Here is a 54,649-nt window from a genome sequence, read left to right on the forward strand (position 1 = left end):
GATACGACGTCCTCATCGTCGGCGCCGGCCATGGCGGCGCCCAGGCGGCGATCGCGCTTCGCCAGAACAAGTTCGAAGGCAGCATCGCGCTGCTCGGCGACGAGCCCGAACTGCCCTATGAGCGCCCGCCGCTCTCGAAGGAATATCTCTCCGGCGAGAAGCCCTTCGAGCGGCTGCTGATCCGCAACGCTGCCTTTTGGGAAGAGCGCCAGGTGACGCTGCTCCCCGGCCGCACCGTCACCGCGGTCGATCCCGTCGCGCATGCCGTCACCGCCGATGGCGAGGCGATCGGATATGGCCGGTTGATCTGGGCGACCGGCGGCAAGCCGCGCCGCCTGGCCTGTGACGGCCATGACCTTGCCGGCATCCACACCGTGCGCACCCGCGCCGATGTCGACCGGATGATGGGCGAGCTGGACGGCGTTTCCCGCGTCGCGGTGGTCGGCGGCGGCTATATCGGGCTGGAGGCGGCGGCCGTCCTCGCCAAGCTCGGCAAGCAGGTGACCGTGATCGAGGCGCTGGACCGGGTCCTGGCCCGTGTCGCCGGTGCGCCGCTGTCGCATTTCTTCGAGGCCGAGCATCGCGCCCATGGCGTCGAGATCCGGCTCGGCGCGCAGGTCGCGGCGATCGAGGGCGAGGACCGGGTCACCGGCGTCCGCCTGGCGGATGGCGAAGCGATCCCCGCCGACATGGCCATTGTCGGCATCGGCATCCTGCCCGCCGTCGAGCCGCTGCTCGCGGCCGGGGCGGTCGGCGGCAACGGCGTGCTCGTCGATGCCCAGTCCCGCACCAGCCTGGCGGACGTCTTCGCGATCGGCGACTGCGCGCTGCACGTGAACCGCTATGCCGGCGACATGGCGGTCCGCCTCGAATCGGTCCAGAACGCCAACGACCAGGCGACCGTCGCCGCGAAGACGATCTGCGGCGTCGAGGCGAGCTACGACGCCGTGCCCTGGTTCTGGTCCAACCAGTACGACCTCAAGCTCCAGACCGTCGGCATCTCGGCCGGGCATGACACCGTGGTGGTCCGCGGCGATCCCTCCACGCGCAGCTTCTCGCTGGTCTATTATCGGCAGGGCCGGGTGATTGCCCTCGACTGCGTCAACGCGGTCAGGGACTATGTCCAGGGCCGCAGGCTGGTGGTGGAGGGGCTCGCCGTCGATCCGGCGGCGATCGCCGACGCATCCGTTCCGATCAAGGAAATCGCAAGCTAGCCGAGCCTGACATTATGTCAGGTCTTGTTGACAATTGCGCGCGACTCGCTATGTAAGGTGTACCTGACAAGGTGTCAGGTCATGGGGACATGCCGAACAACGGATGCGAAACCGGCTGAAAGTGCTGCGCGCCGAACGCGACTGGAGCCAGGCGGAGCTTGGCGGTCGGCTCGGCGTGTCGCGCCAGGCCGTGAACGCGATCGAGACGGGCAAGCACGATCCGTCGCTGCCGCTCGCGTTCAAGATCGCGCGCCTGTTCGGCATGCCCATCGAGGAGATATTTTTCGATGGCGAGTCGGGAGGCGGGGATGACTGAGCGGGCGGGGCCCGGCGAACGTGCCGAGGTGGCGCGCCGCAATCGTTTCTGGCTGATGATGTCGGGCTTCATGCTGCTCGGCGCCGTGATCGGCGGCACCCTCGTCGCGATCCAGAACAGCCCGTCGGGCAGCCTGCCCGCGATCTGGGCGATCGCGATCACCGTGACCTTCGTCGCCGTCCTGGGCGGCGGCACCTGGTATTTCTACCGCGATATCGACGAGGTGGAGCGGCGGGACAATCTGATCGCGGGCACGATCGCGATCAATTTCTACGCGATCTTCTATCCCGCCTGGTTTTTCCTGTGGAAGGGCGGCCTGGTTCGCGAGCCCGATCACGAAATCGTCTTCGTGGCGACGCTGATTGTCATGAGCGCCGTCTATTTCTGGAAGAAACTTCGGCCCTGAGGGCCGCGCAACTGGAGTGATCCCGCGATGTTGAAGAAGAAGTTGCTCACCGTCCTGGCGGGCTTCACTGCCCTCGCCACGCTGCCGGCGGTCGCCTATGCCCAGGCCGCGCCGAAGGCGGCCGCGGCACCGGCCGCCAAGGAAGCCGATCCGGCGCTCTGGGTGGTCAAGGATGCCGATACCACCATCTATCTGTTCGGCACCGTCCATGTGCTCAAGCCCGGCCTCAGCTGGTTCGACAAGGCGGTGAAGGCGGCGTTCGACAAGAGCGACACGGTGGTGCTCGAGATGGTGATGCCCGAGCCCGCGGTGATGCAGGGGGTGATCATGAAGGCCGCGGTGGCGCCGCAGGCCGATCCTGCGCTCACCGCCAAGCTGCCCGAGGACGCCCGGCCCGCGCTCGCGGGCGCGCTGACCAGCCTCGGCATGCCGGCCACCGCGCTGGACCGTTTCGAGCCCTGGTATGCGGCGATGATGCTCAGCATGCTGCCGCTGGCCAAGCTGGGCTATGATCCTTCCAGCGGCGTGGAGGTGACCGTCACCGCCGCCGCCAAGTCGGCCAACAAGCGGCTGGAAGGGCTCGAGACCTTCGAGCAGCAGATCGGCTTCTTCGACACGCTGCCGGAGGGCCTGCAGGTCAAGTTCCTGGCCAATACGGTCAAGGAGTTCGACAAGATCGGTCCGCAGCTCGACAAGATGGTCGCGCAGTGGAGCGCCGGCGATCCCGATGCGCTCGGCGTGACGCTGAACGAAGAGATGCGCAAGACGCCGGAAGTGGGCAAGGTGCTGCTTTCCGATCGCAATGCCCGCTGGGCGGAGTGGATCGATGCGCGCATGGCCAAGCCGGGCACCGTGTTCATCGCGGTAGGCGCGGGGCACCTGGCCGGTGCCGACAGCGTCCAGGCCTATCTCGCCAAGCACAATCTCAAGGCCGAGCGCATCCAATATTGATTGCCCCGATATTGATGTGACGCCGGGAGCCGGGCAGGGATGGGCGCATCGAGCCCATCCCTGTCCCGGAGTTCCCGATGGCAAAGCCCCGCCCGTTTCTCGGTCTTCTCGCCGGTGTCGCCGCGGGGCTCGTCGCTTCCGCGGCGATGGCCGCTTTCCAGCACCAGGCCGGGAAACTGCTGCCCGAGGATGAAGGCGGGGACCCAGCAACGGTGAAGGCCGCCGACCAGGCGAGCGAGGCGCTGACCGGCGCGCCGGTGCCCGAGCCCTTGCGCGAGCAGGCCGGGCTGGCCGTCCATTACATCACCGGCGCCGTGCTCGGCGGCATCTACGGCGTCATCACCGAGTACAAGCCGGAGGCGAGCGCGGGTTTCGGCGGCGCCTATGGCATCGCGACCAGCGCGCTGCTCGACGAAGCCATCGTGCCCGCCGCCGGCCTGGCTCCAGGGCCGGAGGATACGCCGCTTGCCCAGCATGCCTATGGCGCGGCCTCGCACCTGGTCTATGGCATCGTTCTCGAAGGGGTGCGGTGGCTGATCGCCGGCAGGCGCTGATCAGAACAGCAGCCGCTGTGCCGGCGCGTCGCGCCCCGTGGGCGCCCCGCCGCGACGGCGCGCCAGTTCGGTCTGCGCCGTGAAGCGCACGTCCTCGTCGCGATCGTTCAGGAAGACGGCGAGCGAATCGTCGTCGATCTCGCTCCACTCCTTGCCGCGATCCGGCCCGAAGCGGACGCGCGGCAGCAGGCCCGGCGACTTGGACCATTCGACCAGCTGCGCGACGCCGACCTCGTTCAGCATGTCGCGCAGATGGTGCGCGGTGACATAGGCGTCGGGAAAGGCGCGGTGGGCGGGCAGGCCGCGTTCGTGCACCAGCCCCTCGGGATTGCGCCAATAGCGCAGGAACTGGTTCGAGAAGCCGCCGCTGTCCGGCCACAGCCGGAGCGCGCATTTCCAGGTGCAGATCCAGTCGGCGCCCCGGGTAAGGGCCGGGGTGCAATATTGCTCCTCGAAGCTCGCCCGGTGCGCCGCCAGCGCCACGCGGCGCGGCCAGGGATCGAGGATCGGCCGCGCGACGTCGTGCCACCAGGGCGCGTCGGCGACGTCCTCGTCGCGGATATGGTGGATCGCCATGGTGAGCGGCGGGATCGGCCGGCCGGGATTGACGAGCCGGTTGCCGCCTTCGCCATGGAGCTCCCAACGCCCGTCCTTGCCCATCGCGACGTCCTGCCAGCCGATTTCGCACACGGCATGGGCCGGCGGCTTGTCGCCGGTGGTTTCGAGATCGATGACACGGATGATGGGCGGGTGGGATGACGCCATGACCCCCAAATGGGGGCTGAGCGACGGAATTGCGAGTCGAATCGCCGCGAGGGCCGATCAGGCGGTGGCGGCGATCCAGCGGCGAACGATGTCGCGCAGTGCATCGGCATGCGCGATGACGTCCTCCGCGTCGCGCAGCTGGATCACGCCGCGGTCCGGCGCCGGCCATTGCGCGAGGCCGGCGGGATCCTCGAACCGGAAGCCCGCCATCGCCTTCGCCGTGGCCCCGCGATGCAGGACGATCCGGATGCCGCCCTTGCGATCGATGCCGAGCGTCACCTTGTGATCCTGGGCGTCGCGGAAGCTCGGCGCATTCCACTTCAATTCCTCGACCAGCCCGGGCGCCGCCTCGGCGACCAGCGCACGCAGCGCTTCGACGGCGGCGCGATGCGCGGGATCGAGCGTATCGAGGAATTCGGGAACCGATCCGGCCGCCATCAATGCCCCACCGTCTCCCCGCGCACGAGCCCGCTCTTCGCCAGCTGGTCGTCGATCTGGGCGAGCAGCCGGTCGAGCCCGGCCTGGTCCCGGGCCTCGGCGCGAGCGACCAGCACGTCCTGCGTGTTCGAGGCGCGCAGCAGCCACCAGCCATCGGCGGTGCTCACCCGGGCGCCGTCGGTGCGGTCGACATCGGCGCCATCGGCCTCGAGCCGGTCCAGGACCTCGTCCACCACCGCGAACTTGCGGCTCTCGTCCACCTGGAAGCGCATCTCGGGCGTGTTGACCAGCCGGGGCATCGCGTCCCTCAGCTCGGTCAGCGACTTGCCGATCACATGGATCGCCTGGATCAGCCGGATCGCCGCGTACTGGGCGTCGTCGAACCCGTAATAGTCCTGGGCGAAGAAGATGTGGCCGCTCATCTCGCCGGCCAGCGGCGCATGGGTTTCCTTCATCTTGGTCTTCACCAGGCTGTGCCCGGTCTTCCACATCAGCGGCTTGCCGCCCAGCTCGGCGATTCGGTCGAACAGCATCTGCGATGCCTTCACATCGGCGATGATCGTCGCGCCCGGCTCCACGCGCAGGACGGGTTCCGCCAATATGGACAGAAGCTGATCGCCCCAGATCACGCGGCCCTGCCCGTCGATCGCGCCCAGCCGGTCGCCATCGCCGTCGAAGGCAAGTCCGAAATCGAGCTGCTTCTCCGCGACGAGCCGCTTCAGATCGGCGAGGTTCTTCTCGTCGGTGGGATCGGGATGATGATTGGGGAAATTGCCGTCCACATCGGTGAACAGCGTGTGGTGCTCACCAGGGAGCAGCTTCACCAGCTTCTCGATCACCGGGCCGGCGGCGCCATTGCCCGAATCCCATCCGATGCGATAGGCGCCGCCGGCATAGCCCGCGATCAGCCGGCCGACATACAGGTCCTCGACATCGGCGTCGGTCACGGTCTCGCTGCCGTCGCCTTCGTCCCAATCGCCTTGCGCCGCCATCCGGCCGAGCAGCTGGATCTGCTCGCCGAAGAAGCTGGCGTGCTGAAACACCATCTTGAAGCCGTTGTAATGGCCGGGATTGTGGCTGCCGGTTATCTGGATGCCGCCATCCACCTCCAGCGTGGCCTCGGCATAATATAGCATCGGCGTCGGGCCCATGCCGGTGCGCACCACCGAGCAGCCCGACCTGGTGAGCCCGTCGATCAGTGCTTCCTCGAGCGCGGGCGAGGAGAGGCGGCCGTCGCGCCCCACGGCCACGCGGGTGCCGCCGGCGCGGCGCAGCAGCGTCGCGAAGCCGCGGCCGATCGCGCGGGCGTCGTCCGGGCCGAGGGTCTGCCCCACGATCCCGCGAATGTCGTACTCGCGCAGCGAAGTGGGGTCGAAGCGATGCGTCATGATGCCTCCCGGGGGAATCTCTGGCGGCCTAATTCGCGAATATCGGGGAAAGTTCAATCCGGCTTGGGGCGAAGCGATTCGCGGTGCGGAAGTCTGCGAAGCTTGCGCTATGGGGACGAGGGCTCAGCGGCCATGCCGCAGCAGCGTGTCGCGCGCCGAATTGATCCGCCGGGTCAGCTCGGCCGAGCCGCCCTTGTCCGGATGCACCGCCGAGACGAGCCGGCGATGTGCCGAGCGGATTGCCTCGTCATCGGCATCGGCGGCCACGCCCAGGATCGCGCGCGCCTCTTCCTCGGGCATGCGCGGCCCCTTGGAGCGCGGCTTCAGCACGAGCAGGTACAGCGCGTAGAGGACCAGCGCCGCGATGATCAGCTTCGCCATCAGGCGAACAGCGGCATGGTGACTTCGGGAAGCGCGAGCCCGGCCATCATCTCGCGCAGTTCCTGTCGCGCGGCGACGTGCGCCAGGCCCATCTCGCCGAATTCGCGGCTGTCGAGCATGGTCAGCCCCTGGGGGAACAGCTCGCGATAGATCACGCGCTCAGAAAGCCCCGAGATCACGCGGAAGCCGACGCGCTTCGAAAGCTGGTCGATCGCCTCCGACACGCGCTTCATGTTGCGCGCCTCGATGTGCTGCATGCGGTTGCGCAGCACCACCCAGTCGATCGTCTCGCCGTCGGCCTTGGCGCGGCGCTTGCGCGATTCCCAGATCAGCTCGGAATAGAAGCTGGGGCGGACGACCTTGAAGGTATCGGGGTCGACCTGGCCGATCAGGTCGAAATCGACGAAGCTGTCGTTCATCGGGGTGACCAGCGTGTCGGCATTGGTGACGGCGATGCGGGCGAACTTGTCGTCGCGGCCCGGCGTGTCGATCACCAGGAAGTCCGCGCCCGTGCCCAGCCGGTCGAGCGCCTCGGAGAAATAGGCCATGCTCTCGCCGTCATGCGTGTCGTAGACCGGCATCGGCAGCTCGCGGCCCATGCGCTTCATCGTCGCGCCGCGATTGTCGAGATAGCGGCCCATGGTGCGCTGCCGATGGTCGAGATCGAAGCAGGCGACGCGCGCGCCCTTCGACGCGAGCGCGATGGCGGTGTGGACCGCCGTGGTGGATTTTCCGGTGCCGCCCTTCTCGTTCGCGAATACGAGAACGTGCAGCCGCTTCGATCCTTCGCTCAACGTCTCAACATCCTTTATTGATCGATCGGCCCGCCCCCCATAGAAGGCCGCGCCTCCGTCTTATCGAAAGTGTTAACGCGTGCAAACAGTCCGTCAGCTCGAAGCCCTTCGCGAGGCGATCGCCGCCTGGCGCCAGGCAGGCGAGCGCATCGCCCTCGTCCCCACCATGGGGGCGCTGCATGACGGGCACATGGCGCTGGTCGATGCCGCCAGGCGCGCCGCGAACCGCGTCGTCGTCTCGATCTTCGTGAACCCGAAGCAGTTCGGCCCGGGTGAGGATCTCGCCAAATATCCCCGCAAGGAAGCCGCGGATTCGCGCATGCTCTCGGGCGCGGGGGTGGACCTGCTGTGGATGCCGCCGGTGGAGCTGGTCTATCCCGAAGGCTTTGCGACCAACGTCTCGGTCTCGGGCGTGAGCGAAGTGCTCGAGGGCGCGCACCGGCCGGGCCATTTCGACGGCGTGGCGACGGTGGTCGCCAAGCTGTTCGGCCAGGCCCAGCCCGACATCGCGTTCTTCGGCGAGAAGGACTGGCAGCAGCTCGCCGTGATCCGCCGCATGACCATGGACCTCGACCTGCCGGTCGAGATCCAGTCGGTGCTGACCCAGCGCGACGATGATGGCCTGGCCCTGTCGTCGCGCAATGCCTATCTGATGCCCGAGGAGCGCGCCAAGGCCGTGGCGCTGCCCCGCGCGCTCGGCGCGGCGGGCAAGGCGATCGTGGAGGGCGGCGACGTCGAGGCGGCGCTTGCCCAGGCGCGCGAGACGCTGGCCGCGGCAGGCTTCGAGATCGACTATGTCGCGCTCGCCGATGCCGCTACGCTGGCGCCCGTGGCCGCCTATTCCACCGACCGGCCGCTGCGCCTGCTCGCCGCCGCCCGGATCGGGGCCACCCGGCTGATCGACAACATCGCGATACCCTGAACAATTACGGTTAACGCCGTTAACCATTTGTTTTGGATTCGAGTGCCAAACCCCATCCACCACGAAAGGGTGGAAAGGGGTAAGCGACATGGGCAGCAGCCTGAAGAGTGCGCGTTTCCTTATCGAGAGCCGGCTGCGCGATGCGGCCCGGGGCGATGCCAATGCGTGCTACGATCTGGGGATGGTCTATTCGAGCGGCGCGGACGGTATCGGCGTCGATCTGATCGAGGCGCATAAATGGTTCAACATCGCCGCGGTTACTGGCGACGCTCGCGCGCAGGAATGCCGTGCCGAGATCGCCGAGGACATGACCGCGCGCGAGATCATCGAAGCACAGAAGGCCGCACGGGCCTGGCTCCGCGGTTTCGAGGTGCGGGCGGCCTGATCCGCCGGCCTCGCCTCAATCGAGGCTGAGTTCCATATCGACCCGGTGCATTCCGGGGCCCCAGCCATCGGCGATCCGGCCGCGCGACCGCGCGCCGTGCCGCGCGAAGAAGGGCTCCGACAGATGACTGGCCGCGATGTCGATCATATGGGCGCCGCCTGCCCTGGCCGCCGCCATCGTCGCGGCGATCATCGCCCCGCCGGCTCCCGATCCCTGCGCCGCGGGATCGACCATGATCCAGTTCAGCCGCGCCCGTGCGCCGTGCAGCGCGACTCCGAATGCCGCGACCACCCGGCCATCGCGCTCGCACAACCGGTACTCGCCGGCATGCGCGCGCAGATAGCCGATGAACTCGGCGCGTTCGTTCGGGGCGAAGAAGCGCGGGCAATTGGCATCGAACAACGCCAGGCAGGCGGACAGGTCCGCCTCCCCGAACGCGCGGATGCCCGGCTTCATCCCGTCTTCGCCGCGGCCTTTTTGGGCGCCGCCTTCTTGGCGGGCGCCTTCTTGGCCGGGGCCTTCTTCTTGCCCTTGCCCTTGGCCGGGCCCGCCGCCGCGCGCGCGTCGATCAGCTGGGCGGCTTCCTCGAGCGTCAGCTGGTCCTTGTCGATCGACTTGGGCAGCGTGGCATTGGTCTCGCCATCGGTGACATAGGCGCCGTAGCGGCCGTCCATCAGCTTGATCTCGGCCTCGGTCCGCGGATGCTTGCCGAGCAGCTTGAGGGGCTCGCGCGCGGCGCCCCGGGCCGGACGGCCCGAATTCGCCGCCGCTTCGGCCAGCTTGACCACCGCGGCGTTCATGCCGGTCTCGAACACTTCCATGGTCGAGCCGAGCCGCGCGTACTTGCCGTCATGGGCCAGATACGGCCCATAGCGGCCGATCGAGGCAGTGATCGGATTGCCGGTCTCCGGATGGTCGCCGATGACGCGCGGCAGCTTGAGCAGCTTGAGTGCCAGCTCGAGATCCAGCTCGACGTCCTTGGGGATCGAGGCGCGCGCCGCTTCCTTGCCCTCGCCGAGCTGGATGTACGGCCCGAACCGGCCCGACTTGCGCTCGACGTTGAGGCCCGTTTCCGGATCCTGGCCGAGCACTTCCGGCCCGCTGTCCTCGCCCGCTTCCCCGCCCGGCTGGGCGAAGCGGCGGGTATATTTGCATTCGGGATAGTTGGAGCAGGCGATGAACGCGCCGAACTTGCCGCCGCGCAGCGCCAGCCTGCCGTTGCCGCAATTGGGGCACAGCCGCGGATCGCTGCCGTCCGCCTTTTCCGGGAACAGATAGGGCGCCAGGAACTCGTCCAGGGCGGCCGTGATGTCCGACGGCTTCTGCTCCATCACGTCTGCCGTGCGCGGCTTGAAGTCCTTCCAGAAGGCCTCGAGCACTGCCTGCCACTGGGCGCGGCCGCCCGATACGTCGTCCAGCTCCTCCTCCAGCTCGGCGGTGAAGTCGTAGTTGACGTATTTCTGGAAGAAGCGCTCGAGGAACGCCGTCAGCAGCCGGCCGCTTTCCTCGGCGAAGAAGCGGTTCTTCTCGACGCGGACATAGGCGCGGTCCTTCAGGACCTGGATGATCGAGGCATAGGTCGACGGGCGGCCGATCCCCAGCTCTTCCAGCCGCTTGACCAGCGAGGCTTCGGAGAAGCGGGGCGGCGGCTGGGTGAAATGCTGCTCGGCATGGACTGCCTTCTTCGCCGGAGTCGCGCCTTCGCTCATCCGCGGCAGGCGGCGCGAATCCTCATCGCCTTCGTCGTCGCGGCCTTCCTCGTAGAGCGCGAGATAGCCGGGGAAGAGCACCACCTGGCCGGTGGCGCGCAGCCCGTGCTGGCTGGTGCCGTCCTCCAGGTCGATCGTGGTGCGCTCCATCCGGGCCGAGGCCATCTGGCTGGCCAGCGCGCGCTTCCAGATCAGGTCGTACAGCTTGCCGTGATCGCCCGAGCCGGCGCGATCCTTGGAGAAGTCGGTCGGGCGGATCGCCTCGTGCGCTTCCTGGGCGTTCTTCGCCTTGGTGGTGTAGACGCGCGGCTTGTCGGGCACGTACGACCCGTCATAGCGCGTCGCGACGGCCTTGCGGGCCTCCTGGATCGCGCCAGGGTCCATCTGCACGCCGTCGGTACGCATGTAGGTGATCGCACCATCTTCGTACAAACCTTGCGCGATCCGCATGGTGTGGCTGGCCGAGAAGCCCAGCTTGCGCGCGGCTTCCTGCTGCAGCGTCGAGGTGGTGAAGGGCGGCGGCGGGTTGCGCATCGCCGGCTTGGTCTCGACCGAGACCACGGTGAAGCGGCCTTCCTCGACCGCCTTCTTCGCGGCCTCGGCGGTCTTGCCGTCGCCGATCGAAAGCCGGTCGAGCTTGTCACCCTTGTACTTGACCAGCCGCGCCTGGAACGGCGTGCCGTCCTGCTCCATGTCGGCGGTGACCGACCAATATTCCTGTGGGCGGAAGCCTTCGATCTCGCGCTCGCGTTCGACGATCAGGCGCAGCGCCACCGACTGGACGCGGCCTGCCGACTTGGCGCCGGGCAGCTTGCGCCACAGCACCGGCGACAAGGTGAAGCCCACCAGATAGTCCAGCGCGCGGCGGGCCCGGTATGCGTCGATCAGGTCGGTATCCAGCTCGCGCGGCTGCGCCATCGCGGTCAGGATCGCCGGCTTGGTGATCGCGTTGAAGGTGACGCGCTCCACTTCCCTGGGCAGCGCCTTCTTGTTCCGGAGCACTTCCTGCACGTGCCAGCTGATCGCCTCGCCCTCGCGATCGGGGTCGGTCGCGAGGATAAGCCGGTCGGCCTTCTTCGCTTCGTCGGCGATGGCCTTCAGCTGCTTCGACTTGTCGGCATAGGTCTCCCATTCCATCGCGAACCCTTCGTCCGGGTCGACGGAGCCGTCGCGCGCCGGCAAGTCGCGGACATGGCCGTAGGAGGCGAGGACGCGGTAGTCCTTGCCGAGATATTTCTCGATGGTCTTCGCCTTGGCCGGCGATTCTACGATGACGAGCTGCATGGGGGGTAGGCGTTCCTCACGTGTACGCGTGTAAGGTGGGGAGGGGAGACGGGAGCCGTCAACCCGGTTGATCTGGAACCTGAAGCGGTTTTGCGGGTATCACTCGTCGAGGCCGAGGGGGAGCAGGATATTGCCCGAAGAGACAGTGCCGCCGCAGTCGCGCCGCTCGCATCGGCGCCTGTGGATCTTCGGAACTATCCTGGCCCTGCTCGCGGCGGCCGGCGGCGCCGGCTTCCTCTGGCTCCGCGCCGCGCTCGACGTGAAGGCCGAGGCGCCGCCGCGCGCCAGCGACGCGATCGAAGTGCCGAGGCAGGTTTCCGCGATCGACGTGCCGCTCGACGTGAACGTCTCCGTCCTCAGCCGCGCGCTCGAACGGGCGGTGCCGCGCACGCTCTGGTCGATCGACCAGCAGATCGACAATTGCGTGCCGGCGCAGCGGGTGAAGCTGTTCAGCAAGAAGCTCAAGGTCACGCCCGATCTCGGCTGCACCGTGGTCGGCACGGTCACCCGCTCGGCGATCCGGCTGCGCGGCGCGGGCGACGAGATCATCGCCGACGTGCCGATCCGCGCCAATATCGCCGCGCGCCATGTCGGCGGCTTCCTCAAGGGCAAGACCGCGACCGGATCGGCGATGGTCCATGCCCGGGTCCGCCTGTCGATGACCGCCAACTGGCAGCCCCAGGCGACCGTCCGCCTGGCCTATGCCTGGACGGCGCCGCCCGGGATCGATTTTCTCGGCCGCCGCATCACCTTCACCGACAAGGCCGACGAGAAGCTCCGCCCGGTGGTGCGCGATGTGGAGCGCACGCTGCCGCGCGAGATCGCCAAGCTCAACGTCCGCGCCCGCGTCGCCGATGCCTGGCGGCAGAGCTTCACCGCGTTGCAGCTCAATGCCGAGAACCCGCCGGTCTGGATGCGGATCACGCCGCAGAAGCTCAACTATGGCGGCTATGGCCTGGCTGGGAACCGCCTGCGCCTGCGCCTCGGCCTGTCCGCGCTCACCGAGACGTTCGTCGGCCCGCGGCCCGAGGATCCCGCGCCCACGCCGCTGCCGCCGCTCGGTCGCGATGCGCATGGCGCGAAGCTTGCCTTCTTCATCCCGGTGATCGCCGACTATGCCCAGCTGGAGCCGGTGTTGCAGAAAGCGCTTGCCAAGCGCTCGACGCGGCCGTTCGAACTGCCGGGCATCGGCCCGGTGGTCGCGCGGTTCGACAAGGTGACCGGCTATGGCACCACGGGCGGCCGCATCGCGGTGGGCCTGGCGATCGCCGCCCGCCGGCAGAACAGCGCGACCGAGACGCATGGCCTGGTCTGGCTCACGGCAATTCCGGTCAACCAGCCCGGCTCGCAGAAGGTCGCCTTCAAGGACCTTTCGGTCTCGGGCCAGACCGACGGGATCGGTGGCGACCTGCTGGTCAAGCTGGTGCAGAGCCCGGCCATCGCCGAGACGCTCGCCGAATCGCTGACGCAGAATTTCACGCATGATTTCGACAAGCTGCTCGGCAAGGTCCGCCGCGCCATCGTCCAGAAGCGCGCCGGGGACTTCGTGATCCGCGCCGACATCGCCGACGTGCGTACCGGCGAGCTCAAGGCCGCCGGGCAGGGGGTCTATCTGCCCGTCTGGGCCTCGGGCACCGCGCGGGTGGAGTATGTCGGGCGGTAGCGGGGGAGGTTCCCAGCTCCCCGCCCGTCCAGGGAGGGGAGTGTCTTACGCCGGCATCTTCGCCCGCACCGCATCGATATCCGCCGCCGAATGCCGCTCCGGCACGCGCTGGTCCTCCGGCCCGGTGCCGCGATTGACCAGCCGGCCGCGCTGGACGGCCTCGCGCGCACCGACTTCCGCGACCCAGCGGTTGAAGTGCGCATATTCGGCGGTGTTCAGGAATTCGGCCGCGCCGGGATAGGCATCCCCGCGCGCGACGCCGCCATACCAGGGCCAGATCGCCATGTCGGCGATGGTATAGTCGTCGCCCACCATGTAGCGATTGTCCGCCAGATGCGTGTCGAGCACATGGAGCTGGCGCTTCACTTCCATCGCATAGCGGTTGATCGCATATTCGACCTTGTAGGGCGCATAGACGAAGAAATGGCCGAAGCCGCCGCCCAGGAACGGCGCCGAACCCATCTGCCACATCAGCCAGCTCATCGTCGCCGCGCGCCTTGCCGGATCGCTGGGCAGGAAGGCGCCGAACTTCTCGGCCAGATAGACCAGGATCGCGCCGCTCTCGAACACGCGGATGGCGGGATCGACCGAATGGTCGACCATCGCCGGGATCTTCGAGTTGGGGTTGATTTCGACGAAGCCGCTGCCGAACTGGTCGCCCTCGCCGATGTTGATCTTCCACGCATCATATTCCGCGCCCGCATGGCCGGCGGCGAGCAGCTCCTCGAGCATGATCGTAACCTTCTGCCCATTGGGCGTGCCGAGCGAATAGAGCTGGATCGGGTGCGCGCCGACTGGCAGCGGCTTTTCGTGCGTCGCGCCCGAGACCGGCCGGTTGATGTTCGCGAACTGGCCGCCGCTGGGCTGCTCCCAGGTCCACACCCTGGGCGGGACATAGCCGGCGGGCTGGTTGTTCGCGGGGTCTTGGGCGTCGGCCATGTCGGGGTTCCTTGTGGGGAGGATTGCCCCGGCGATGTAGGAACCGCGGCGGGACTTGCCAGCCCCGGTCAGGCGAAGATCTGCTCGAGTTGCGGCGCCGCTTCCCGGGCCGAGAAGGAATAGATCGCCATCGCCAGGAACCAGGTGAGCACCGTCGAGGCATAGGCAAGCAGATTGCTGGCGAGCGCCGGCACCAGCGGGGCGGGGCCATACTCCGGCATGAGGAAGAGATCGAGCACCGCCGATACGACCAGGCCGGTGCCGACCACCAGAAATGCGAGGCAGATCGGCACGGCCCTGCCGCGCGTACGGGTCCAGCTGGCGCCCAGTGCCGCTCCCATTCCCTTGCCCTCCGCGATCACGATCGGCACGGCGATCGACCAGCGCGCGAGCAGGTAGAGCCCGGGCAGCACGAGGAGGAAGATGCCGAGCAGAATGGCGAGGCCCGAGACGATGCTCAGCAGCGCATAGCTGCCGGCGCGGCCGGGCACGTCGTCGGCTTGCATCAATCCCGCGCGGCGCGCCACCCGGCCGCTCACGATGAACTGGCCGAAGATGCTGACGATCCCGCCGACAAAGGCGAAGCGGGCGTCGCCGCCGCCGCCGGGCAGCACGGCCAGTGCCGTGGTAGGGAGCGCCAGCGCCAGCCAGAAGATCAGCGTGGCGCGGGGCGCGAGCCGGACCATCTCGCCGGTCCGCCGCAGGATCATGCCCGTGTCGTATTCTTCCATTCCGCCCCCCTTCACCGGGCCGCCAGGCTCACCCGCCCGCCCGCATGCCGCTCCAGCCGCCCGGCCAGCTCCAGCTCGAGCAGCACCGTCTGCACCACCGCCGGCGCCAGCCCCGATTGCCGGATCAGCTCGTCCGCCGCCACCGGCACCGGCCCGAGCAGCCCGGCCACAGCGCGGCGATCCGCATCGCCCGCATCCTCGGGCGGCGGGCCGCGCCAGCCGGCGCCCGGCACCCGCACGGCCCGCGGGTCGATCGGGCGGACCATCTCCAGAATGTCGTCCACGCCCTGCACCAGGGTCGCGCCCTCGCGGATCAGCAGGTTGCAGCCCTGCGCCCGCGGGTCGAGCGGCGAGCCGGGCACCGCCATCACTTCGCGCCCGGCCTCGGCGGCGATCCGGGCGGTGATCAGCGAGCCGGAGCGCGGCGCCGCTTCCACCACCACCGTGCCGAGCGCGAGCCCGGCGATGATCCGGTTGCGCGCAGGGAAGAAGCGGGCGAGCGGCTCGGTGCCCGGCGGCTGCTCGGCCAGCAACAGCCCTTCGCGTGCCACGCGCTCCTGCAGCTCGCGATTCTCGGGCGGGAAGGCGATGTCGATCCCGCTCGCGATCACACCCACCGTGCCGCTGGCGAGCGAGCCGACATGCGCGGCGGTGTCGATCCCCCGTGCCAGCCCCGAGACCAGCGTCACCCCGGCCTCGCCCAGCCCGAGCGCGAGCTGGCGGGCGAAGCGACAGGCGGCGGCCGAGGCGTTGCGGGCGCCGACGATGGCGACGGTGGGGCGGGCGAGCAGCGCCGGCCGGCCCCGCAGGATCAGCGCGGGCGGCGCATTCTCCAGCTCGGCAAGGAGCGGAGGATAGTCCGCATCCTCCAGGAACAGGTAGCGCGCGCCCAGCCGCTCGACGGCCGCGATCTCGCGCCGCACCGCGCCCGGATCCGCGATCACCGGCGCCCGCCCGCCGCCACGCGCGGCCAGCATCGGCAGCGCGTCGAGCGCCGCCTCGGCGGTGCCGAAGCGGGCGATCAACTGGGCATAGGTGACGGGGCCGATATTGGCGGAGCGCAACAGCCTTAGCCGTGCCTCCCGCGTGTCAGCCACTTTTCTTCCCGATGCGGGGCTCGGTGCCGTTCAGCAGGCGATCGATGTTGGCGCGGTGCTTCCACAGCACGATCATCGCCAGCGCGAGCAGCATCAGCACCAGCTCGATCCGCCCGAAAAAGGCGGCGCTCACCGGCGCGCTGATCGCCGCGCTCATCCCCGCGAGCGAGGAGATGCGCAGGATCGCCAGCAGCCCGAGCCAGACCACCGCGAACACGATCGCCGAGGGCCAGTGGAGCGCGAGCACCACGCCCATCATGGTCGCCACGCCCTTGCCCCCGTTGAAGCGCAGCCACACCGGATAGCAATGGCCGATGAACGCGGCGAGCCCGCCCAATATGCCGCCGCCCGGCACGAGCATGCCGGCGATCCACACCGCGGCGGCACCCTTGGCGAGATCGAGCAGCAAAGTCGCGGCCGCCAGCCCCTTGCGGCCGGTGCGCAGCACGTTGGTCGCGCCGATGTTGCCCGAGCCGATCTGGCGCAGGTCGCCGGCGCCGAAGAAGCGCGTGAGCAGCAGCCCGAACGGAATCGAGCCCAGCAGATAGCCGAGCAGCAAGACCCCTGCGGGAGCGAGCCATGGAATGTCGGTCGTCAATTCATCCCCCTGCGCCCGCCAACATAGTGGCTGGCGGGGACGGTGCAATGACGCGGATGACGCCCAATCGGATGTATCGGCCGGTTGCATCGGCGCGAGGTTGACGCTGCCCCGCGCCCGGCCCATGCCGCGCGGCGATGTCCGACGATCGGTCCCTCCTGTTCTTCGATTCCGGCATGGGCGGGCTCTCGGTGCTTGCGCCCTGCGCGGCGCTGCTGCCGCAGGCGCCGCTCGTCTATGTCGCCGATTCGGCGGGCTTTCCCTATGGCACCCGCAGCGAGGGCGAGATCGCCGCGCGCGTGCCCGCCCTGCTCGGCCGCCTTGCCGAGCGCTATGATCCGCGCCTGATCGTCATTGCCTGCAACACCGCGTCCACGATCGCGCTCCAGCATGTCCGTGCCGCGCTCGACGTGCCGATCGTCGGCACCGTTCCGGCGATCAAGCCGGCCGCGGCGATCAGCGAGACGCGGGTGATCGGCGTGCTGGGCACCGAGGCGACGGTGCGCCAGCCCTATGTCGACGATCTCGCGGCGCGCTTCGCCGGCGATTGCACGGTGTTGCGCCACGGCTCCGCCGAGCTGGTCGAGATCGCGGAGGCCGCGCTGGAAGGGGTGCCCCCGATCCCGGCGCGGATGCGCGCCGTGCTCGCCGGGCTGTTCGGCCAGCCGGGGGGCGAACGGATCGACGTGATCGTCAATGCCTGCACGCATTTCCCGCTGGTCGAGGGCGAACTCGCCGCCGCGGCGCCGCATCCCGTGCGCTTCGTCGATGGCGGCCCAGGCATCGCCCGGCGCGTCGCGCATCTGACCCAGGGACAGGGCTGGCCCTCTGCGCCGGTGCCGGGAAAGGCGGTGTTCACGGCGCGCAGCGCGCGGACCGAGATGCTCGCGCCGGCCCTGGCGCGGTACGGCCTGGTCGAGATCGAATCGCTCTAGGCGGGGGATTCACATCCTCTCCCTCGTCATCCCCGCGCAGGCGGGGATCCAGGGCCAGACGCGGGAGTCACGCAACTCGGTTTGGCATCTCCGGTGCCCATGGGCGATTGCTTCGATTGTCGCGGGTCACCCCCGATCCGCGCCTGCGCGAGGATGGCGGATGGCGGAATGCCGGGTCCCGAACCCGGCCGTCAGGCCTGGACGCAGGGAATGGCGACGACGGCGATGTCGCGCAGCCGCGCCGAATAGCGATCGGCCATTTCCAGATGGACGCGCCGCGCGATCATGTCGTCGCTGCGTGCGGCATGCTCGCGCTCCTGGCGCTCGCGTCTGGCGAAATATTCCATGTCCCTGACCGTCATGGCCCGATGCTCCTGTTCAAGGCGGGGCGCGCTGGGTCTCTCAGCCGCGGGTCTGCTCGATAGCCGAGTCGCTCGCGACATCTCCTGCTTACCACAAGTCGCGCCGTTCCCGCAGCAATCCCTATCGATTCCGGACCAATGGCATTTTGTTTTCGATCAAAGGAGGGACGGGGCGTTCCGATTAGGCATTATGTCCAACTGGAAATCGCCGGATTTTGGCGATAGGAACGCTGCATGCACAGCGCAGACAGCCCCGCGCCCGTCGACTATTCCCGGGTTTTCTCGTCCGCGATCGACCGGCTGCACGCCGAGGGCCGCTACCGCGTCTTCATCGATATCCTGCGCAACAAGGGCATGTTCCCCAACGCGCGCTGCTTCGCCGGCCATAACGGCCCGAAGCCGATCACCGTCTGGTGCTCGAACGACTATCTGGCGATGGGCCAGCATCCCAAGGTGATCGCGGCGATGGAGGAGGCGCTGCACGATGTCGGCGCCGGCTCGGGCGGCACGCGCAACATCGGCGGCAACACCCATTATCACATCGAGCTGGAGCATGAGCTCGCCGATCTCCACGGCAAGCAGGGCGCGCTGCTCTTCACGTCCGGCTATGTCTCCAACGAAGCGACGCTCTCGACGCTCGCCAAGATCCTGCCCGGCTGCATCGTCTATTCGGACGAACTCAACCATGCCTCGATGATCGCCGGCATCCGCAATTCGGGCTGCGAGAAGCGCGTCTTCCGCCACAACGACCTGGCCCATCTCGAGGCACTGCTCGCGGCGGACGATCCCGCGGTGCCCAAGCTGATCGCCTTCGAGAGCGTCTATTCGATGGATGCCGACATCGCCCCGATCGCCGCGATCTGCGACCTGGCCGACAAGTACAACGCGCTGACCTATCTCGACGAGGTCCATGCCGTCGGCATGTACGGCCCGCGCGGCGGCGGCATTTCGGAGCGCGACGGCGTTGCGGACCGGCTGACGATCATCGAGGGCACGCTCGGCAAGGCGTTCGGCGTGATGGGCGGCTATATCGCGGCCGACCAGATGATCATCGACGTGATCCGCAGCTATGCGCCGGGCTTCATCTTCACCACCTCGCTCTCGCCCGTGCTCGTCGCCGGCGCGCTGGCCAGCGTGAAGCATCTGAAGGGCTCCACCGGCGAGCGCGACGGCCAGCAGGCGGCCGCGGCGAAGCTGAAGGCGATGATGGCCGATGCGGGCCTGCCGGTGATGCCGTCGACCACGCATATCGTGCCGCTGATGGTCGGCGATCCGGTCAAGGCCAAGAAGATCAGCGACATCCTGCTCGCCGAATATGGCGTCTACGTCCAGCCGATCAATTATCCCACCGTGCCGCGTGGCACCGAGCGGCTACGCTTCACGCCCGGCCCCGCGCATGACGAGGCCATGATGCGCGATCTGGTCGACGCACTGGTCGAGATCTGGGGCCGGCTGGAGCTTCGCCGCGCGGCCTGAGGCTGTTCCTCCGATGCGCGCCCTCCCTGCGAGGGCGGGGAGGGCGGATCTGGTTCAAGGGCTTGCACGGGTTCCCACCCTAGGCGTCGTCGTCGTCCCTGTCCCGTGCCGGCAGGAAGCGGCTGTTGCGCAGCAATCCGGCCGAGACCAGCGACACCAGCGCGCCCACCGGGAAGATCTCCGCGAAGGTCATCGGCAGCCGGAACAGGGGATTGTGATAGGTGGCGCGGAAGCCTTCCACCTCCGCCTTGGCCTGGGCCAGCGCATCGCCGCTCAGTCCCTCGAGCTGCGCGCCGGCGAACTTGTCGATGAACGCGTCGATGCCGATCAGGTGGAGCGCCACATCCCAGCACAGCGCATAGACGATCCCCGCGACCAGGCTGATGCCCAGCCCCAGCGCGAATGCGGGCAGGAAGCGGATCACGCCGCCCTGCGTCACGTCGCGCTGGCGCTTGATCGCGATGAAGATGGTGCTCAGGCCGATCAGCATGATCAGATAGCCGATCGCCATGCCATATTGGCCGGTGGCGCCTTCGAAGTTCAGCACGACGACGGACAGCATGCCGCCGGCGATCAGCCCGCCGATCATGCCATATGCCAGGATGGTGCGCAGCATTTCGCGTCTCCCCTTGCTCCAGGTTGCGCCCGGAAGAGGCCATGGGCAAGCCCGCGGCGCAATCGCCCGAAAGGATGATTTGCGTGAAATGAACGGGAGGGGCAGGGGCCCTCCTGCCGGGAGGACGTTATTTCACGATCCCCAGTTCCCGCGCCCGCGCCACTGCGTCTCCGCGACGCTTGGCGCCGAGCTTCTCCAGCAGCCGCGCGACATGCGTCTTCACGGTGTTCGGCGAAACGCCCAGCCGCTCGGCGATCTCCTGGTTCGACCGGCCGGCGCGCAGTTCCTCCAGCACTTCCAGCTCGCGTGGCGAAAGTCCCAGCGTCTCCACGGCCTGCGGATTGCCGTCGAAGCTGCGCGCGGCCGGCCGTGCCATCCCCTTCATGCCCAGGAACAGGCCCAGCGCCAGGAAGCCGCAGGCGATCAGGAAGATATAGACGTCGCCGATATGCGAGCGCACGAGCCGCTGATAGTCGAGCCATTCGAGCAGCAGCGTGCCCGCCGCCAGAAGCGCGCCGTACAGGACGATGCGCTTCCACATCATGCGCTCAGTCCCGCGTCAGCGTCGCGCTCCACACATAGCCGCGCAGGGAGGAGCGGAAGTCGAGCCGCAGGCCCTGCTCCTCGGCGATGCGCTTCAGCACGGCGGGCAGTTCGGCGCGTGGGAACACGTGGAAGTCGTTGAGCGACTTGAAATGGAGCCGCTTGGCGAACCCCGGCAGCCGCTCATACTGGCCGAAATCGACGATGTGCAGGCTGCCGCCCGGCGCCAGCGCCCTGGCCCCCAGCTCGATCGCCTCCACCCAGGGCGGGATCATCGAGAGGGTGTAGCTCATGAACACCCGGTCGAGCTTCTCCAGCCCGAACAGGCTGGTCACGTCGAACGCGCCCGCATCGCCCTGCGCCAGCGTGATCCTGCCGCTCAGGCCGTTCTTCTCGACCGAGGCGCGCGCAGTTTCCAGCATCGCTTCGCTGATGTCGAAGCCGAAGAAGCGCGCCTGTGGGAAGCGCTTCGCCGCGACGATCAGGTTGCGCGCGGTGCCGCAGCCCACCTCCAGCACCGTCCCGCCCTCGGGCGGGTTCAGCCCGCGGATCAGCGCATCGCGCCCCAGCAGGTAGAATTTGCGCGTGAAATCGTAGAAATGGCGATGGAGCGCATAGGTCGCGTCCATCAGCCCCTTCTGGTCGGCCCCCCCGGTCGCGGCACTCATGCGTGCGGCTTCAGCGTCCAGACGTGCGTCGCGCCATAGACCGAGGAGCGGTCGCGGCGCGTCCAGTCGTCGAGCTTGGCCTGGTCCTCATATTCCCACTGATCCAGGATCGCGTCGGGGATATGGCCCTTCACCACGTCGGGGATCGCCGCGGTGCGATAGAGCACGCGGGCACCGGGCTTGGCGGTACGGGTGATCTCGTTCCAGATGCGGGTGAGTTGCTCGTCGGTCATCCAGTCCTGCGCGTCGAGCAGGATGAAGCGATCGAGCGACTGGGCGGGCATCGATTCGAGATAGTCGGCATAGTTGGTGTGGCGGATCTCGACGCGGTCGGCCCGCGCGCGCACCACATCCCAGTTCTTCGCTTCGAGATAGGGCGGCAGCGGCGCGTCCGGCCCTTCGCCATAACCGCGGCCGAATGCCTGCCAGGCGTAGAAATTGTCCTTCAGGTCGAAGTCGCAGGCGAGCTTGCGCAGGCGGCTCCTGAGCGCGCCGGTGATCCCGGCCTGGTCGTCGACCTTGAGCAGGTCGTACTGCGCCGGCGGAATGCCGAAGCCGAACAGCGCGGCGGGCTGGTCGACCAGCCAGCGCAGGAACTTCTTCTCGAAGAAGGGCGCGAAGCGCGTCTCGAAGATCTGGCGCTGCTCCTCGATGGTCTTCGCCGCCAGGATCTCGCGCGGATCGATGCCATAGCGGTGCGCGAGCCAGTGGACGAAGCCGATCAGCCGGCCGAGCAGCCCGTATTTGTAGAAGCCGTGCCGGAACGCGTCGATCCGGCGGGTGCCGTTCAGCCCGCGGCGTTCCCAATAATCGCGATAGGGCGCATCGAGGTGCGGCGCGATGTGCTGGCGATAGGCTTCGACATTCTCCGCCTTGTTCGCCTGGCCGAAGAAGCGGTGGAACGCAGCATAGTCGGGCAGGTTCAGCGCCGCCTGCTTCTTGAGGTTGTTGAGCGCGATGTGCGCCGGGTTCAGGTCCACCGCGGTGATCCTGGCCGGGTTCGCCGTCAGATACGAGAAGACGTTGCACCCGCCCGAGGCGATCGTCACCATGTGATGATCCGGCTGGAGCTGCAGCGCCTCCATGTCGATCACCGGGTCTTCCCAGATCTGCGGATAGACCAGGCCCCGGAACGCGAAAGTGAAGGCGCGCTCGAGCAGGCCTTCCTTGGTCATGTGCTCGTGGCGGTGCACGGCACCGCGCACGGCGACATTCTTCGGCGTCTTGGTAATCGAACCCATCAGTGACTCCTGGGCGCCCGGCGGGCGGCGGCGTTCCGCCACGCCCTATTACCCCTTTGTGACGAACCGGCGTCACCCTTGGGTCAGGAGTGCTGTAAAATCAATCCCGTGTCATGCTCCCGGCCGTCGGCCAATCGGTATCGCCGACGCGTTTCAGCGTCATCCGGAAGAAGGGGCGGGGCGGCTGGCCGTCGGCGACGAAGTCGCCGGTCTCGGTCCAGGTCGTGCCGTCGAAGCTCGCCTTGTACCGCACGCGGGCAGTGGGGCCGGCCGGCACTTCCCAGGCATAGCCCCGCTCGGCCGCGATCAGCGGGAAGCTGCCCGATCGGCCGCCCGTGTGGCTCGCCATGGTGAAGGCCTTCGCGGCGGGATCGTAGGAGACGACGGCGAAAGCGTTGAACGGCACCTTGCCGTCCGCGCCGAACGACTTGCCTTCGATCAGCGTGATCGTGCCGCCGAGCAGCGTGCCGACGCGTTCGGTATGCGTCACCACCAGCTCCTTGCCGCCCGGCATCTGTATCCGCGCCTCGCCGCGCCATCTGCCGTGCATCCAGTCGAGCTTGTGCATCGCTTCGGCCTGCGCGGCCATGGCGGCGGTGTCGGCGGCCTGGGCGTGCGCCGCTGCGGCGGGCAGGGCGAGCGCGGCGAGCGTGGAGGCGAAACGGAACATGGGGCGGAACAGGGGGCGAAGCATGGGGTCTCCCGTTGTGATCCCGGGCCGCGCATGGCAGCCTATCCGCCATGCCCGCAGCCCGATCGCTCCGCACTGGCCCCGTCGCCCGCCTCGCCGGCAAGCGCGGTTTCGCGAAGCGCGCGCGCGGCTTCGCGAAACGCGCGCCCGGATCCGTGCGGCGCCTGTTGCCGCAAGGGCCGGTGCCGGGCTTTCCGCTCCTCTGGGTCGCCTGCCTCGCCGCCGCGGCGCTGATGATCGTCACCGGCGGATTCGAGACCGGCGCGTTGCCGCTCGGCTCCCGCACTGCCTTCTGGCTGCTGCTGATGGGCTGGAACGCATGCAAATGGCAGGTGCTGTTCGCCTGGGGCGTGCGCAAGCCGGGCGACTGGCCGCGCGTCGCGCTGCTCGGCACCGTTCCGCTCAACCTGCCGTTGCCGCTGGAGATCCAGTTCTGCGGCGCGCTGGTCGGCCAGAGCATGCGCGCGATGCCGCTCGACGTCTGGATCCGCGCGGCGGCGATCAGCGCGGGGATCTTCGCGGTCTGCTGGGTGGTCGCGCGGATATTGCTGCGCCGGATGCGCCCGGTACGCGCCGATACCGGCCTGCTCGCCCGCGCCCGGGTTCCCGCCGGCGATCTCGCGGCGATCGAGGCCGAGGACCATTATTGCCGCATCCACCGCCGCGACGGCGGGAGCGCGCTGATCCATTATCGTTTCGGCGATGCGCTGGAGGAAGTTGCCGGCCTCGACGGCCTCCAGGTCCATCGCGGCGCCTGGGCGGCGGCAGGCGCGGTGGAGGGCGCGGAGCGCGACGGCCGCAAATGGCGCCTGCGCCTCGCCGGCGGCGGCAGCGTGCCGGTCAGCGCCACCCATGCGGCGGCGGCGCGGGCGCGGGGATGGCTGCGGCCCGTCAGGTGATCGCCGGCGATGAACAGGTCGAGCACCATCTCGAAATCATCGACTAGACACAGGTCCTGGCGGGCAACCGGTGCATATTCGGCCCGACGGCGAATGGTGCCTGCTTTGAAGAACATCCCCTCCCTGGAAGGGAGGGGAGTGAAGTTGAAAACCTAGTCCCGGCAATAGCCTTCGCCGGACTTCACGCTCAGGCAATCCTTCTTGCCCGCCAGATATTTCAGGCCGGTCGCATCGCCGTCGCTGGCGCGCAGCACCTGCTTTCCGTCCGGCCGCTCGAAGGCAATGCCCCCGCGCGTGCCCGTGCCCTCGAAGCTTCCCTTGTCGTCGAGCGTATATTGCATCTCGAGCTTGTAGGTGCCGGCATCCTTGCCCTTGGCGACGACCAGATAGGTGCCCTCGACGCCTTTCCAGCGGCCGACCCAGTCGTCATGCGCCACCGGCTTGCCGGAGACTTCCTTCTTCAGGTCGGCGGCGCCCTCGGCGACGGCATTGGCTATGGAGCCGCCCACCGCCACCGCGGCATTGCCGGCGGTCTCGGTGGCATTGGCGGTGGCGTCGGCGGCCTTGTCGGCGGCGTTGCACGCGGCGAGCGCCAGCGCGGGCGCGAGGATCAGGAGCGGCCGCATCAGCGCGTCGCCTCGTCGATCGCGTTGCCGACATGCTCGGCACGATTGCCGAGGTCGTCGGCCGTGTTGCCGATCGCGGCACCGGCATCGTCGGCGGCGTTGCCCAGCGTGTTGCCCATGTCGTTCATGCTGTTCGCCAGCGAGTCGCCGGTGCGGTCGAGCGAGTTGGACAAATTGCTCTCCGTACCGGGGGAGCAGGCCGCCAGGCCCAGGGCCAGCACCGGAAGCAGCGGGAAAATCGTCTTGCGCATGTCTCTCTCCGAATAGTCGGTCTAGCCAGCAGGTTCCTTGCGGCGTAGGGGAGCGCGCATGTCGCACAGCATCGCTATCGCCTCGGACCATGCAGCCTACGCCATGAAGGCAGAACTCGTCGAATGGTTGCGTAACGAAGGGCATGAAGTGCTCGATCTCGGTACCAACGGGCCGGAGAGCGTCGACTATCCCGACTATGGCTATCGCCTGGCCAAGGCGATCGAGGACGGCCAGGCCGAGCGCGGCGTCGCGCTGTGCGGCTCGGGCATCGGCATCTCGATCGCGGTGAACCGCAATCCCGCCGCCCGCTGTGCGCTCGTCTCCGAGCCGCTCTCGGCCAGCCTCGCCCGCCAGCACAATGACGCGAACGTCGTCGCGCTGGGTGCCCGTCTCGTCGGGATCGAGATGGCCAAGGCGTGCATCACCACTTTCCTCGCAACCGAGTTTCTCGGCGAACGCCACCAGCGTCGGGTCGACAAGCTCAGCCATCCCGAAAGGACCCCTGCATGAGCACCAACCCCGTTAGCAATGGCGTGCAGCCGGATGGCTTCTTCACCCGCGGCCTCGCCGAGGCGGACCCTGCGGTCTTCGCCGGCGTGCGGCACGAGCTGAAGCGCGAGCAATATCAGATCGAGCTGATCGCCTCGGAGAACATCGTCTCCAAGGCGGTGCTGGAAGCCCAGGGCTCGGTCTTCACCAACAAATATGCCGAGGGCTATCCCGGCAAGCGCTATTATCAGGGCTGCCACCCGTCGGACGAAGTCGAGCAGCTGGCGATCGATCGCGCCAAGCAGCTGTTCGGCTGCGAATATGCCAATGTCCAGCCGCACTCGGGCGCGCAGGCGAACGGTGCCGTCATGCTGGCGATGGTCAAGCCCGGCGACACGATCATGGGCCTCAGCCTCGATTCGGGCGGCCACCTGACGCATGGCGCCAAGGCGGCGATGTCGGGCAAGTGGTTCAACGCGGTTTCCTACGGCGTCACTCCCGACACCCATGTGATCGACTATGATCAGGTCGCGAAGCTTGCCCGCGAGAACAGCCCCAAGCTGATCATCGCCGGCGGCTCGGCCTATCCGCGCCATATCGACTTCGCCAAGTTCCGCGCGATCGCGGACGAAGTCGGCGCGATCTTCATGGTCGACATGGCGCACTTCGCCGGCCTGGTCGCCGGCGGCGTGCACCCCACGCCGTTCGGCCATGCCCATGTCGTCACCACCACCACGCACAAGACGCTGCGCGGCCCGCGCGGCGGCGCCGTGTTCACCAATGACGAAGCGATCGCCAAGAAGATCAACTCGGCGGTGTTCCCGGGCCTGCAGGGCGGCCCGCTGATGCACGTCATCGCCGCCAAGGCGGTGGCGTTCGGCGAGGCGCTCCAGCCCGAGTTCAAGAGCTATGCGGCGGCGATCGTCGAGAACGCCAAGATCCTTGCGGCGACGCTCAAGGAGCGCGGCGCGGCGGTGGTCTCGGGCGGCACCGACACCCACCTGGCGCTGATCGACCTCACGCCGCTGGGCGTGACCGGCAAGGACGCCGACGAGGCGCTGGAGCGCGCGGCGATCACCTGCAACAAGAACGGCATCCCCAACGATCCGCTGCCCCCAGTCAAGACCAGCGGCATCCGCGTCGGCTCGCCGGCGGGCACCACCCGCGGCTTCGGGCCCGCCGAGTTCCGCGAGATCGGCAACATGGTCGCCGACGTGCTCGACGGGCTGAAGAAGAATGGCGAGCAGGGCGACGCCCAGGTCGAGCAGAATGTCCGCGAGCGTGTCCGCGCGCTGTGCGAGCGCTTCCCCATCTATCCGGAGCTCTAAGGATTGCGCTGCCCCTTTTGCGGACATGAAGACAGCCAGGTAAAGGACAGCCGCCCCACCGAAGACGGGGCGGCGATCCGCCGCCGGCGCCAGTGCGAGGCCTGCGCCGCGCGCTTCACCACGTTCGAGCGCATCCAGCTGCGCGAGCTGACCGTGCTCAAGAGCGAGGACAAGCGCGAGCCGTTCGACCGCGACAAGCTGGTCCGCTCGATCTCGGTCGCCACGCGCAAGCGGCCGGTCAACGCGATGCAGATCGAGAAGCTGGTCTCCGGCATCCAGCGCCAGCTCGAGACGGCGGGCGACACCGAAATCCCCTCGCAGAAGATCGGCGAGTTGGTGATGGAAGGGCTCAAGGGCCTGGATTCGGTCGCCTATATCCGTTTCGCCAGCGTCTATAAGGATTTCCGGGAGGCGAAGGACTTCGAGGAATTCGCCGGCAATGTGAGCGAGGTGGGGAAGGGGTAGGTTCCGTCCTTCCTCCGGACCCTCTCGTCATTCCTCTCCCGGACCCATCCGCGCCTATGGCGGCCATGGACAGTTGTCCTCGGCGTATCGTGCGCCCAGGACTCGCGAAGAAGCGATTGAAGAAGTGAGCAAAGCCGTGGCCCCACCCCCCGTCATCGTCCTCGTCCGCCCGCAGCTTGGCGAGAATATCGGCAAGGCCGCGCGCGCGATGCTCAATTTCGGGCTGGTCGATCTGCGTCTCGTCGCCCCGCGCGACGGCTGGCCCAATCCCGGCGCCGGCCCCGCCGCCAGCGGCGCCGACCTGGTGCTGGAACGGGCCGAGGTCTTCGAGACCGTCGCCGATGCGGTGGCGGATTGCGCGCACGTCTATGCCACCACGGTGCGCAAGCGCGGCGTCTCCAAGCCGGTCGTCACCCCCGAAGAGGCTGCCGGCGAGATCCACTGCGAGGAAGGGCGTTCGGCGATCCTGTTCGGCCCCGAGCGTTCCGGCCTGGAGACGGACGACGTCGCCGTCGCCCGCACCATCGTCACCGTGCCGATCAATCCGGAGTTCGGCTCGCTCAACCTTGCCCAGGCGGTGATCCTGGTCGCCTATGAATGGTCGAAGGGCGTGCGCCTCGCCCAGCCGACCCAGGAGGTGCTCGATCCCCCCGCGCCGCAGGACGAGCTCGACGGGATGATCGGCCAGCTCGATGCGATGCTCGAGGAATCGGGCTATTATTTCCCGCCCGATCGCGTGCCGTCGACCAGGCGGACCTTGCGTACCCTGCTCACCAAGCCGGCCTGGTCGAGCCAGGAGCTGCGCACCCTGCGCGGCGTGCTTTCGGCGCTCGAAGGGAAGAAGCGGCATCGCGGCAGCTGATACAGTGCTGCAATACACTTCTGCTTTCCGCAGCTGTGGAATCCCGCTAGATTATGCGAATCTTTCGAGTGGGGAGGGATTTTTGATGCGTTTCGTACCCGTGCTTGCGTTGCTCGCTCTCGCTACCCCGGCACTTGCCCATCAGGATGCCGATGGCGGAGCCGAAAAGAAGACCAAGGCCGAGAAGAAGATCTGCCGGGCGCTCATCTCGACCGGCTCGATCATGGGCAAGCGGGAATGCCACACCAAGGCCGAATGGGACGCGATGAGCGACCGTTCGACCAATGCGCGCGAGAAGCTGGACCGCGACATGGGCGGCCGCACCGGCGGCATCGGCGCCACGCGCAGCAACGACTGAGCGGCTTTCCGCGCGTCGGCGGCGTCGGCCGTCGCGCGGATGCCTGCACTTGCGATTTCACGTCAGCGCCGGTCGAACGCCTCGAGCTCATAAGCGATCGAGGCTTCGACCAGCCTGTCCCAGATCTCGCCGATCGGCGCGTCGGGAATGCCGGCGGCGCGTGCGTGCGCGCGGGCATTGGCGATCACCTGCGCCTTGCGCGCCTCGTCGCGGACATGGCCGCGCTCGGGCTTGATGCGCGCGGCGGCGTCCATATAGCCGAAGCGGCGCTTGAGGAGCTGGACCAGCGCCGCGTCCACCGCGTCGACGCCGGCACGCACCTCGATCATGGTCGTGCAGGCTTCGGGATCGATCGTGTCTTGCATGGCGGCTCCTTGGCCGGGCGGCGCGCCGCTGTCCAGCTTGACTCGGCCGCGCCGCGCCGCTAACCGCGCGCCTTCGCAATGGCCCCGCACCCCGGTGAAGCGGTGGCCCTGTCCTCCCTTGCGGAGATCGGCAGGCGGATACCGGGAAAACCGTTGTTAGCGATTGCAAGGATTTACGAATGTCGAAGCGTTCCAGCGCAAAGTACAAGCTCGACCGCCGCATGGGCGAGAACATCTGGGGCCGTCCCAAGTCCCCGGTGAACAAGCGCGAATACGGCCCGGGCCAGCACGGCCAGCGCCGCAAGGGCAAGATGTCGGACTTCGGCATCCAGCTGCGCGCCAAGCAGAAGCTCAAGGGCTATTACGGCGACGTCACCGAGAAGCAGTTCAAGCGCGCCTATGAGGACGCGTCGAAGATGAAGGGCGATACGTCGCAGAACCTCATCGGCCTGCTCGAGCAGCGCCTCGACATGATCGTCTATCGCGCCAAGTTCGCGCCGACGATCTTCGCGGCCCGCCAGCTGGTCAACCATGGCCACGTCCTGGTCGATGGCGAGAAGTGCAACATCGGTTCGCGCCGCATCAAGCCGGGCCAGACCGTGTCGCTGCGCGCCAAGGCGCAGGAAATGGCGCTGGTGATGGAGGCGCAGAGCCTCGCCGAGCGCGACATCCCCGATTACGTGTCGCCGGACGGCGCTTCGAAGATCACCTTCACCCGCGTGCCGACCCTCGACGAGGTGCCGTACCCGGTGAAGATGGAGCCGAACCTCGTGGTCGAGTTCTACAGCCGCTGATGCCAGGATCTGGCGCAAGCCAGGTCCGGCCATGATCAGCGGCTCGGCCGGCGGCGCCGAAAGCGCCGACCGACGACGCGGCTTTGCCGCGTTGCCGATCCGGAAAGAAACGGGGCGGTCCTTCGGGGCCGCCCTTTTTCGTTGCGGGGATCGAACCGCTATGGCGGATGTCCGGTCTGGTCCGGCCTCTGTGGATCCGGCACAGATGCCGGATGATCGATCCGACCTTGTCCACCCCAGCCGAGGTGCTGGCGGCCGCGCACGCCATCGTGGCGTCGCGCTATCCGGATGCCATCTTCGCGCTCGTCGCGGGGTCGCTGATGCGCGGGGAGGGCACGGTGCATTCCGATCTGGACCTGATCGTGATCCACGACCGGGTCGATGCGTCGCGGCGCGAATCCTTCGTCGCCGGGGGCGTGCCGGTGGAGGCGTTCGTCCATGACGACGCGACGCTGGCCTGGGCGATCGACGTCGCCGCGACGCGCGGCCGGCCCAGCCTTCTCGCCATGATCGCCGAAGCGACGGCGATCGGCCGGGCCCCGCAGCGCGCGGCGCGGCTGAAGGAGGCGGTGGCGGGGATCCTCGCCAAGGGGCCGCCGCCCCTGCCGCCCGCGCAGCTCGATGCGCTGCGCTATGCGATCACCGACGCGGTGCAGGATTTGCGGGGCGCCCGCGGCGAGGCGGAACCCCTGGCGATCGGCGTCCTGCTATATCCCCTGCTGGCCGAGCTGGCCCTGCGCGGGCGCGGCCAGTGGAACGCGACCGGCAAATGGGTGCCGCGCGCGCTGGCCAGGATCGACGGCGAGCTGGCGGCCCGGTTCGACCACGCCTTTCGCAGCCTGTTCGCGACGGGCGCGGCCGACGCCGTCGTCGCGCTCGCCGAACGGGAGCTCGCGCCGCATGGGGGCATGCGCTTCGACGGCGACGTCCAGGTCGCCAATCCCGCCTGGCGCGCACCGGCAGGCCGGTTCGGCGCCTAGTGCTTCCCGGCCTCAGGGCCTGGCGGGGAGCTTCAGCGCCGCGCGCAGGAACCCGTCGCTCCTGTCGAGCATCTGGGTGCGTGCGCGATCATCGTCGAGCTGGTGGTCGAGGCCCTTGAACTCGACCAGCTCGACCGATTTGCCCGCGCCGCGCAGCTTCGATGCCATCAGCCGCGATTCGCCGATCCCGACATTCAGGTCCTGGTCGCCATGGAACATCAGCACCGGCGCCTTGATCCTCTGGGTGTTCTGGGCCGGCGAGCCTTCCCGCACGTGCGGCCCGGAGCCGATGAACTTGCTGACCATGTCGTAATTGGTGAAGCCCAGGGCTTCCTTGCGCAGCGTCTCCAGGTCCGTCACCGGCGCGATCGCCACGATCGCCTTGAACAGGTCGGGGTCGAGGGCCGGGCTCTGCAGCGCCGCATAGCCGCCATAGGACCAGCCGACGATCGCGAGCTTGTCCGGCGCGGCGATGCCCTGGGCGACCAGCCAGCGCCCGCCGTCGTTGACGTCGCCGATCGCGGTGCGCCACGACTGGAAGCCGTTCTTCTGGAACCAGGCGTCGCCATAGCCCGTCGATCCGCGGAAATTGGGCTGGAGCACCGCGAAGCCGCGCGCCGCGTAGAATTGCGCCAGCCAGTCGAATCCCCATTCGTCGCGCGAGCCCGGCCCGCCATGCGGCATCACGATCGCGGGCAGGTTCTTGCCGTCGCTGCCCGGCGGCAGGGTGAGATAGCCCGGGATCGCGGTGCCGTCCGCCGCCGGGAAGGTCACCGCCCGCATCGGCGACAGGCTGGTCTTGGCCAGCCCCGGCCGCAACGGCATCACCTCGGCGAGCTGCCGGCTGGTCTTGTCGTAGAGATAATAAGTGCCCGGATCGGTGTCGCCGCCGGCGAACAGCAGCAGCTTCTTCTCGTCGGCAGTCGCATCGACGAAGGTCACCAGCGGCTTGCCGGGTAGCGCCTTGCCGAGCGCGGCACGCAGCTTCTGCAGCTCGGGGTCGAAGAATTCGGTGTTGCGCTTGTCGGTGGCGTAGCTCACGCCGACCACGCGCCGCTGCCGGCCGATGCGGACCAGCCCGTCGACATCGACCTGGGGGTGCGCGAACACCAGCTTGCGGGTGAGGTTGCCGTCGAGCGCGATGCTGTAGAGCGCCATCCGCCCGTCCTTGGCGTCGAAGCCATAGACGATGTTGGCATCGCGATCGACGGCATAGGGGTTGAAGCCGGAATAGCCGCCGACACCGTCGGCGACGAGTTCGCCCAGCTTCTTCCATTCGCGGCTGTCGGACGTGCGATAGCTATAGGCATAGCGGCCGGTGCTCATCCCCGTGCCGCGGGTCTCCGCCACGCCCAGGATGCGGACATTGCCGTGCCCGTCGCTGATATACTCGCTGGCGCCGCCCCGCGGCAGCTCGACGCTCCTGCGCTTGAGCGTCGTCGCGTCGACCAGCTCCACCCCCATCCCCTCGCGCGTGTTGGCGAGATGGGTGCCGGTGGAATATTCGGGGACCGACATGCTCGTCATCAGCACCGATCCGTTCGATCCGTCCGGGCCCCAGTCGATGATGTCCCCACCCGACTGGACGATGTCGAGCGCGGTCGCGCTGCCCCGCTTGCTCAGCAGCTTGAGGTCCGATCCGTCGGCGTTGAGCGAGACCATCCGGGTGAAGGCGAGCTTCTGGTCGAGCTGCTGGATGATGTAGATGTTGCACACGATTCGCGTCGAGCTGGCCCAGCGGCAGCTGGTGAGCTGATCGGGCTCGCCGCTTGCGGTGAGCACCACCTTGCTCGCGCCGGTCTGCACATTGGCGACCACCAACCCCGCGCCGTGCCCGGGCATCGGCTGGATCATCGCCACCTGGGTGCCGTCGGGCGACAGGCTGATCTGCTGCACGAACTCGCGCGCGCCGAAATTGCGCGCATCCTCGCTCTGCGCCGAAGCGAGCGCGGGCATGGCCGAAGCGACGAGCAGCGCCGCGCGAACGAAAGCTTTCATGAATCCCCCCTTTTCGGACGGAAGCCTAGCCGACGCGCGCACTTTGGCAATCACCCGATCCCCGGTGGTGCGGAGCCCGCGGCACGGGCTCTGTCCCATGCCTCTCGCGACTGGCTCCATGCACATGGGAAATCGTTGTCATTTTTCCGCACAAATAGCTTCATTTCGGTGTCTTCTCCAAGCCGTCCAATCGCAACAGCAGGCGCCTAGCGCGCCCCGGCAGCAGCCTGCGCTGTCCATGCGAAAGGGGATTACCAATGCAGATCAGCCATATGCTGACACGCACCAGCTTCACCGCCCTCCTGTTGACGGCGAGCGTTCCGGCGCTCGCCCAGGCACAGGAAGCCGCCAGCCCGGCCACCGGCGCCACCACGCCCGACGAGGAGATCGTCGTCACCGGCCGCGCCGGCGCCGGCGAGCGCACCAAGCTCGACACCAGCTACGCCGTCACCACCCTGTCGAACGACATGATCCGCTCGCGCGCGCCGTCGAGCGTGACCGAGACGCTCAAGTCGATCCCCGGCTTCTGGGTCGAGGCCTCGGGCGGCGAAGGCTCGGGCAATGTCCGCGCGCGCGGCATCCCGGTCGACGGCTTCGGCTCGATCAACCTGCTCGAAGACGGCCTGCCCGTGCAGCACGATCCCGCGCTCGGCTATCTGAATGCCGACCAGGCCTTCCGCCTCGACGAATCGATCGACCGGATCGAAGTCGTCCGCGGCGGCCCGTCCTCGGTCTTCTATTCGAACGCCCCCGGCGGCGTGGTCAACTACATCACCCGCCGCGCCGGCGATTCGATCACCGGCAATGCCCGCGTGCTCTATGGCCCCACCGCCGAGCTCTATCGTTTCGACGGCTGGATCGGCGCGCCGCTGGCCGACGGCCTCAAGCTCGGCGTCGGCGGCTTCTACCGCAGCGAGCAGGGCGTCCGCGATCCCGGCTTCACCGGCAACAAGGGCGGCCAGGTCCGCGCCGACCTCGTCAAGGAATTCGACGGCGGCTCGCTGACCTTCAGCTACAAGCATCTCGACGACAATGCGATCTTCTACACCGGCATCCCGCTGACCAAGGACCGCAAGGGCAAGATCGTCGGCCTGCCGGGCTTCGATCCGCACTATGGCACCACCGCCAGCCCCGCATCGGCCAAGCTCTCGCTGCGCAGTGCCACCGGCCTGGTGAATTTCGACAACACCAAGGGCACCGACATCCGCCTCGACCAGGGCTCGGTCCTCACCGACTATGAGTTCGCGCCGGGCTGGAAGCTCACCAACGGCATGCGCTACCGCGACAGCTACACCGTCCGCAACGGCGTCTACCCCACTTCGGTGAACACCGCCGCCGCGTTCCTCGCCAGCAACCGCGCCGCGCTGCTCGCCGCCTTCCCGGGCGCGACCGACGTTCAGATCCGCTATGCCGACAATGGCCAGGCGTTCAACGTCGCCAACCAGAACGGCAATGGCGATATCTTCATCAACGCCGCCCGCCCCGTCACGGTCTGGGAGCGCGAGTTCCTCAACGACTTCCGCATCGCCCACAAGTTCGAAGCCGCGGGCACGCATGATTTCGCGTTCGGCTTCTATTATGCGAACATCGACGAGACCTTCAGCCGCTATTCCGCCTCGACGGTGCAGGACGTGTCGAACAATTCGCGCCTGCTCGACGTGGTCGCGGTCAACGCCGCCGGCACCGTCGTCGGCGCGCTGACCAAGAACGGCGTCGCGCGCTACGGCTCGGAATTCGCCAACGGCACCGGCAGCCAGACGACGATCGCGCTCTATGCCTCGGACGAGTGGCAGATCACGCCGACGCTGCGCTTCGACGGCGGCATCCGCTGGGAGCAGATGAAGGCCAGCGGCGCGCAGGAAGGCCAGAAGACGGTCAATCTCGGCGATCCCACCACGCTGGCGGACGACAATGTCCTTACCGGCAGCGGCGTGTTCACCAACTTCGATCGCAAGTTCGACGATATCGGCTATACCGCCGGCATCGACTGGCAGTTCGCCAGGATCGGCGGCGTGTTCGCGCGCTATACGCACGCTTTCCGCATGCCGAGCGTGGGCAGCTTCATTACCAGCGCCACCGCGACGCCGGTGATCCAGGGCATCAACATGTGGGAAGGCGGGCTCAAGCTCTCCACGCCGCTGATCAGCGTCTATGCCACCGGCTTCCTGACCGACTACGACTCCTATTCGATCGGCAATTTCGTCTTCGCGCCGCCGCCGGCCACCGGCGTCATCCAGCAGACGGTCTATACCGACACGCGTGCCTATGGCGTCGAGCTCGAGGCGACGCTGCGCCCGGTCAAGTGGTTCGACTTCACGGTCCAGGCGACCATCCAGGAGCCGACCTTCCGTAACCTGCGTTACAACGAGAACACTTCGGGCGGCCTGGTGGCGCGCGACTATTCGGGCAATCAGCTGCTGCGCGTGCCCAAGCTCTCGCTGCGTGCCACGCCGGCGGTCACCCTGTTCGACGGGCGCCTGCGCGCGCAGATGGACGTCGAGCATTATGGCGACCGCTATGCCGATGCGGCGAACACGTCGAAGCTGCCGGCCTATACGGTGATCAATGCCAGCGTCAGCCTGGGCCTGACGAAGAACATCCGCCTCTGGGCCTATGGCGACAACCTCACCAACACGATCGGCCTTACCGAGGGCAATCCGCGCGCGGGCGAGCTGACCAGCGGCCAGGCCAACGACCTGCTGTTCATCGGCCGCCCGATCGTGGGCCGCAATATCCGCTTCGCAGTGGATTTCTCGTTCTGAGGACTGAAACTCTCCCCCGCCCTCGGTCTCCCCTCCCTGGAAGGGAGGGGCCGGGGGTGGGTGGGGGCCTGGCGATACGGCTGGGTCTTGGTCCGTCAGCAGTCGTATCGCGTACATCGACCCACCCCTAATCCCTCCCTTCCAGGGAGGGGAATTTGTTGAGGCTCCCCATGCTCCACCGCCTCCTGATCGCGCTCGCTCTCCTCCTCGTCCACGCGCCTGCATATGCGCAGCAGGCGGACCAGGTGATGACCGGCGAGATCACCGGCGCGGATCACGAGACCTACAAGCAGATTCCCTTCGATGTGCCGGAAGGGGTCGAGCGCATCACCGTGCGTCTCAGCTATGACAAGGCGAACCGGACGGTCGTCGATCTCGGCCTGTTCGACCCCCGGCGGTTCCGCGGCTGGAGCGGCGGCACGCGCGACCGCTTCACCATCGCCGCCAGCGACGCCTCGCCCGGCTATCTCCCCGGCGCCCTGCCCGCCGGCCGCTGGCACGTCCAGCTCGGCGTGCCCAATGCCCGCAAGGGCGCGCGCAGCCCCTATCGGGTCGAGGTCTTCCTCGATCGCGGTACCGTCCGCAGCGCCAGCGCCGCGATTGCCGATGGCCCGGTCAGGGCCGGCCCCGGCTGGTTCCGCGGCGATCTCCACATGCACGATGCCCATTCGGACGGCAGCTGCACCAGCAAGGCGGGCAGGAAAGTGCCGTGCCCGCTCTTCCGCACCGTCGATGCCGCCGCGCGGGCCGGCCTCGATTTCGTCGCGGTCACCGACCACAACACCGTCGCGCATTTCGCGGGGCTGCGCGAGCTCCAGCCCTATTATGACGACATCCTGCTGATCCCCGGCACCGAGGTCACCACCTTTGGCGGCCATGCGAATGCGATCGGCCTCGATCGCTGGGTCGACTTCCGCATCGGCACGCCCGGGGTCCCCAATGTCGCGGCGATGGAGAAGGCCGTGGCGGAGGCCGGCGCGATCCTCTCGATCAACCATCCGGCGCTGCCCTCGGGCGAGGCCTGTATGGGCTGCGGCTGGATCTGGCCGGACACCGACTGGACGGGCATCGCCGCGGTCGAGGCGATCAACGCCAATACGGTCGACACGCCGCTCTCGGGCATCGGCTTCTGGTACGCGCGGTTGAACGCCGGCAATCGCCTCACCGGCATCGGCGGCAGCGACAATCACGATCCCGATGCCCAGGCCGGCCGCGCGCCGATCGGCCGCCCGACCACCGTGGTCCATGCCGCCGAACTCTCCACGCCGGCGATCCTGGCGGGCATCCGTGCCGGCCGCGTCTTCATCGACGTCGAGGGCACGCGCGACCGGATGCTCGACGTGACGGCCGTTTCGGGCCGCAGCCGCGCGGCGATGGGCGAGACGATCGCCGCCGGCGCCAGGGTCGACGTCGCCGTGACGATCGCCGGCGTCGCGGCGGGCAAGGCAGTGCTGGTCGCCAATGGCGTGGAAGTGCGGTCGCTGCCGGTCGGGCCGGAGGTTGCCTTCCGGCTCGATCGCAAGGCGGCCTGTGGCTGGGTCTCGGTCAAGGTGACGACGGAGAGCGGCAAGCTCCTGCTGGTCGGCAATCCCATCTATGTGACTTGCGGCAAGCCCTGAGCCGCTGTGGCCTCAATCGTCCTCCCCGGCAAAAGCCGGGATCTCGTGCAGCTCCTTCCCGCCCTCGCCTGAGCTCCCGGTTCTCGCCGGGAGGGCGGTCTAGGGCCAGCTTGCCGCCGGCCATGGGTGCCAGCGTGGGGTGGAAACGCCGAAGCAGCCGGCCCCCTTGCGCGATATATGGCGCCGCGCATTGCGATCCCGCGCAACCCTTGCCAACATCCGCGCAACAATGTTCCGTTAGGGGGATCCCATGCGTCACCTGCTCACCGCCGCCCTGCTGCTCGCGGGCACCGCGGCCAATGCCCAGACCATCCCGGTCGAGACGATGAAGGAGGTGACGAAGGAGCTGTCCTCCGATGCCTATGAGGGGCGTGCGCCGACCACCCCGGCGGAGGACAAGACGATCGCCTATATCGTCCAGCGCTTCGAAAAGGCCGGATTGAAGCCGGGCAACAAGGGCAAATGGACCCAGGACGTGCCGCTGGTCGAGCTCACCGCCGGCAACGTCCAGCCGCTGGTCTTCACCGGCGGCAAGGCGCCGGTCAGCCTCGACTATCGCAAGGACATGGTGGTCGCCACCTACCGGGTGGTGCCCAAGGTCGCGATCAAGAACAGCGACGTGGTGTTCGTCGGCTATGGCATCAACGCTCCCGAGCGCGGCTGGAACGACTATGCCGGCCTGGACGTGAAGGGGAAGACGGTCGTCATCCTGGTCAACGATCCCGACTATCAGGCACCCGATACCAAGGGTTTGTTCGAGGGCCGGGCGATGACCTATTATGGCCGCTGGACCTACAAGTTCGAGGAAGCCGCCCGCCAGGGCGCGGCCGCCGCGATCATCGTCCATGACAGTTTCCCGGCCGCCTATCCCTGGGGCGTCGTCCAGTCCTCCTGGGCCGGTCCCCGGCTGGAGCAGGACACGCCGGGCGATCACATGGACCAGAGCCAGGCGATCGGCTGGATGCAGCTCGACAAGGCCAAGGCGCTGTTCGCCGCCGCGGGCAAGGATTTCGATGCCCTCGCCGCCGCCGCGACGAAGCAGGGCTTCAAGGCCGTGCCGCTGGGCGTGAAGGCCTCCGTCAGCTGGGACAATTCGATCAAGCGCCAGGCTTCGAAGAATGTGGTCGGGATCCTTCCCGGCGCCGGCAAGCCTGACGAAGTGGTGCTCTATTCGGCCCATTGGGATCATCTTGGCCGCTGCGACGCCGTGAAGGGCGACGACATCTGCAACGGCGCGGTCGACAATGCCTCCGGCGTCGGCGGGCTGGTTGCGCTGGCGGAAGCCCATGCGAAAGCGGGGCCCGCCCGGCGCAGCATCGTCTTCCTGGCGGTCACCGCCGAGGAATCGGGCCTGCTGGGCAGCAAGTTCTACGCCGAGAACCCGGTCTATCCGCTCGCCAGGACGGTGGGCGGGGTGAATATGGATTCGCTCAACGTCATTGGAAAGACCAGGGATTTCGTGCTGGTCGGCGCCGGCAAGTCCGAGCTCGAGGACCTGGTGAAGCCCATCGTCGCCGCCGAGGGCCGCGTGATCGTCCCCGAGGAACGGCCCGAGGCGGGCGGCTATTATCGCTCGGACCATTTCAGCTTCGCCAAGCTGGGCGTGCCGATGCTCTATGGCGAGAGCGGCGACGATCTGGTGAACGGCGGCAAGGAAGCCGGCGAGAAGGCCGCTCGGGACTATACCCAGAACCGCTACCACAAGCCCCAGGACGAATATGATCCCAGCTGGGACTGGAGCGGCGCGGTCTCCGACCTCAACGTCTATTACGGCCTCGGCCGCCAGCTCGCCGACGGCACCGCCTGGCCCAACTGGTATCCGACCGCCGAATTCCGCGCGATCCGCGACAAGTCTCGCGCCGGGCAATGAACGGGATTATGGGGGCGGAATGACGATTCCGCCTCCCCCCAAGCCCGAATGGGCGCATCATCACGCCGTGTGGATCGGCTTCCCCAGCCATCCCGAACTCTGGCTCGAAGACCTGGCCTCGGCCCGGCTGGAAGTCGCCGCCTTCGCCAAGGCGGTGCATGCCGAGGGCAAGGGCGAGCAGGTGATCCTGGTCGCCGCCAACGAAGAATCCGCCAAGGCGGCCAGGCTGCTCGCCGGCCATGCCGCCAAGGTGGTGATCGAGCCGTTCGGCGACATCTGGCTGCGCGACACCGCCGCGATCATCGGTGGCGACGGCACCGCGCACGACTTCCGGTTCAACGGCTGGGGCGGCAAATATGATCTCGAAGGCGATGACGATATCGGCCATCGCCTGGCCGAGCGCGCCCGGATGCGGGTCGAGGATCATGGCTGGATCCTAGAGGGCGGCGCGATCGACGGCGACGGCACCGGCCTCGTCGTCACTACCGAGCAATGCCTGCTCAACCGCAATCGCAACCCGCAGCTGAGCAAGGCCGATGTCGAGGAGATGCTGCGCAAGGACCTGGGCTATACCCAGGTGCTGTGGCTGGGCGACGGGCTGCTCAACGACCATACCGACGGCCATGTCGACAATCTCGCCCGCTTCATCGGCCCCAACCGGCTGCTGATCCCCGAGGGCGCCGAGAACGACCCCAATTGGCGCATCTACCAGGATGCCGCCGCCCGCGCCGAGCGTGCCGGCGTCGAAGTGGTGCGCTTCCCCTCGCCGGGCCGGGTGCTCAACGAGGATGAGGAGATCATTCCGGCGAGCTACATGAACTTCTATATCGGCAATGCCGCGGTGGTGGTGCCGCTCTACGGGCAGGAGAACGACCAGGCGGCGGTCGACAGGCTGGCCAGGCTCTTCCCCGGACGGGCGATCATCGGCCAGCGCGCCGATCATATCCTGACCGGCGGCGGCAGCTTCCACTGCATCAGCCAGCAGATCCCGGCGGCCTAGGACGAATCGACATTCAGGCTAAGGGTGTGGCCTGGCTTCGAACCAACCTCCTTCGTCACCCTGAACTTGTTTCAGGGCCCAACCTGCCGCCAGCGATATCGCCAGTGGGGAATTGGATGCTGAAACAAGTTCAGCATGACGGAAAGGAGGGGTTTCGACATTCAACTTCCTTCCCTCGCCACCGAGAATGGAAGGGACGGAGCTGAATGTCGATCGGCCCTAGAGGTATCGGGCAACCGATCCCCGGCGACGGCCGGCGATCAGGTTATTTCCCGGCGACCGGCGCAGGCGCGCCCGCGATCGGCGCGCCGGCCTTGCTGCTCACGCGCCAGATCATGTTGCCGACATCGTCCGCCACCAGCAGTGCGCCGCCGGCATCGGTGATCACGCCCACCGGGCGGCCGTTCACTGTCTTGCCGTCCTTGGCGAGGAAGCCGGTGAGCAGGTCGACCGGCTTGGCGTTCTTCAGGGGATAGCCATTGTCGCCGAACGGCACGAAGACGAGCTTGTAGCCCGAGGGCGGCTCGCGGTTCCACGAGCCGTGCAGCGCGACGAAGGCGCCGTTGGCGAACGGGCCGCCGAGCTTGGCGTCCGCCGCGAAGGCGAGGCCGAGCGGCGCGGTATGCGCGCCCAGCGCGAAATCGGGGCGCTTGGTGTATTCGCGCAGGTCCGGCCGCTCCGGCGTCACGCGCTTGTCGACATAGCCGCCCCAGTAATTCCACGGCCAGCCATAAAAGGCGCCGAAATCGACCTGGGTGAGATAGTCGGGCGGCATGTCCGAGCCGAGCATGTCGCGCTCGTTGACGACGGTCCACAAATTGCCGGTATGCGGCTCGAAGGCCATGCCGTTCGGGTTGCGCAGGCCCCAGGCATAGACGCGCGACGACCTGGTCTCGGGCACCACTTCCAGGATCGCGGCGCGGGTGCGCTTGGCGGCGTCGAGCTGCTTCGCGGCCTGGAACGGCGTATCGGCGGCGTAGATGTCGCCTTCCTTGTCGAGCCCGTTCTCGGCGATGTTCGAGGAGGAGCCGACCGCGACATAGATGCGCTTGCCGTCGGGCGAGGCGAGGATGTTGCGCGCCCAGTGATTGCCGCCGCCGGCCAGGTCGACGATCTTCTCCGGCTTGGCGGTGATCCGGGTGTCGCCCGCCTTGTAGGGGAAGCGGACGAGCGCATCGGTGTTGGCGACGTAGAGCCAGTCGCCGACCAGGGCCATGCCGCTCGGCGAGTTGAGCCCTTCGAGCAGGGTCGAGCGCTGGTCGGCGACGCCGTCGCCATTGGTGTCGCGCAGCAGGGTGATGCGATTGGCCGAGGGCACGCCGGCACCGGCGCGGTTCATCAGGATGCCCATGATCCAGCCGGTGATGCCGCCGCCCTCGCGCGGGGGCGAGTTGGTCTCGGCGACCAGCACGTCGCCATTGGGCAGGCGATAGAGCCAGCGCGGGTGATCGAGCTTGTCGGCGAAGGGTGCGACTTCGATCCCGGCGGGCGCCGCCGGCTTCGCGCCGTTCGCCCAGCCCACCGGCTTGGCGATGCGGATCGTCGGGATGTCCTGGTAGCGGGCCTCGCCCAGCTGCGGGATCACGCCGGTCACGGCCTGTTCGGGGAGCTTGGCGACATCCGGCCGGGTAGCCCAGACGAAGAGGCCGATGAGCGCCACCGCAAGGATGGCCAGGACGATGAGGATCCGCTTGAGCATGCAGCGAGGATAGGGGCGGGGAAGGGGGAAGCCAATCGTAATTCCTCCCCGAGACAAGCTCGGGGAGGAACCGGATAGTCACTTCAGGTCGAAGCGATCGGCGTTCATCACCTTGGCCCAGGCGGCGACGAAGTCGTGCACGAACCGGTCGCCGCCACCGGCCTCGGCATAGACTTCCGAGATCGCGCGCAGCTGCGAGTTGGAGCCGAACACCAGGTCGGTGCGCGAGGCAGTCCATTTCCGCGCGCCGGTGGCGCGGTCGGTGCCGGTGAATTCCTCGTCGGCACTCTCGTCGATCTCCTTCCACACCGTCCCCATGTCGAGGATGTTGACGAAGAAGTCGTTGGTGAGCTGGCCGAGCCGATCGGTGAACTGGCCATGCTTGCCCGCCTTGGGATGATTGGCGCCGAGCACGCGCAGGCCGCCGACCAGGACGGTCATCTCGGGCGCCGACAGGCCGAGCAACTGCGCCTTGTCGACCAGCAGCTCCTCGGTCGGCACGCTGAAGCGGACCGACAGATAGTTGCGGAAGCCGTCGGCGCGCGGCTGGAGCACGTCGAAGCTCTCGGCATCGGTCTGCGCATCGGTGGCGTCGCCCCGGCCCGAGGTGAAGGGCACGGTCACGTCATGGCCCGCCGCCTTCGCCGCCTGCTCGATGCCGAGATTGCCGCCCAGCACGATCAGGTCGGCGATGCTCACCTTGCCGCCGAAATCGGCCTGGATGCCTTCATAGACCTTCAGCACCTTGGCGAGTTCGGCCGGCTCATTGGCTTCCCAGTCCTTCTGCGGAGCCAGCCGGATGCGCGCGCCATTGGCGCCGCCGCGCCGGTCCGACCCGCGATAGGTCGAGGCCGAGGCCCAGGCAGTCTTGACCAGCTGCTGCACGGTGAGCCCCGAAGCGGCGATCCTGCCCTTGAGCGCGGCGACGTCCCCATCGCCGAGCTTGGTGCCGGCCGGGATCGGATCCTGCCAGATCAGGTCCTCCTGCGGCACTTCCGGCCCGAGATACCGGGTCTTCGGGCCCATGTCGCGATGGGTCAGCTTGAACCAGGCGCGGGCGAAGGCATCGGCGAAATAGGCCGGGTCGCTGCGGAACTTCTCCAGGATCTTGCGATAGTCGCCATCGTCCTTGAATGCCTTGTCGGCGGTGGTCATCATCGTCGGGACCTTCCTGCCCGGCGTATGCGCCGCCGGCGCGAGGGTCTCCTCGGGATTGCCGACCGGCTGCCATTGCTTGGCGCCCGCCGGGCTCTTCACCAGCTCATATTCATGGTCGAGCAGCATGTCGAAATAGGTCATGTCCCATTTCGTCGGAGTCGGGGTCCAGGCGCCTTCGATGCCCGAAGTGATGGTGTGGTCGCCCATCCCGGTCTCGTGCGTCGAGATCCAGCCCAGGCCCATCGAGGCCATGCCCGCGGCCTCGGGCTCGCGGCCGACATGCCTGGCGTCGCCCGCGCCATGCGCCTTGCCGAAAGTGTGGCCGCCGGCGGTTAGCGCCGCGGTCTCCTCGTCGTTCATCGCCATGTTGGCGAAGGTGCGGCGCAGGTCGCGCGCCGAGCCCTTGGTGTCGGGCTTGCCGCCCGGCCCCTCGGGATTGACGTAGATCAGGCCCATCTGGATCGCGGCGAGCGGCTCCTCGAGCGCCATGCCCGCCTCGTCATCGATACGGGTCTTGTTCTCGGGATGGCCGACCCATTGCTCCTCGGTGCCCCAATAGATGTCCCGCTCGGGCTCGAAAATGTCCTCGCGGCCGCCGGAGAAGCCGAAGGTCGGTCCGCCCATCGATTCGATCGCGACGTTGCCGGTCAGGATGAACAGGTCCGCCCAGCTGATCTTGGCGCCATATTTCTGCTTGATCGGCCACAGCAGCCGGCGGGCCTTGTCGAGATTGCCATTGTCCGGCCAGCTGTTGAGCGGCGCGAAGCGCTGCGAGCCCGAGGACGAGCCGCCGCGGCCGTCGCCCGTGCGATAGGTGCCGGCCGAGTGCCAGGCCATGCGGATGAAGAAGGGGCCGTAATGCCCGTAATCGGCCGGCCACCAGGGCTGGCTGTCCGTCATCAGCGCGGTGAGATCCGCCTTGAGCGCGAAATAGTCGAGGCTGTCGAAAGCGGCGCGATAGTCGAAGCTATCGCCATAGGGATTGGGCGAGACACCGCCCTGGGAGAGGATCTCCAGGCTCAGCTGCTCTGGCCACCAATCGCGGTTGGTGCGGCCGAGCAACGTGCGCAGCGCCTGGGGTTCCTTCGACGGATCACTCAGCGGGCTGCCGGTGGTCGGTGCGTCCATGGGGTCGACTCCTCTCGATTGCTTGGTCGCTCGGAAAGCAGGGCTTTCCTGAGTCTCGCAGAGGCTAGCCGGGGCGCGGTGATCGCAGAAATGGATTAGATCGCCGTCAGTGATCGACCGGGTGATTTTTACGACATGTGGTTGTCACTATGTGAATCATCCGGGTGCCAATCACTTGCGTCACCCTGAACTTGTTTCAGGATCCAACTTTCCACGAGCGATATCGCCTGAAGAGTGTTGGATGCTGAAACAAGTTCAGCATGACGGTGAACGGGGCATGCCGCAGCCTGAGCTTCCGTCCCGGGCAGGCCCGCGGCTGCCGGGATGACGGTGGATGGGATGGCGGCCAGCCGTAGCGGCGGGGTTCACTCCTCCGCCAGCGCCTTTTCCGCCGGCGGATGCAGCCGCAGCCGGGTGACGCGCTTGGGATCGGCCTCGACGATCTCGAGCTTCCAGCCGCTGTCATGCTCCAGGCACTCGCCCGCCTCGGGCACGTGCCCGGCGAGCACGAAGGCGAGGCCGCCCAGCGTGTCGACATCGCCATCGACTTCGCCCAGGCGCGGATCGACCGTCTCGGCGACGTCCTCGAGCTCGGCACGGGCATCGGCGTCCCAGCCGCCGCCTTCGATCGGCACGAGCAGCGCGGTCGGCGCCTCGTCATGCTCGTCCTCGATCTCGCCGACGATCTCCTCGATCAGGTCCTCGATCGTGATCAGCCCCTCGGTGCCCGAATATTCGTCGAGCACGATGGCGAGATGGGTGCGCCGCCCGCGCATCTGGGCGAGCAGGTCGAGCGCGCCCATCGACTGGGGCACGTAGAGCGGCTGGCGGATCAGGCCGGCGATGCTGGCGGGGTGCGGCGCGCCGCTCGCCAGGATGTTGAACACGTCCTTGATGTGGACCATGCCGATGATCGTATCGAGCTCTTCGCGATAGACGGGCAGGCGACTGTGGCCGGCCTCTTCGAACAGCTTCACCAGCTGGGCGAAGCTGGTCCGTTCCTCGACCGCGATGATGTCCGCGCGCGGCACGCCGACATCGCCGGCATCGCGCTCGCCGAAATGGAGCAGGTTCCTGAGCATCTGGCGCTCGATCGGCGCCAGGTCGCCCGCCGGGGCGCGGCCGCCCTCGTCATGCTCGTCGATCGCGTCCTCGATGCGGTCGCGCAGCGTTTCTTCTTGGTCGTCACCGAACAGGAGGGTGCGGATGCCGCGCCATATTCCGCCACCTTCGTGGCTGTCTCCGTTGCCGTTGCTACTAGGGCCCTCGGGCATGTTCGGTGTTCAATCCTCGCGTATCAGATAGGGGTCGTGCAGGCCGAGGTCGCGAAGCGCGGCGCGCTCCATTTCCTCCATCGCCTCTGCCTCGGCATCATTCATATGGTCATAGCCTAGCAAATGCAGCAGGCCGTGGACAATCAGGTGCGTGGCATGATCCTGGACGCCGACCCGGCGCTCCAGCGCTTCGGCGGCGCAGACGCCGTGCGCCAGGACGATGTCGCCCAGCAGCACTTCGCCATCGTCGCTGTTCTCGGTGACCGCTTCCATCAGGTCCGGCTGGATCATTGGGAAGGAGAGCACGTTGGTCGGCTTGTCCTTGCCCCGATACTGGCGGTTGAGGACATGGACTTCCTCGTCCGAGGTGAAGCGCACCGCAACTTCGATCGTCGCGGCGTGATCCAGCCATTCGAGAAAGGGGGTCTGGCGGAGCGCGGTCTCGGCGGCGCGGATGGAGAGGGCTTCCCAATCCGCATTCGGCCAGGGGGATTCGACCAGGGCGGCGACGTCCAGCACTTACTTCCCCTCCCTTTCAAGGGAGGGGAGCGAGGGGTGGGTGGCGTCCTGGCGATACGGATGATGGATGGTCATGCGGATGCCGTAGCGCGTGTATCGACCCACCCCGAACCCCTCCCTTGCAGGGAGGGGCTTATCGGAAAGATCAGGCATTCGGCCCCTCATACGCCTCGACGATGCGGCCGACGATCGGGTGGCGGACCACGTCCGCCGTCGAGAAGCGGGAGAAGGCGATGCCCTCGACGCCCTCGAGCCGCCGCGTCGCGTCGTTCAGGCCCGAGGCGGGCGGGCCGCCGGGCAGGTCGACCTGGTTGGGATCGCCGCAGATCACCATCCGGCTGTTCTGGCCGAAGCGGGTGAGGAACATCTTCATCTGCGCGGGCGTGGTGTTCTGCGCCTCGTCGAGGATGACGAACGCATCCGCCAGCGTGCGGCCGCGCATGAAGGCGATCGGGGCGATCTCGATCTCGCCGCTGGCGATACGCCGCTCGACCTGCTCGGCGGGCAGGCAATCATAGAGCGCATCGTAGATCGGGCGGAGATAGGGATCGACCTTCTCCTTCATGTCGCCGGGCAGGAAGCCCAGCCGCTCGCCGGCCTCCACGGCGGGGCGCGAAAGGATCAGCCGCTGGACGCTGCCGGTGATCAGCTGCGCGACTGCCTGCGCCACGGCGAGATAGGTCTTGCCGGTGCCCGCGGGCCCCAGGGCGAAGATCATGTCGTTCGAGACGAGCGCGCGCATATACTGGGTCTGCGCGACCGAACGGGGCACGATCGTCTTCTTGCGCGTGCGGATCATGATCTGGGGCGGCGCGTTGCCATTGTCCGCCTTGATGATGCCGGTGAGCGTCGGCTCGCTCGACATCGCGATCACCGCGTCGATCAGCCCGGTATCGACTTCCTCGCCGCGGATGACGCGGGCATGGAGTTCCTGCAGCACTTCGCGGGCATGGGCGACGGCCTCGGCGGACCCTTCGATCTGCACGCGCTGGCCGCGGGCGTGGATGTACACGCCGAGCCGCTCTTCCAAAGCGAGGATGTTGCTGTCGAATTCGCCGAAGAGCTGCGGCAGGAGTTGGGGCTTGTCGAAATTCACCTCGGCGCGGCTGCGTTCACCGGACTGGGCGGGGACAGGCTTGCGGCTCATGCGGCTCCTTGCGGCTGCGAGATGTTGACTCTGTTGACGGTGCCACGCGTGCGCGCGGACGTCCCCTGCCCGACGCGCGTAGAGACGCTGCGTGTCAAAGCGAAGACGATGCGGGCGGTTCCCTGGCGCATGCGATATGGGGAGAGTGGCAGAGGATTGCCGACTTGGACAGGGGAAAAGCCGCGGCGAGGCGCATGCACGCCTCGCCGTGTCCCATGCGCAACGCTCAGTCGGCCCGGCGCGACTGGCTCATCCGCCACATCAGTGCATCCTTCCAGCGATCGGGCAGCCAATGGGCGAGGAACAGGAAGACCTTGGCCCCGCCGCCCGTGCCGTAGCGGATGCGCGGGCGGCGCGCGGCGGCGGCCCTGGCGATGGCGTTCGCCACCACTTCGGGCGGGGAGGCGAAGCTGCCGCTTTCGGCGCCGCTCAGCACCGCGGCATGCCGGAGCGCCCAGGGCGCATAGGCACTGCTGCCCGAGCGCTCGACCAGGCTCTGGTGCGCGATGCCGCCCCATTCGGTGCGGATCGCACCGGGCTCGATCACTACCACGCGGATGCCGAAGGGCCTGAGCTCCATGCGCAGGCAATCGCTGAAGCCCTCCACCGCGAACTTGGTCGCATGGTACCAGCCGCCGAACGGCTCGCCGAACTTGCCGCCGATCGACGTGACGTTGACGATCGTGCCCGATCGCTGCGCGCGCATCAGCGGGGTGGCGAGCTGGCAGAGCCGGGCAAGGCCGAAGACGTTGACTTCCATCTGGCGGCGGGCCTCTTCCATCGGCACGTCCTCGATCGCGCCATAGCTGCCATAGCCGGCATTGTTGACGAGCAGGTCGAGCCGGCCGGCGGCGGCGCGGATCTTCTCCATGGCGGCGACGATCGAGGCATCGTCGGTCAGGTCGAGGTCGATCAGCTCGGCGCCGAGGCGCTCGAGCGGCGCCATGCGATCGAGGCGGCGGGCGGCGGCGAAGACCTTGTAGCCGTCCTTCAACAGCCGCTTGACGGTGGCTTCGCCGATCCCCGCGGAGGCGCCGGTGACGAGGGCGGTTTTCTGCATTTCTGGCTCCGGTTGCGATGTGGAGCCTCGTCATATAAGTATGGACCATAGTCCATGGTCAAGAGATGAAATCGCGTGCTGATCTCCGAATTCGCCCGGCGCGCCGGCATGAGCACCGACACGGTGCGCTTCTACGTCCGCAAAGGGCTGCTCGCACCCGCGACGGGCAGGAAGGGCGGCTCCAACCCCTATCAGATCTTCACCGAGGAGCATCTGGACGTGGCGCGGATCATCCGGATGGCGCAGAATCTCGGTTTCTCGCTGCGCGAGATCGCGGCGCTGGCGGCGGAATATCATGATGGGGCGATAACCGCCGAGCGCAGCCTGGAGCTGATGCGGATGCAGCTCGCGCGGCTGGAGGAGAAGGCGGCGCAGGTGAACGCGATGGTCGATTATGCCCGCGCCAAGGTGGCCTGGCTGGAGACGGGGCAGAAGGGTGCCGAGCCGTTGTTCGGGGAATATGAAGGCTGCTGGGCGGAGCCGGCGACCGTGAAGGCGAGCGCGGCCTAGGCCGCCGCGCGCGCCTTCTCCACGCCGCGCAGCGAATTGGCGAAGCCCTCGACGATCTCCGCCTCGACCATGTCGCCGATCCCGGCATCGGTATCGAGATAGACCGACTGGAGCCAGGGCGACTTGCCGAGCATCTGGCCGGGGAGCTTGCCCCGGCGCTCGATCAGCACCGGACAGCTTTTGCCGGCGGTCGCCTGGTTGAAGGCGAGCTGGTCGCGGTTGAGCGCGGCCTGGAGGCGCTGCAGGCGCTCGTCCATCACTTCGGCGGGGACGAACCGGTCGGTCATCTCCGCGGCGGGCGTGCCCGGGCGCGGGCTGTACTTGAAGCTGAAGCATTGGGCATAGCCGACCGCGTCGACCAGGCGCAGCGTCTCCTCGAATTCGGCCTCGGTCTCGCCCGGGAAGCCGACGATGAAATCGCCCGACAGCGCGATGTCGGGCCGCGCGGCGCGGACGCGCTCGAGGATATCCAGATACGAGTCGCGCGTGTGGCTGCGGTTCATTGCCTTGAGGATGCGGTCGCTTCCCGCCTGCACCGGCAAATGGAGGAAGGGCATCAGCTTCGCCACCTCGGCATGGGCGCGGATCAGGCCCTCGCGCATGTCGTTGGGGTGGCTGGTGGTGTAGCGGATGCGCTCCAGGCCCTCGATCCGGTCGAGCGCGCGGATCAGGCCGTGCAGCCCGGTGCCGGCATCGTCGTCCCAGGCATTGACGTTCTGGCCGAGCAGCGTGATCTCGCGCGCGCCGGCATCGACCAGCGCCTTGGCCTCGTCGACCAGTTCGGCGAAGGACCGGCTGATCTCGGCGCCGCGCGTATAGGGCACGACGCAATAGGTGCAGAATTTGTCGCAGCCTTCCTGCACGGTGAGGAAGGCCGTGGGGCCGACCTTGCGGCGCCGGGGCAGCGCGCCGAACTTGCTGAGCGCCGGCATGTCGGTATCGAGGGTCGACTGGCCGCTGGCGGCCTTCGCCACCAGCTCGGGCAGGTTGTGATAGGCTTGCGGGCCCACCACGACATCGACCCTGGCGCGGCGGACGATCTCCTCGCCCTCGGCCTGGGCGACGCAGCCGGCGATGGCGATCATCGGCTCCGCGCGCCCGTCCGCGCGCGCGCCCTTCCGCAGGCGGCCGATGTCCGAATAGACTTTCTCGGTCGCCTTTTCGCGGATGTGGCAGGTATTGAGCACGACGAGATCGGCGGCCTCGCCCTCGGCGGCGGCGGTCATGCCCTGCGCGGCCATCAGCTCGGCCATGCGCTCGCCGTCATAGACGTTCATCTGGCAGCCGAAGGATTTGACCTGAAAGGTCCTGGGATTCTTGGGGGCGTTCATGATTGGCGGGGCTATAGCCAAATCCTTCGTCATGCTGAACTTGTTTCAGCATCCAAGGTGGAATGGGCGAGCCCGTCGCCTGTGAAGGGTTGGGCCCTGAAACAAGTTCAGGGTGGCGATCGGTTATTCGGTTGCCCCCGGCCTCGGCCGATATCCGATCGGATCCTCGGCGAAGCGGAAGGGGCGCAGCGGCTGGCCCAGCACCGCGACCAGCGCCTCCTCGATCCGCCGCCGGCTCTCCGCGGCGATCACCTTGCGGCCGGGAAAGTCGCGCGGGTGGAAGGGCTCGAGGAAATGCACGTCGAGCCGGAAGCTGCCCTTGCGGCCGAGCACGCGCCGCGCATTGTTGAGCCCGCGTTCCTGGCCGATCCAGCAGATGTCGTCCGCCGCCGCGCCATAATGGAGCATCACCGGCTGCACCATCACCCCGGGCGGCGGCGGCTCGAGCACGCGCAGCATCGGCGTCTTGAAGGGGAGGAGCGACTTGCCGTCGGTGGTGGTGCCTTCGGGGAAGACCGTGATCGCCCAGGTCTCCGCCAGCGCGTCGCGCAGCTCGTTGATCTGCTCGGCGACGCCCAGACGGTTTTCGCGCTTCACATAGACGGTGCGGTTGAGCCCGGCGAGCCAGCCGACGATGGGCGAGCTCCGGATCTCGGCCTTGGCGATGAAGGCCGTGCCGCTGGCGCCGCCCAGCGCCAATATGTCGATCCAGCTCAGATGGTTGGAGATATAGAAGACGTCGCGCTTCAGGTGCGTGCCGATGCGGTTGATCCGCGCGCCGCAGATCCTGGCGGCGATGGAGAGGAAATAGCGCGGCCAGGGCGAGGGCAGGCGGGCGAAGCGGAAGAGATAGTGGAGCGGGACGAGCAGCAGCAGCGACAGCACCAGCATCGCCACGCGCCACCCCATCCGGCACCGCTCGGCCAGGGTGAGCGGAGTGTCGTGGCCCTGGATCGCGTCCTCGCGCCGGCGCGCGGCGCGCTGGGCCCGGATCTCGCCGGTGCCCGGCATCTCAGGTCTTGCGGTCGAGCGCGACGCCGTAGAGTTCCATGCGGTGATCGACCAGGCGGAAGCCCAGCCGCTCGGCGATCTGCTTCTGCAACTGTTCGAGTTCGGGATCGACGAACTCGATCACTTCGCCCGTCTCGACGTTGATCAGGTGGTCGTGATGCGCTTCGGGCGAAGGCTCGTAGCGCGCGCGGCCGTCGCCGAAATCGTGGCGGTCGAGGATGCCGGCTTCTTCGAACAGGCGCACGGTGCGATAGACCGTGGCGATCGAGATGCCCGGATCGATCGCCGAGGCGCGCTCATAGACCTTCTCGACGTCGGGATGATCCTCCGCATCGGAGAGGACGCGCGCAATCACCTTGCGCTGTTCGGTGATGCGCAGCCCCTTCTCGTGGCAGAGCGCTTCGAGATCGATCTTACGGCCCATGGGCGCGATGTAGCGTGCGTGCGCCGAAGTTGGAAGACTGTGGCGGAGAAAAGGCGCGGGCAGCGAAAAGGCCGGCCCGGAGCGATCCGGACCGGCCCTTCCAATTCCGGCGGTCTGCGGCTCAGCGCTTGCGGCGCTTGGTGCCCAGGCCGATCTTCTTCGCCAGGCTGCGGCGCTGCTCGGCATAATTGGGGGCGACCATCGGATAATCGGCGGGCAGGTTCCACTTGGCGCGGTACTGCTCCGGCGTCATCTGATAGTGCGTCATCAGGTGACGCTTCAGCATCTTGAGCTTCTTGCCGTCCTCGAGGCACACGATATAGTCGGGCTTCACCGAGGCACGAATGGAAACGGCCGGCTCCTGCTTCACTTCGGGCTCGGCGGCGGCGCGGCCAAGACCCGAGAGCGCGCCATGCACGTTCTGGATGAGAGTCGGAAGGTCGGATACCGCAACGCTGTTGTTGCTGACATGCGCCGCAACAATATCTGCCGTCAGGGTGACCAGCGTTTCATCAATCTCGGCTTGCGTTTCCATTTTTTTCCTTTCGACCCGGCGAAGACGACTATCACTCGTCGCCCGGCGTCACCCTATCGGACCATTTTGGATCAAACGCAAGATCATATTTGCAGATATCCGTAAGTCTCAGTCCAGATCCCGAGCATAGGTATGGGCATCGAACAACTGCCCGCTACGTCCTCGATAATAGTCCTTGCGCTCGCCGACCTTTTCAAAGCCTTCGCGACGGTAGAGCCAGACGGCATCGTTTCCTGAACGCACCTCGAGATGAAGACGAGCGACACCGCGGCCACGGGCTTCTTCGATCACGGCGCGGAGCAGCGCGCCGGCAACGCCGCGGCGGCGCGCGGCGGGGTGCGTGGCGAGGAGCAGCAACTCGGCCTCGCCGGCGATGGCGCGGGCGAGGGAGAAGCCGGCGTCCTGGCCGTCGACGCTGGCCACCACCAGCCAGACGCCGGGGAGCGAGAGCATGCCGAGGCACTGCGCGCTGGTCCAGGCCTCGCCATAACGGGGGTCGAACGCTTCCTGCATGATGCGGTTGACGCTGTGGAGATCGTGCGCCCCGCCCTCGCGCAGCTCGATCAGGTTGATCGTGCCGCTCATGCCAAGCCCCGCTCGGCGAGCGTCTTGGCATCGGGCGCGCGGCCATAGACGGGGCGGGCGGGCAGGGCGGTGAAGCCCCCGGGGAGCAGCCGGACGTCGGCGGCGGCGGGCAGCGCCTCGCGCAGGTCGGGCCCCTCGGCCAGCGGCGCCAGGTGGCGGACGCCGCTGCCAATGGCCGGGCGCCCCTCGAGCGCGGCAAGGGCGGCGGCGGGCGCGAGCGAGCGGAACGGCCCGTCTTCCCGCAGCGGCTGGGAATGGAAAGCCTGCATGAACACCTCACCGTGCCCGCCTTCGAGCACCACGGCAAGGCTGGCGATCGCCGGGTTGGCGGCGAAGCCGGCGGCGGCGACGAGCGCGAGCGACGAAAAGCCGTGCACGTCCGCGCTCCAGCCGATCGACAGGCCGAGCGCCGCGGCGAGGCCGACGCGCACGCCGGTGAAGCTGCCGGGGCCGACATCGACGAGGATGTGCGCCGCCCGGCCCTGGCCCGGCAGCGCGGCGATCATCGGCACCAGCCGCTCCGCATGGCCGCGGCCGACGACTTCATGGGCCGCGGCCACCACGGTCGCCCCATCGAGCAACGCGACCGAACAGGCCGCGGTCGCGGTCTCGATGACGAGAGTCAGATCAGAGGACGCGATTGAACTGCTCGAATTCAGGGCGCGGGAGTCGATCGAAGATGGTGGAGGGGTCGCCATGTCCCAGTGTCGAGATGAAGTTGGACTTCACATTGGGCTGGTCCGCAAAAAAGGCTTCGTCAACCTTCGCGTTGTCGAAACCCGACATCGGGCCGGTATCGAAACCGAGCGCACGGGCGGCGAGCAGCAGATATGCGCCCTGCAGCGACGAGTTGCGGAACGCCGTGGTGTAGCGGCTTTCCTCGGTGGGGAACCAGTCCTTCGCGGTCGGCGCGTGCGGAAAGAGCCAGGGCAGCTGCTCGTTGAACGCCAGGTCCATGCCGATGATCACCGCGGCGGGCGCCTTGCGGATCTTGTCGGCATTGGTGCTGCTCGACAGCTGGGCGAGCTTCTCCTTCGCTTCGGGCGTGGTCAGCCATACGAAGCGTGCGGCCTGGTTGTTGGCCGAGGTAGGGCCCATCTTGAGCAGGTCGTAGATGCTGCGGATATCGGCCTGGGTGACCGGGGCGTCGGTATAGCCGTTATAGGTGCGCGCGGTACGGAAGATCGTGTCCAGCGCCGCGTCGTCGAGCGGTTGGGCCATGGGTATCGGTCCTTTCGTTTTCGGCTTGCTTCGAGCGCGGTGCCGGGGCCGGCACCGCAAGATCTCAAACTGCCCGGACTTCGGTGACTTCGGGGACGTAATATTTGAGCAGCTGCTCGATGCCGTTCTTGAGCGTGGCGGTCGAACTGGGACAGCCCGAGCAGGCGCCCTGCATCTGGAGATAGACCTTGCCGGCATCGAAGCCGCGATAGACGATGTCGCCGCCGTCATTGGCGACGGCGGGGCGCACGCGCGTCTCGATCAGTTCCTTGATCTGCGCAACGATCTCCGCGTCCTCGGGATTGTCGCCGAAGTCCTGGCTCTCGGCCGGCACGCTGAAGCCGGCGGCGGCGGCGTGGAACAGCGGCATGTTCGCCGCGAAATGATCGAGCAGGATGCCGAGCACGCCGGGCTTGGCATCGTGCCATTCGGCGCCGGGAGCGATCGTCACCGAGATGAAGTCGCGGCCGAAGAACACGCCGGTCACGTCGCCCAGGCCGAACAGGGCCTCGGCGAGCGGGGAGGCCTCGGCCTCTTCCGGGCTCGCAAAGTCGCGGGTGCCCGCTTCCATCACGGTGCGGCCCGGCAGGAATTTGAGCGTCGCCGGATTGGGCGTGGCTTCGGTCTCGATCAGCATGGGCGTCATTTGGGCGCTCGGGCGGTGGCGATCAAGCTGGAAGGAGGAAACGAAAGGTTTCCGGTACCCCACCATGGTCATCCGGCCCTGGGCCGGCATGACGGATCGGAGTTCAGTCCTGCCGCTCGTCGTGCATGGTCGCGTCGGTCACGCTCTGGTCGTGGCCGCTCTTGTCGCTGAAGAAGGCGGCGGCGAACAGGCCGCAGCCGAGCAGCGTGGAAAGGAACACGCCGCCGATCGTGGCGAGGATGGCCGAGGGATAGAGCGCGTCGTAGAGCGAGAGATACCAGAGGGCGCCCGCGACCATCAGCACGCCCGCGAATGCGATCCAGGCGATCATCCGGCGGAATTCGGTCCAGGCCTTGGCGCGGTTGGTAGCCATTTGGCGGCAGCTCCTTCGTGTGCGCCATGTGGGCCCGTGGCGCGCGCAAATCAATCGTCGAGCGCCCTCATCGCCGCGTTCCAGCGGTTCACGTTCGCCCGTGCCTCCTGCACGAACGCCGAGCTGCGGATCCAGGCCAGGAACCGGTCGACGAACCACCGGCCGGGCTGGCGGAGCGGCCGGCGGAACTGGACGAGCAGCACCACGCGGGTGCCGCTGGTGTCGTTCCACACCTCGTGATCATAGGTGTCGTCGAACACCAGCGTCTCGCCCTCCGCCCAGCGCAGGATGCGA

Annotated in this window: 60 protein-coding genes (2 of these 60 cut by a window edge); 23 read left to right on the top strand and 37 right to left on the bottom strand. The window is 67.7% G+C overall.

The window, feature by feature from the left end; all coding sequences use genetic code 11:
- The 5 genes from CAP40_RS05165 to CAP40_RS05185 all read left to right on the top strand — a co-directional run.
- On the top strand, positions 1-1,214 hold the 3' portion of the coding sequence (locus tag CAP40_RS05165; protein WP_086128224.1) for an NAD(P)/FAD-dependent oxidoreductase. 4 nt of this gene lie to the left of the window's left edge; the window shows 1,214 of its 1,218 coding nt (coding positions 5-1,218); its start codon lies beyond the left edge, outside the window; the stop codon is at positions 1,212-1,214.
- A gap of 103 nt (positions 1,215-1,317) precedes the next feature.
- The gene (locus tag CAP40_RS05170; RefSeq protein WP_086128225.1) at positions 1,318-1,530 is read left to right on the top strand and encodes a helix-turn-helix transcriptional regulator; all 213 of its coding nucleotides are present in this window, start codon (positions 1,318-1,320) and stop codon (positions 1,528-1,530) included.
- Positions 1,523-1,936 carry a hypothetical protein gene (locus CAP40_RS05175; protein ID WP_086128226.1) on the top strand — a complete coding sequence of 138 codons (414 nt, stop codon included), beginning with the start codon at positions 1,523-1,525 and terminating at the stop codon, positions 1,934-1,936. The genes CAP40_RS05170 and CAP40_RS05175 overlap by 8 nt, the downstream gene beginning before the upstream one ends.
- 27 nt (positions 1,937-1,963) lie before the next feature.
- Entirely contained in the window at positions 1,964-2,887 is a 924-nt protein-coding gene (locus CAP40_RS05180) for a TraB/GumN family protein (protein WP_086128227.1), read from the top strand.
- 77 nt (positions 2,888-2,964) lie between these two features.
- Positions 2,965-3,441 (top strand): DUF1440 domain-containing protein, encoded by a 477-nt coding sequence (locus CAP40_RS05185; RefSeq protein ID WP_086128228.1) that lies wholly within the window; start codon positions 2,965-2,967, stop codon positions 3,439-3,441.
- On the opposite strand, the gene CAP40_RS05190 is transcribed toward CAP40_RS05185, so the two are convergent.
- From CAP40_RS05190 to CAP40_RS05210, 5 genes are all read right to left on the bottom strand, one after another.
- Positions 3,442-4,206 carry an exonuclease domain-containing protein gene (locus CAP40_RS05190; protein ID WP_086128229.1) on the bottom strand — a complete coding sequence of 255 codons (765 nt, stop codon included), beginning with the start codon at positions 4,204-4,206 and terminating at the stop codon, positions 3,442-3,444. It abuts the gene before it with no gap.
- A 57-nt stretch (positions 4,207-4,263) separates the two neighbouring features.
- Positions 4,264-4,644, bottom strand: coding sequence for a DUF1801 domain-containing protein (locus tag CAP40_RS05195; RefSeq protein ID WP_086128230.1), 381 nt, complete (start codon positions 4,642-4,644; stop codon positions 4,264-4,266).
- A complete protein-coding gene (gene pgmG / locus CAP40_RS05200; protein ID WP_086128231.1) occupies positions 4,644-6,032 on the bottom strand; it encodes a phosphoglucomutase/phosphomannomutase PgmG in 1,389 nt (462 codons plus the stop codon). The genes CAP40_RS05195 and pgmG overlap by 1 nt, the downstream gene beginning before the upstream one ends.
- Before the next feature lie 123 nt (positions 6,033-6,155).
- Entirely contained in the window at positions 6,156-6,413 is a 258-nt protein-coding gene (locus tag CAP40_RS05205) for a J domain-containing protein (RefSeq protein WP_086128232.1), read from the bottom strand.
- Positions 6,413-7,207 (bottom strand): division plane positioning ATPase MipZ, encoded by a 795-nt coding sequence (locus tag CAP40_RS05210; RefSeq protein ID WP_086128233.1) that lies wholly within the window; start codon positions 7,205-7,207, stop codon positions 6,413-6,415. Before CAP40_RS05210 ends, CAP40_RS05205 begins: the two co-directional genes overlap by 1 nt.
- Before the next feature lie 79 nt (positions 7,208-7,286).
- Between CAP40_RS05210 and panC the strand changes: the two genes are divergently transcribed.
- Both panC and CAP40_RS05220 read left to right on the top strand, forming a co-directional pair.
- Positions 7,287-8,129, top strand: a complete 843-nt coding sequence (panC, locus tag CAP40_RS05215; RefSeq protein WP_086128234.1) for a pantoate--beta-alanine ligase — start codon at positions 7,287-7,289, stop codon at positions 8,127-8,129.
- Between the two features lie 88 nt (positions 8,130-8,217).
- The gene (locus CAP40_RS05220; protein ID WP_086128235.1) at positions 8,218-8,514 is read left to right on the top strand and encodes a hypothetical protein; all 297 of its coding nucleotides are present in this window, start codon (positions 8,218-8,220) and stop codon (positions 8,512-8,514) included.
- Between the two features lie 15 nt (positions 8,515-8,529).
- Here CAP40_RS05220 and CAP40_RS05225 read toward each other — a convergent pair whose 3' ends face one another.
- On the bottom strand, positions 8,530-8,970 hold the full coding sequence (locus CAP40_RS05225) for a GNAT family N-acetyltransferase (RefSeq protein ID WP_086128236.1): 441 nt from the start codon (positions 8,968-8,970) through the stop codon (positions 8,530-8,532).
- On the bottom strand, positions 8,967-11,507 hold the full coding sequence (gene topA, locus CAP40_RS05230; RefSeq protein ID WP_086128237.1) for a type I DNA topoisomerase: 2,541 nt from the start codon (positions 11,505-11,507) through the stop codon (positions 8,967-8,969). The genes CAP40_RS05225 and topA overlap by 4 nt, the downstream gene beginning before the upstream one ends.
- A 130-nt stretch (positions 11,508-11,637) precedes the next feature.
- Here topA and CAP40_RS05235 point away from each other — a divergent pair, with 130 nt between their 5' ends.
- Positions 11,638-13,170: a DUF4403 family protein gene (locus CAP40_RS05235; protein ID WP_179187915.1), complete on the top strand. Its 1,533-nt coding sequence runs from the start codon at positions 11,638-11,640 to the stop codon at positions 13,168-13,170.
- 45 nt (positions 13,171-13,215) lie between these two features.
- Here the strand turns inward: CAP40_RS05235 and yghU are convergent, their stop codons facing one another.
- The 4 genes from yghU to plsY form a co-directional block, all read right to left on the bottom strand.
- Positions 13,216-14,109: a glutathione-dependent disulfide-bond oxidoreductase gene (gene yghU, locus CAP40_RS05240; RefSeq protein ID WP_086128239.1), complete on the bottom strand. Its 894-nt coding sequence runs from the start codon at positions 14,107-14,109 to the stop codon at positions 13,216-13,218.
- Positions 14,110-14,177: 68 nt separating this feature from the next.
- On the bottom strand, positions 14,178-14,840 hold the full coding sequence (locus CAP40_RS05245; protein ID WP_144034229.1) for a glycerophosphoryl diester phosphodiesterase membrane domain-containing protein: 663 nt from the start codon (positions 14,838-14,840) through the stop codon (positions 14,178-14,180).
- Between the two features lie 11 nt (positions 14,841-14,851).
- The gene (gene dprA, locus CAP40_RS05250; RefSeq protein ID WP_086128241.1) at positions 14,852-15,937 is read right to left on the bottom strand and encodes a DNA-processing protein DprA; all 1,086 of its coding nucleotides are present in this window, start codon (positions 15,935-15,937) and stop codon (positions 14,852-14,854) included.
- Positions 15,930-16,535, bottom strand: a complete 606-nt coding sequence (gene plsY, locus CAP40_RS05255) for a glycerol-3-phosphate 1-O-acyltransferase PlsY (RefSeq protein WP_256924021.1) — start codon at positions 16,533-16,535, stop codon at positions 15,930-15,932. The genes dprA and plsY overlap by 8 nt, the downstream gene beginning before the upstream one ends.
- A 137-nt stretch (positions 16,536-16,672) precedes the next feature.
- Here plsY and murI point away from each other — a divergent pair, with 137 nt between their 5' ends.
- Complete coding sequence (murI, locus tag CAP40_RS05260) at positions 16,673-17,470, top strand: glutamate racemase (RefSeq protein WP_086128242.1); 798 nt, start codon at positions 16,673-16,675, stop codon at positions 17,468-17,470.
- 191 nt (positions 17,471-17,661) lie between these two features.
- Here the strand turns inward: murI and CAP40_RS20370 are convergent, their stop codons facing one another.
- Complete coding sequence (locus CAP40_RS20370; protein WP_179187917.1) at positions 17,662-17,832, bottom strand: hypothetical protein; 171 nt, start codon at positions 17,830-17,832, stop codon at positions 17,662-17,664.
- 234 nt (positions 17,833-18,066) lie between these two features.
- Between CAP40_RS20370 and hemA the strand changes: the two genes are divergently transcribed.
- Entirely contained in the window at positions 18,067-19,308 is a 1,242-nt protein-coding gene (gene hemA, locus CAP40_RS05265; protein ID WP_086128243.1) for a 5-aminolevulinate synthase, read from the top strand.
- A 79-nt stretch (positions 19,309-19,387) separates the two neighbouring features.
- Here hemA and CAP40_RS05270 read toward each other — a convergent pair whose 3' ends face one another.
- From CAP40_RS05270 to CAP40_RS05290, 5 genes are all read right to left on the bottom strand, one after another.
- Positions 19,388-19,924, bottom strand: coding sequence for a DUF4199 domain-containing protein (locus tag CAP40_RS05270; RefSeq protein ID WP_086128244.1), 537 nt, complete (start codon positions 19,922-19,924; stop codon positions 19,388-19,390).
- Between the two features lie 127 nt (positions 19,925-20,051).
- Complete coding sequence (locus CAP40_RS05275) at positions 20,052-20,468, bottom strand: response regulator transcription factor (protein ID WP_086128245.1); 417 nt, start codon at positions 20,466-20,468, stop codon at positions 20,052-20,054.
- 4 nt (positions 20,469-20,472) lie between these two features.
- On the bottom strand, positions 20,473-21,135 hold the full coding sequence (locus CAP40_RS05280) for a class I SAM-dependent methyltransferase (RefSeq protein WP_086128246.1): 663 nt from the start codon (positions 21,133-21,135) through the stop codon (positions 20,473-20,475).
- A complete protein-coding gene (locus tag CAP40_RS05285) occupies positions 21,132-22,376 on the bottom strand; it encodes a DUF3419 family protein (RefSeq protein ID WP_086128247.1) in 1,245 nt (414 codons plus the stop codon). Before CAP40_RS05285 ends, CAP40_RS05280 begins: the two co-directional genes overlap by 4 nt.
- Positions 22,377-22,476: 100 nt before the next feature.
- Positions 22,477-23,070, bottom strand: a complete 594-nt coding sequence (locus tag CAP40_RS05290) for a DUF1579 domain-containing protein (protein WP_256924022.1) — start codon at positions 23,068-23,070, stop codon at positions 22,477-22,479.
- Between the two features lie 47 nt (positions 23,071-23,117).
- Here CAP40_RS05290 and CAP40_RS05295 point away from each other — a divergent pair, with 47 nt between their 5' ends.
- Positions 23,118-23,966: a LytTR family DNA-binding domain-containing protein gene (locus CAP40_RS05295; protein WP_086128249.1), complete on the top strand. Its 849-nt coding sequence runs from the start codon at positions 23,118-23,120 to the stop codon at positions 23,964-23,966.
- Between the two features lie 152 nt (positions 23,967-24,118).
- On the opposite strand, the gene CAP40_RS05300 is transcribed toward CAP40_RS05295, so the two are convergent.
- Together CAP40_RS05300 and CAP40_RS05305 are read right to left on the bottom strand one after the other, a co-directional pair.
- A complete protein-coding gene (locus CAP40_RS05300; RefSeq protein WP_086128250.1) occupies positions 24,119-24,592 on the bottom strand; it encodes a hypothetical protein in 474 nt (157 codons plus the stop codon).
- Positions 24,592-24,843: a hypothetical protein gene (locus CAP40_RS05305; RefSeq protein WP_086128251.1), complete on the bottom strand. Its 252-nt coding sequence runs from the start codon at positions 24,841-24,843 to the stop codon at positions 24,592-24,594. The genes CAP40_RS05300 and CAP40_RS05305 overlap by 1 nt, the downstream gene beginning before the upstream one ends.
- Before the next feature lie 58 nt (positions 24,844-24,901).
- Here CAP40_RS05305 and rpiB point away from each other — a divergent pair, with 58 nt between their 5' ends.
- From rpiB to CAP40_RS05330, 5 genes are all read left to right on the top strand, one after another.
- The gene (gene rpiB / locus CAP40_RS05310; RefSeq protein WP_086128252.1) at positions 24,902-25,354 is read left to right on the top strand and encodes a ribose 5-phosphate isomerase B; all 453 of its coding nucleotides are present in this window, start codon (positions 24,902-24,904) and stop codon (positions 25,352-25,354) included.
- Positions 25,351-26,661, top strand: a complete 1,311-nt coding sequence (glyA, locus tag CAP40_RS05315; protein WP_086128253.1) for a serine hydroxymethyltransferase — start codon at positions 25,351-25,353, stop codon at positions 26,659-26,661. The genes rpiB and glyA overlap by 4 nt, the downstream gene beginning before the upstream one ends.
- A 3-nt stretch (positions 26,662-26,664) precedes the next feature.
- Positions 26,665-27,126 (top strand): transcriptional regulator NrdR, encoded by a 462-nt coding sequence (gene nrdR / locus CAP40_RS05320; protein ID WP_086128254.1) that lies wholly within the window; start codon positions 26,665-26,667, stop codon positions 27,124-27,126.
- Positions 27,127-27,262: 136 nt separating this feature from the next.
- Positions 27,263-27,988 (top strand): RNA methyltransferase, encoded by a 726-nt coding sequence (locus CAP40_RS05325; protein ID WP_256924023.1) that lies wholly within the window; start codon positions 27,263-27,265, stop codon positions 27,986-27,988.
- Between the two features lie 85 nt (positions 27,989-28,073).
- The gene (locus CAP40_RS05330) at positions 28,074-28,346 is read left to right on the top strand and encodes a hypothetical protein (RefSeq protein WP_144034231.1); all 273 of its coding nucleotides are present in this window, start codon (positions 28,074-28,076) and stop codon (positions 28,344-28,346) included.
- A 62-nt stretch (positions 28,347-28,408) separates the two neighbouring features.
- On the opposite strand, the gene CAP40_RS05335 is transcribed toward CAP40_RS05330, so the two are convergent.
- Entirely contained in the window at positions 28,409-28,711 is a 303-nt protein-coding gene (locus CAP40_RS05335) for a chorismate mutase (RefSeq protein ID WP_086128257.1), read from the bottom strand.
- 179 nt (positions 28,712-28,890) lie between these two features.
- Between CAP40_RS05335 and rpsD the strand changes: the two genes are divergently transcribed.
- Positions 28,891-29,505, top strand: a complete 615-nt coding sequence (gene rpsD, locus CAP40_RS05340; RefSeq protein ID WP_086128258.1) for a 30S ribosomal protein S4 — start codon at positions 28,891-28,893, stop codon at positions 29,503-29,505.
- 212 nt (positions 29,506-29,717) lie between these two features.
- Entirely contained in the window at positions 29,718-30,485 is a 768-nt protein-coding gene (locus CAP40_RS05345; RefSeq protein ID WP_086128259.1) for a nucleotidyltransferase domain-containing protein, read from the top strand.
- Positions 30,486-30,497: 12 nt separating this feature from the next.
- Here the strand turns inward: CAP40_RS05345 and CAP40_RS05350 are convergent, their stop codons facing one another.
- The gene (locus CAP40_RS05350; RefSeq protein ID WP_086128260.1) at positions 30,498-32,483 is read right to left on the bottom strand and encodes a S9 family peptidase; all 1,986 of its coding nucleotides are present in this window, start codon (positions 32,481-32,483) and stop codon (positions 30,498-30,500) included.
- Between the two features lie 257 nt (positions 32,484-32,740).
- On the opposite strand from CAP40_RS05350, the gene CAP40_RS05355 reads away from it, so the two are divergent.
- From CAP40_RS05355 to CAP40_RS05370, 4 genes are all read left to right on the top strand, one after another.
- Entirely contained in the window at positions 32,741-35,245 is a 2,505-nt protein-coding gene (locus tag CAP40_RS05355) for a TonB-dependent receptor (protein WP_086128261.1), read from the top strand.
- Between the two features lie 170 nt (positions 35,246-35,415).
- Positions 35,416-36,864, top strand: coding sequence for a CehA/McbA family metallohydrolase (locus CAP40_RS05360; protein WP_086128262.1), 1,449 nt, complete (start codon positions 35,416-35,418; stop codon positions 36,862-36,864).
- A gap of 250 nt (positions 36,865-37,114) precedes the next feature.
- Complete coding sequence (locus CAP40_RS05365) at positions 37,115-38,734, top strand: M28 family metallopeptidase (RefSeq protein ID WP_086128263.1); 1,620 nt, start codon at positions 37,115-37,117, stop codon at positions 38,732-38,734.
- A gap of 19 nt (positions 38,735-38,753) precedes the next feature.
- Positions 38,754-39,734 carry an agmatine deiminase family protein gene (locus tag CAP40_RS05370; RefSeq protein WP_086128264.1) on the top strand — a complete coding sequence of 327 codons (981 nt, stop codon included), beginning with the start codon at positions 38,754-38,756 and terminating at the stop codon, positions 39,732-39,734.
- A 265-nt stretch (positions 39,735-39,999) separates the two neighbouring features.
- Here the strand turns inward: CAP40_RS05370 and CAP40_RS05375 are convergent, their stop codons facing one another.
- From CAP40_RS05375 to CAP40_RS05400, 6 genes are all read right to left on the bottom strand, one after another.
- Positions 40,000-41,433 (bottom strand): sorbosone dehydrogenase family protein, encoded by a 1,434-nt coding sequence (locus CAP40_RS05375; RefSeq protein WP_086128265.1) that lies wholly within the window; start codon positions 41,431-41,433, stop codon positions 40,000-40,002.
- 78 nt (positions 41,434-41,511) lie between these two features.
- The gene (gene katG, locus CAP40_RS05380; protein ID WP_086128266.1) at positions 41,512-43,719 is read right to left on the bottom strand and encodes a catalase/peroxidase HPI; all 2,208 of its coding nucleotides are present in this window, start codon (positions 43,717-43,719) and stop codon (positions 41,512-41,514) included.
- A gap of 365 nt (positions 43,720-44,084) precedes the next feature.
- Positions 44,085-44,993: a hemolysin family protein gene (locus CAP40_RS05385; protein ID WP_086128267.1), complete on the bottom strand. Its 909-nt coding sequence runs from the start codon at positions 44,991-44,993 to the stop codon at positions 44,085-44,087.
- A gap of 9 nt (positions 44,994-45,002) precedes the next feature.
- Complete coding sequence (gene ybeY, locus CAP40_RS05390; RefSeq protein ID WP_086128268.1) at positions 45,003-45,512, bottom strand: rRNA maturation RNase YbeY; 510 nt, start codon at positions 45,510-45,512, stop codon at positions 45,003-45,005.
- Between the two features lie 145 nt (positions 45,513-45,657).
- Positions 45,658-46,659, bottom strand: a complete 1,002-nt coding sequence (locus CAP40_RS05395) for a PhoH family protein (protein WP_086128269.1) — start codon at positions 46,657-46,659, stop codon at positions 45,658-45,660.
- Positions 46,660-46,885: 226 nt separating this feature from the next.
- Entirely contained in the window at positions 46,886-47,719 is an 834-nt protein-coding gene (locus CAP40_RS05400) for an oxidoreductase (RefSeq protein WP_086128270.1), read from the bottom strand.
- A 75-nt stretch (positions 47,720-47,794) separates the two neighbouring features.
- Between CAP40_RS05400 and CAP40_RS05405 the strand changes: the two genes are divergently transcribed.
- Positions 47,795-48,229, top strand: coding sequence for a MerR family transcriptional regulator (locus CAP40_RS05405; RefSeq protein WP_086128271.1), 435 nt, complete (start codon positions 47,795-47,797; stop codon positions 48,227-48,229).
- Here CAP40_RS05405 and miaB read toward each other — a convergent pair.
- The 10 genes from miaB to CAP40_RS05455 all read right to left on the bottom strand — a co-directional run.
- Positions 48,226-49,560, bottom strand: a complete 1,335-nt coding sequence (miaB, locus tag CAP40_RS05410) for a tRNA (N6-isopentenyl adenosine(37)-C2)-methylthiotransferase MiaB (RefSeq protein WP_086128272.1) — start codon at positions 49,558-49,560, stop codon at positions 48,226-48,228. The two genes, CAP40_RS05405 and miaB, sit on opposite strands and share 4 nt — an antisense overlap.
- 123 nt (positions 49,561-49,683) lie before the next feature.
- A complete protein-coding gene (locus tag CAP40_RS05415) occupies positions 49,684-50,571 on the bottom strand; it encodes a 1-acyl-sn-glycerol-3-phosphate acyltransferase (protein WP_086128273.1) in 888 nt (295 codons plus the stop codon).
- A gap of 1 nt (position 50,572) precedes the next feature.
- Positions 50,573-50,995 carry a Fur family transcriptional regulator gene (locus CAP40_RS05420; protein ID WP_086128274.1) on the bottom strand — a complete coding sequence of 141 codons (423 nt, stop codon included), beginning with the start codon at positions 50,993-50,995 and terminating at the stop codon, positions 50,573-50,575.
- Positions 50,996-51,116: 121 nt separating this feature from the next.
- A complete protein-coding gene (locus CAP40_RS05425) occupies positions 51,117-51,530 on the bottom strand; it encodes a MucR family transcriptional regulator (RefSeq protein WP_086128275.1) in 414 nt (137 codons plus the stop codon).
- Between the two features lie 108 nt (positions 51,531-51,638).
- On the bottom strand, positions 51,639-52,115 hold the full coding sequence (locus tag CAP40_RS05430) for a GNAT family N-acetyltransferase (protein WP_086128276.1): 477 nt from the start codon (positions 52,113-52,115) through the stop codon (positions 51,639-51,641).
- Positions 52,112-52,741, bottom strand: coding sequence for a tRNA (adenosine(37)-N6)-threonylcarbamoyltransferase complex dimerization subunit type 1 TsaB (tsaB, locus tag CAP40_RS05435; RefSeq protein ID WP_256924043.1), 630 nt, complete (start codon positions 52,739-52,741; stop codon positions 52,112-52,114). Before tsaB ends, CAP40_RS05430 begins: the two co-directional genes overlap by 4 nt.
- Position 52,742: 1 nt before the next feature.
- Positions 52,743-53,336: a malonic semialdehyde reductase gene (locus tag CAP40_RS05440; protein WP_086128278.1), complete on the bottom strand. Its 594-nt coding sequence runs from the start codon at positions 53,334-53,336 to the stop codon at positions 52,743-52,745.
- 64 nt (positions 53,337-53,400) lie between these two features.
- Positions 53,401-53,973, bottom strand: coding sequence for a NifU family protein (locus CAP40_RS05445; protein ID WP_086128480.1), 573 nt, complete (start codon positions 53,971-53,973; stop codon positions 53,401-53,403).
- Positions 53,974-54,085: 112 nt separating this feature from the next.
- Complete coding sequence (locus CAP40_RS05450; RefSeq protein WP_256924024.1) at positions 54,086-54,355, bottom strand: hypothetical protein; 270 nt, start codon at positions 54,353-54,355, stop codon at positions 54,086-54,088.
- Between the two features lie 50 nt (positions 54,356-54,405).
- A protein-coding gene (locus tag CAP40_RS05455) for an aspartyl/asparaginyl beta-hydroxylase domain-containing protein (protein ID WP_256924025.1) crosses the window boundary here: on the bottom strand, positions 54,406-54,649 show its final stretch. Its footprint extends 524 nt past the window's final position; 244 of the gene's 768 nt are visible here — the last part of the coding sequence; its start codon lies beyond the right edge, outside the window; it ends in the stop codon at positions 54,406-54,408.

The sequence above is a fragment of the Sphingomonas sp. IBVSS2 genome (assembly GCF_002127225.1).
In the GTDB taxonomy this organism is placed as follows: Bacteria; Pseudomonadota; Alphaproteobacteria; order Sphingomonadales; family Sphingomonadaceae; genus Sphingomonas.

Excerpts from the sequence above, each read along its gene's own strand:
- CAP40_RS05170 (WP_086128225.1), top strand. The coding sequence starts at position 1,318 with ATGCGAAACCGGCTGAAAGTGCTGCGCGCCGAACGCGACTGGAGCCAG.
- CAP40_RS05175 (WP_086128226.1), top strand. The coding sequence starts at position 1,523 with ATGACTGAGCGGGCGGGGCCCGGCGAACGTGCCGAGGTGGCGCGCCGC.
- CAP40_RS05180 (WP_086128227.1), top strand. The coding sequence starts at position 1,964 with ATGTTGAAGAAGAAGTTGCTCACCGTCCTGGCGGGCTTCACTGCCCTC.
- CAP40_RS05185 (WP_086128228.1), top strand. The coding sequence starts at position 2,965 with ATGGCAAAGCCCCGCCCGTTTCTCGGTCTTCTCGCCGGTGTCGCCGCG.
- CAP40_RS05190 (WP_086128229.1), bottom strand. The coding sequence starts at position 4,206 with ATGGCGTCATCCCACCCGCCCATCATCCGTGTCATCGATCTCGAAACC.
- CAP40_RS05195 (WP_086128230.1), bottom strand. The coding sequence starts at position 4,644 with ATGGCGGCCGGATCGGTTCCCGAATTCCTCGATACGCTCGATCCCGCG.
- pgmG (WP_086128231.1), bottom strand. The coding sequence starts at position 6,032 with ATGACGCATCGCTTCGACCCCACTTCGCTGCGCGAGTACGACATTCGC.
- CAP40_RS05205 (WP_086128232.1), bottom strand. The coding sequence starts at position 6,413 with ATGGCGAAGCTGATCATCGCGGCGCTGGTCCTCTACGCGCTGTACCTG.
- CAP40_RS05220 (WP_086128235.1), top strand. The coding sequence starts at position 8,218 with ATGGGCAGCAGCCTGAAGAGTGCGCGTTTCCTTATCGAGAGCCGGCTG.
- CAP40_RS05225 (WP_086128236.1), bottom strand. The coding sequence starts at position 8,970 with ATGAAGCCGGGCATCCGCGCGTTCGGGGAGGCGGACCTGTCCGCCTGC.
- topA (WP_086128237.1), bottom strand. The coding sequence starts at position 11,507 with ATGCAGCTCGTCATCGTAGAATCGCCGGCCAAGGCGAAGACCATCGAG.
- yghU (WP_086128239.1), bottom strand. The coding sequence starts at position 14,109 with ATGGCCGACGCCCAAGACCCCGCGAACAACCAGCCCGCCGGCTATGTC.
- CAP40_RS05245 (WP_144034229.1), bottom strand. The coding sequence starts at position 14,840 with ATGGAAGAATACGACACGGGCATGATCCTGCGGCGGACCGGCGAGATG.
- murI (WP_086128242.1), top strand. The coding sequence starts at position 16,673 with ATGTCCGACGATCGGTCCCTCCTGTTCTTCGATTCCGGCATGGGCGGG.
- CAP40_RS20370 (WP_179187917.1), bottom strand. The coding sequence starts at position 17,832 with ATGACGGTCAGGGACATGGAATATTTCGCCAGACGCGAGCGCCAGGAG.
- hemA (WP_086128243.1), top strand. The coding sequence starts at position 18,067 with ATGCACAGCGCAGACAGCCCCGCGCCCGTCGACTATTCCCGGGTTTTC.
- CAP40_RS05270 (WP_086128244.1), bottom strand. The coding sequence starts at position 19,924 with ATGCTGCGCACCATCCTGGCATATGGCATGATCGGCGGGCTGATCGCC.
- CAP40_RS05275 (WP_086128245.1), bottom strand. The coding sequence starts at position 20,468 with ATGATGTGGAAGCGCATCGTCCTGTACGGCGCGCTTCTGGCGGCGGGC.
- CAP40_RS05280 (WP_086128246.1), bottom strand. The coding sequence starts at position 21,135 with ATGAGTGCCGCGACCGGGGGGGCCGACCAGAAGGGGCTGATGGACGCG.
- CAP40_RS05285 (WP_086128247.1), bottom strand. The coding sequence starts at position 22,376 with ATGGGTTCGATTACCAAGACGCCGAAGAATGTCGCCGTGCGCGGTGCC.
- CAP40_RS05290 (WP_256924022.1), bottom strand. The coding sequence starts at position 23,070 with ATGCTTCGCCCCCTGTTCCGCCCCATGTTCCGTTTCGCCTCCACGCTC.
- CAP40_RS05295 (WP_086128249.1), top strand. The coding sequence starts at position 23,118 with ATGCCCGCAGCCCGATCGCTCCGCACTGGCCCCGTCGCCCGCCTCGCC.
- CAP40_RS05300 (WP_086128250.1), bottom strand. The coding sequence starts at position 24,592 with ATGCGGCCGCTCCTGATCCTCGCGCCCGCGCTGGCGCTCGCCGCGTGC.
- CAP40_RS05305 (WP_086128251.1), bottom strand. The coding sequence starts at position 24,843 with ATGCGCAAGACGATTTTCCCGCTGCTTCCGGTGCTGGCCCTGGGCCTG.
- rpiB (WP_086128252.1), top strand. The coding sequence starts at position 24,902 with ATGTCGCACAGCATCGCTATCGCCTCGGACCATGCAGCCTACGCCATG.
- glyA (WP_086128253.1), top strand. The coding sequence starts at position 25,351 with ATGAGCACCAACCCCGTTAGCAATGGCGTGCAGCCGGATGGCTTCTTC.
- CAP40_RS05330 (WP_144034231.1), top strand. The coding sequence starts at position 28,074 with ATGCGTTTCGTACCCGTGCTTGCGTTGCTCGCTCTCGCTACCCCGGCA.
- CAP40_RS05335 (WP_086128257.1), bottom strand. The coding sequence starts at position 28,711 with ATGCAAGACACGATCGATCCCGAAGCCTGCACGACCATGATCGAGGTG.
- rpsD (WP_086128258.1), top strand. The coding sequence starts at position 28,891 with ATGTCGAAGCGTTCCAGCGCAAAGTACAAGCTCGACCGCCGCATGGGC.
- CAP40_RS05345 (WP_086128259.1), top strand. The coding sequence starts at position 29,718 with ATGATCGATCCGACCTTGTCCACCCCAGCCGAGGTGCTGGCGGCCGCG.
- CAP40_RS05350 (WP_086128260.1), bottom strand. The coding sequence starts at position 32,483 with ATGAAAGCTTTCGTTCGCGCGGCGCTGCTCGTCGCTTCGGCCATGCCC.
- CAP40_RS05355 (WP_086128261.1), top strand. The coding sequence starts at position 32,741 with ATGCAGATCAGCCATATGCTGACACGCACCAGCTTCACCGCCCTCCTG.
- CAP40_RS05360 (WP_086128262.1), top strand. The coding sequence starts at position 35,416 with ATGCTCCACCGCCTCCTGATCGCGCTCGCTCTCCTCCTCGTCCACGCG.
- CAP40_RS05365 (WP_086128263.1), top strand. The coding sequence starts at position 37,115 with ATGCGTCACCTGCTCACCGCCGCCCTGCTGCTCGCGGGCACCGCGGCC.
- CAP40_RS05370 (WP_086128264.1), top strand. The coding sequence starts at position 38,754 with ATGACGATTCCGCCTCCCCCCAAGCCCGAATGGGCGCATCATCACGCC.
- CAP40_RS05375 (WP_086128265.1), bottom strand. The coding sequence starts at position 41,433 with ATGCTCAAGCGGATCCTCATCGTCCTGGCCATCCTTGCGGTGGCGCTC.
- katG (WP_086128266.1), bottom strand. The coding sequence starts at position 43,719 with ATGGACGCACCGACCACCGGCAGCCCGCTGAGTGATCCGTCGAAGGAA.
- CAP40_RS05385 (WP_086128267.1), bottom strand. The coding sequence starts at position 44,993 with ATGCCCGAGGGCCCTAGTAGCAACGGCAACGGAGACAGCCACGAAGGT.
- CAP40_RS05395 (WP_086128269.1), bottom strand. The coding sequence starts at position 46,659 with ATGAGCCGCAAGCCTGTCCCCGCCCAGTCCGGTGAACGCAGCCGCGCC.
- CAP40_RS05400 (WP_086128270.1), bottom strand. The coding sequence starts at position 47,719 with ATGCAGAAAACCGCCCTCGTCACCGGCGCCTCCGCGGGGATCGGCGAA.
- miaB (WP_086128272.1), bottom strand. The coding sequence starts at position 49,560 with ATGAACGCCCCCAAGAATCCCAGGACCTTTCAGGTCAAATCCTTCGGC.
- CAP40_RS05415 (WP_086128273.1), bottom strand. The coding sequence starts at position 50,571 with ATGCCGGGCACCGGCGAGATCCGGGCCCAGCGCGCCGCGCGCCGGCGC.
- CAP40_RS05420 (WP_086128274.1), bottom strand. The coding sequence starts at position 50,995 with ATGGGCCGTAAGATCGATCTCGAAGCGCTCTGCCACGAGAAGGGGCTG.
- CAP40_RS05425 (WP_086128275.1), bottom strand. The coding sequence starts at position 51,530 with ATGGAAACGCAAGCCGAGATTGATGAAACGCTGGTCACCCTGACGGCA.
- CAP40_RS05430 (WP_086128276.1), bottom strand. The coding sequence starts at position 52,115 with ATGAGCGGCACGATCAACCTGATCGAGCTGCGCGAGGGCGGGGCGCAC.
- CAP40_RS05440 (WP_086128278.1), bottom strand. The coding sequence starts at position 53,336 with ATGGCCCAACCGCTCGACGACGCGGCGCTGGACACGATCTTCCGTACC.
- CAP40_RS05445 (WP_086128480.1), bottom strand. The coding sequence starts at position 53,973 with ATGCTGATCGAGACCGAAGCCACGCCCAATCCGGCGACGCTCAAATTC.
- CAP40_RS05450 (WP_256924024.1), bottom strand. The coding sequence starts at position 54,355 with ATGGCTACCAACCGCGCCAAGGCCTGGACCGAATTCCGCCGGATGATC.